General features: G+C 32.4%; 52 protein-coding genes and 3 tRNA genes (2 of these 55 running past the window's edge). 18 read left to right on the top strand and 37 right to left on the bottom strand.

The features are described from left to right. On the bottom strand, positions 1-75 hold the start of the coding sequence (locus V9L05_RS11270) for a c-type cytochrome (RefSeq protein ID WP_338793150.1). Its footprint begins 1,290 nt before the window's first position; only the first 75 of its 1,365 coding nucleotides appear in the window; its start codon is at positions 73-75; the stop codon falls past the left edge of the window. A gap of 416 nt (positions 76-491) precedes the next feature. After that, the gene (locus V9L05_RS11265; RefSeq protein WP_338811837.1) at positions 492-1,292 is read right to left on the bottom strand and encodes an IS5 family transposase; all 801 of its coding nucleotides are present in this window, start codon (positions 1,290-1,292) and stop codon (positions 492-494) included. 406 nt (positions 1,293-1,698) lie between these two features. Between V9L05_RS11265 and V9L05_RS11260 the strand changes: the two genes are divergently transcribed. Beyond that, positions 1,699-1,854, top strand: a complete 156-nt coding sequence (locus V9L05_RS11260; RefSeq protein WP_014798305.1) for a hypothetical protein — start codon at positions 1,699-1,701, stop codon at positions 1,852-1,854. A 137-nt stretch (positions 1,855-1,991) separates the two neighbouring features. On the opposite strand, the gene V9L05_RS11255 is transcribed toward V9L05_RS11260, so the two are convergent. The 5 genes from V9L05_RS11255 to V9L05_RS11235 all read right to left on the bottom strand — a co-directional run bounded on the left by V9L05_RS11255 (position 1,992) and on the right by V9L05_RS11235 (position 9,974). After that, positions 1,992-2,756, bottom strand: a complete 765-nt coding sequence (locus V9L05_RS11255; RefSeq protein ID WP_338793151.1) for a PspA/IM30 family protein — start codon at positions 2,754-2,756, stop codon at positions 1,992-1,994. A 172-nt stretch (positions 2,757-2,928) separates the two neighbouring features. Then, positions 2,929-3,351, bottom strand: coding sequence for a molecular chaperone Tir (locus tag V9L05_RS11250; RefSeq protein ID WP_338793152.1), 423 nt, complete (start codon positions 3,349-3,351; stop codon positions 2,929-2,931). A 343-nt stretch (positions 3,352-3,694) separates the two neighbouring features. Continuing rightward, on the bottom strand, positions 3,695-7,027 hold the full coding sequence (locus tag V9L05_RS11245; protein ID WP_338811976.1) for a S41 family peptidase: 3,333 nt from the start codon (positions 7,025-7,027) through the stop codon (positions 3,695-3,697). Positions 7,028-7,253: 226 nt separating this feature from the next. Further along, positions 7,254-8,459, bottom strand: coding sequence for a sorbosone dehydrogenase family protein (locus tag V9L05_RS11240; RefSeq protein ID WP_338811975.1), 1,206 nt, complete (start codon positions 8,457-8,459; stop codon positions 7,254-7,256). Between the two features lie 321 nt (positions 8,460-8,780). Continuing rightward, on the bottom strand, positions 8,781-9,974 hold the full coding sequence (locus tag V9L05_RS11235; RefSeq protein ID WP_338811973.1) for a PIN domain-containing protein: 1,194 nt from the start codon (positions 9,972-9,974) through the stop codon (positions 8,781-8,783). 217 nt (positions 9,975-10,191) lie between these two features. On the opposite strand from V9L05_RS11235, the gene V9L05_RS11230 reads away from it, so the two are divergent. Beyond that, complete coding sequence (locus tag V9L05_RS11230; protein WP_338811972.1) at positions 10,192-10,320, top strand: hypothetical protein; 129 nt, start codon at positions 10,192-10,194, stop codon at positions 10,318-10,320. A 94-nt stretch (positions 10,321-10,414) separates the two neighbouring features. Here V9L05_RS11230 and V9L05_RS11225 read toward each other — a convergent pair whose 3' ends face one another. Next, positions 10,415-11,419: a zinc-binding dehydrogenase gene (locus tag V9L05_RS11225; protein ID WP_338811971.1), complete on the bottom strand. Its 1,005-nt coding sequence runs from the start codon at positions 11,417-11,419 to the stop codon at positions 10,415-10,417. A gap of 220 nt (positions 11,420-11,639) precedes the next feature. Between V9L05_RS11225 and V9L05_RS11220 the strand changes: the two genes are divergently transcribed. Then, positions 11,640-12,158 carry a 3'-5' exoribonuclease gene (locus V9L05_RS11220; protein ID WP_338793157.1) on the top strand — a complete coding sequence of 173 codons (519 nt, stop codon included), beginning with the start codon at positions 11,640-11,642 and terminating at the stop codon, positions 12,156-12,158. Positions 12,159-12,408: 250 nt separating this feature from the next. Continuing rightward, positions 12,409-12,795, top strand: a complete 387-nt coding sequence (locus V9L05_RS11215; RefSeq protein ID WP_338793158.1) for a hypothetical protein — start codon at positions 12,409-12,411, stop codon at positions 12,793-12,795. A gap of 192 nt (positions 12,796-12,987) precedes the next feature. Here the strand turns inward: V9L05_RS11215 and V9L05_RS11210 are convergent, their stop codons facing one another. From V9L05_RS11210 to V9L05_RS11120, 19 genes are all read right to left on the bottom strand, one after another. Beyond that, positions 12,988-17,763 (bottom strand): PKD domain-containing protein, encoded by a 4,776-nt coding sequence (locus V9L05_RS11210; protein ID WP_338811970.1) that lies wholly within the window; start codon positions 17,761-17,763, stop codon positions 12,988-12,990. A 329-nt stretch (positions 17,764-18,092) separates the two neighbouring features. Next, entirely contained in the window at positions 18,093-20,051 is a 1,959-nt protein-coding gene (locus V9L05_RS11205) for an OmpA family protein (protein WP_338811969.1), read from the bottom strand. A 799-nt stretch (positions 20,052-20,850) separates the two neighbouring features. Beyond that, positions 20,851-21,744 (bottom strand): peptide chain release factor N(5)-glutamine methyltransferase, encoded by an 894-nt coding sequence (gene prmC, locus V9L05_RS11200; RefSeq protein WP_338811967.1) that lies wholly within the window; start codon positions 21,742-21,744, stop codon positions 20,851-20,853. A 33-nt stretch (positions 21,745-21,777) separates the two neighbouring features. Then, positions 21,778-22,566 (bottom strand): type I methionyl aminopeptidase, encoded by a 789-nt coding sequence (gene map, locus V9L05_RS11195; protein ID WP_338811965.1) that lies wholly within the window; start codon positions 22,564-22,566, stop codon positions 21,778-21,780. A 230-nt stretch (positions 22,567-22,796) separates the two neighbouring features. Next, positions 22,797-24,128, bottom strand: coding sequence for a preprotein translocase subunit SecY (secY, locus tag V9L05_RS11190; protein ID WP_338811963.1), 1,332 nt, complete (start codon positions 24,126-24,128; stop codon positions 22,797-22,799). A 182-nt stretch (positions 24,129-24,310) separates the two neighbouring features. Further along, a complete protein-coding gene (gene rplO, locus V9L05_RS11185; protein ID WP_338793164.1) occupies positions 24,311-24,757 on the bottom strand; it encodes a 50S ribosomal protein L15 in 447 nt (148 codons plus the stop codon). A gap of 279 nt (positions 24,758-25,036) precedes the next feature. Further along, the gene (rpmD, locus tag V9L05_RS11180; protein WP_338793165.1) at positions 25,037-25,216 is read right to left on the bottom strand and encodes a 50S ribosomal protein L30; all 180 of its coding nucleotides are present in this window, start codon (positions 25,214-25,216) and stop codon (positions 25,037-25,039) included. 112 nt (positions 25,217-25,328) lie between these two features. Further along, positions 25,329-25,844, bottom strand: coding sequence for a 30S ribosomal protein S5 (rpsE, locus tag V9L05_RS11175; RefSeq protein WP_338769661.1), 516 nt, complete (start codon positions 25,842-25,844; stop codon positions 25,329-25,331). A gap of 22 nt (positions 25,845-25,866) precedes the next feature. Next, positions 25,867-26,223, bottom strand: a complete 357-nt coding sequence (rplR, locus tag V9L05_RS11170; protein WP_338793166.1) for a 50S ribosomal protein L18 — start codon at positions 26,221-26,223, stop codon at positions 25,867-25,869. Between the two features lie 142 nt (positions 26,224-26,365). Then, positions 26,366-26,917 (bottom strand): 50S ribosomal protein L6, encoded by a 552-nt coding sequence (gene rplF, locus V9L05_RS11165; RefSeq protein WP_338793167.1) that lies wholly within the window; start codon positions 26,915-26,917, stop codon positions 26,366-26,368. A gap of 159 nt (positions 26,918-27,076) precedes the next feature. After that, a complete protein-coding gene (rpsH, locus tag V9L05_RS11160; protein WP_014798373.1) occupies positions 27,077-27,475 on the bottom strand; it encodes a 30S ribosomal protein S8 in 399 nt (132 codons plus the stop codon). Positions 27,476-27,586: 111 nt separating this feature from the next. Continuing rightward, the gene (gene rpsN, locus V9L05_RS11155) at positions 27,587-27,874 is read right to left on the bottom strand and encodes a 30S ribosomal protein S14 (protein ID WP_338793168.1); all 288 of its coding nucleotides are present in this window, start codon (positions 27,872-27,874) and stop codon (positions 27,587-27,589) included. Between the two features lie 205 nt (positions 27,875-28,079). Beyond that, complete coding sequence (gene rplE / locus V9L05_RS11150) at positions 28,080-28,625, bottom strand: 50S ribosomal protein L5 (RefSeq protein WP_338793169.1); 546 nt, start codon at positions 28,623-28,625, stop codon at positions 28,080-28,082. Positions 28,626-28,627: 2 nt separating this feature from the next. After that, positions 28,628-28,969, bottom strand: a complete 342-nt coding sequence (rplX, locus tag V9L05_RS11145; RefSeq protein ID WP_338793170.1) for a 50S ribosomal protein L24 — start codon at positions 28,967-28,969, stop codon at positions 28,628-28,630. A 123-nt stretch (positions 28,970-29,092) separates the two neighbouring features. Next, entirely contained in the window at positions 29,093-29,461 is a 369-nt protein-coding gene (gene rplN / locus V9L05_RS11140) for a 50S ribosomal protein L14 (protein WP_014798369.1), read from the bottom strand. 173 nt (positions 29,462-29,634) lie between these two features. After that, positions 29,635-29,916 carry a 30S ribosomal protein S17 gene (gene rpsQ, locus V9L05_RS11135; RefSeq protein WP_338793171.1) on the bottom strand — a complete coding sequence of 94 codons (282 nt, stop codon included), beginning with the start codon at positions 29,914-29,916 and terminating at the stop codon, positions 29,635-29,637. 47 nt (positions 29,917-29,963) lie between these two features. After that, positions 29,964-30,176: a 50S ribosomal protein L29 gene (gene rpmC, locus V9L05_RS11130; RefSeq protein WP_014798367.1), complete on the bottom strand. Its 213-nt coding sequence runs from the start codon at positions 30,174-30,176 to the stop codon at positions 29,964-29,966. 61 nt (positions 30,177-30,237) lie between these two features. Next, a complete protein-coding gene (rplP, locus tag V9L05_RS11125; protein ID WP_338793173.1) occupies positions 30,238-30,663 on the bottom strand; it encodes a 50S ribosomal protein L16 in 426 nt (141 codons plus the stop codon). A 698-nt stretch (positions 30,664-31,361) separates the two neighbouring features. Then, positions 31,362-31,622: a hypothetical protein gene (locus V9L05_RS11120; protein WP_338811960.1), complete on the bottom strand. Its 261-nt coding sequence runs from the start codon at positions 31,620-31,622 to the stop codon at positions 31,362-31,364. Positions 31,623-31,816: 194 nt separating this feature from the next. Here V9L05_RS11120 and V9L05_RS11115 point away from each other — a divergent pair, with 194 nt between their 5' ends. Then, positions 31,817-32,002: a hypothetical protein gene (locus V9L05_RS11115; protein WP_338811959.1), complete on the top strand. Its 186-nt coding sequence runs from the start codon at positions 31,817-31,819 to the stop codon at positions 32,000-32,002. A gap of 186 nt (positions 32,003-32,188) precedes the next feature. Here V9L05_RS11115 and V9L05_RS11110 read toward each other — a convergent pair whose 3' ends face one another. From V9L05_RS11110 to purL, 4 genes are all read right to left on the bottom strand, one after another. Further along, entirely contained in the window at positions 32,189-33,013 is an 825-nt protein-coding gene (locus tag V9L05_RS11110; RefSeq protein WP_338811958.1) for an IS5 family transposase, read from the bottom strand. An 85-nt stretch (positions 33,014-33,098) separates the two neighbouring features. Beyond that, positions 33,099-33,806 (bottom strand): hypothetical protein, encoded by a 708-nt coding sequence (locus V9L05_RS11105; protein ID WP_338811957.1) that lies wholly within the window; start codon positions 33,804-33,806, stop codon positions 33,099-33,101. A 286-nt stretch (positions 33,807-34,092) separates the two neighbouring features. Further along, the gene (locus tag V9L05_RS11100) at positions 34,093-37,491 is read right to left on the bottom strand and encodes a GEVED domain-containing protein (RefSeq protein ID WP_338811956.1); all 3,399 of its coding nucleotides are present in this window, start codon (positions 37,489-37,491) and stop codon (positions 34,093-34,095) included. 788 nt (positions 37,492-38,279) lie between these two features. Further along, positions 38,280-40,508 (bottom strand): phosphoribosylformylglycinamidine synthase subunit PurL, encoded by a 2,229-nt coding sequence (gene purL / locus V9L05_RS11095; RefSeq protein ID WP_338811955.1) that lies wholly within the window; start codon positions 40,506-40,508, stop codon positions 38,280-38,282. A gap of 374 nt (positions 40,509-40,882) precedes the next feature. Here purL and V9L05_RS11090 point away from each other — a divergent pair, with 374 nt between their 5' ends. From V9L05_RS11090 to V9L05_RS11080, 3 genes are all read left to right on the top strand, one after another. After that, positions 40,883-42,724, top strand: coding sequence for an ATP-binding protein (locus V9L05_RS11090; protein WP_338793179.1), 1,842 nt, complete (start codon positions 40,883-40,885; stop codon positions 42,722-42,724). Positions 42,725-42,925: 201 nt separating this feature from the next. Further along, positions 42,926-43,438, top strand: coding sequence for an Lrp/AsnC family transcriptional regulator (locus V9L05_RS11085; RefSeq protein WP_338793180.1), 513 nt, complete (start codon positions 42,926-42,928; stop codon positions 43,436-43,438). 273 nt (positions 43,439-43,711) lie between these two features. Continuing rightward, positions 43,712-44,266, top strand: coding sequence for a hypothetical protein (locus tag V9L05_RS11080; RefSeq protein ID WP_338793181.1), 555 nt, complete (start codon positions 43,712-43,714; stop codon positions 44,264-44,266). A gap of 32 nt (positions 44,267-44,298) precedes the next feature. Here the strand turns inward: V9L05_RS11080 and V9L05_RS11075 are convergent, their stop codons facing one another. Continuing rightward, entirely contained in the window at positions 44,299-44,817 is a 519-nt protein-coding gene (locus V9L05_RS11075; protein ID WP_338793182.1) for a GNAT family N-acetyltransferase, read from the bottom strand. 156 nt (positions 44,818-44,973) lie between these two features. Between V9L05_RS11075 and V9L05_RS11070 the strand changes: the two genes are divergently transcribed. Next, the gene (locus V9L05_RS11070) at positions 44,974-45,942 is read left to right on the top strand and encodes a glycosyltransferase family 2 protein (protein WP_338793183.1); all 969 of its coding nucleotides are present in this window, start codon (positions 44,974-44,976) and stop codon (positions 45,940-45,942) included. A gap of 31 nt (positions 45,943-45,973) precedes the next feature. Here V9L05_RS11070 and V9L05_RS11065 read toward each other — a convergent pair whose 3' ends face one another. Continuing rightward, a complete protein-coding gene (locus V9L05_RS11065) occupies positions 45,974-46,411 on the bottom strand; it encodes a hypothetical protein (RefSeq protein ID WP_338811954.1) in 438 nt (145 codons plus the stop codon). A gap of 89 nt (positions 46,412-46,500) precedes the next feature. Further along, positions 46,501-47,082: a phage holin family protein gene (locus V9L05_RS11060; RefSeq protein ID WP_338811953.1), complete on the bottom strand. Its 582-nt coding sequence runs from the start codon at positions 47,080-47,082 to the stop codon at positions 46,501-46,503. 261 nt (positions 47,083-47,343) lie between these two features. On the opposite strand from V9L05_RS11060, the gene V9L05_RS11055 reads away from it, so the two are divergent. The 7 genes from V9L05_RS11055 to V9L05_RS11025 all read left to right on the top strand — a co-directional run bounded on the left by V9L05_RS11055 (position 47,344) and on the right by V9L05_RS11025 (position 52,042). Next, positions 47,344-48,636, top strand: coding sequence for a DUF1343 domain-containing protein (locus V9L05_RS11055; RefSeq protein ID WP_338811952.1), 1,293 nt, complete (start codon positions 47,344-47,346; stop codon positions 48,634-48,636). Between the two features lie 181 nt (positions 48,637-48,817). Then, complete coding sequence (secG, locus tag V9L05_RS11050) at positions 48,818-49,186, top strand: preprotein translocase subunit SecG (protein WP_338811948.1); 369 nt, start codon at positions 48,818-48,820, stop codon at positions 49,184-49,186. A 359-nt stretch (positions 49,187-49,545) separates the two neighbouring features. Beyond that, positions 49,546-49,628: transfer RNA gene (locus V9L05_RS11045), tRNA-Tyr, on the top strand. A gap of 114 nt (positions 49,629-49,742) precedes the next feature. Next, positions 49,743-49,815 (top strand) — tRNA-Gly (locus V9L05_RS11040). 162 nt (positions 49,816-49,977) lie between these two features. Continuing rightward, positions 49,978-50,049: transfer RNA gene (locus V9L05_RS11035), tRNA-Thr, on the top strand. A gap of 94 nt (positions 50,050-50,143) precedes the next feature. Beyond that, positions 50,144-51,328, top strand: a complete 1,185-nt coding sequence (tuf, locus tag V9L05_RS11030) for an elongation factor Tu (RefSeq protein WP_338793188.1) — start codon at positions 50,144-50,146, stop codon at positions 51,326-51,328. 159 nt (positions 51,329-51,487) lie between these two features. After that, a complete protein-coding gene (locus V9L05_RS11025; protein ID WP_338811947.1) occupies positions 51,488-52,042 on the top strand; it encodes a hypothetical protein in 555 nt (184 codons plus the stop codon). Between the two features lie 185 nt (positions 52,043-52,227). On the opposite strand, the gene V9L05_RS11020 is transcribed toward V9L05_RS11025, so the two are convergent. Next, positions 52,228-54,684, bottom strand: a complete 2,457-nt coding sequence (locus tag V9L05_RS11020) for a polysaccharide biosynthesis tyrosine autokinase (protein ID WP_338811945.1) — start codon at positions 54,682-54,684, stop codon at positions 52,228-52,230. A gap of 464 nt (positions 54,685-55,148) precedes the next feature. Here V9L05_RS11020 and V9L05_RS11015 point away from each other — a divergent pair, with 464 nt between their 5' ends. Then, positions 55,149-55,676, top strand: a complete 528-nt coding sequence (locus tag V9L05_RS11015; protein ID WP_338811943.1) for a DUF6452 family protein — start codon at positions 55,149-55,151, stop codon at positions 55,674-55,676. An 84-nt stretch (positions 55,677-55,760) separates the two neighbouring features. Beyond that, a complete protein-coding gene (locus V9L05_RS11010) occupies positions 55,761-56,534 on the top strand; it encodes a DUF6048 family protein (RefSeq protein ID WP_338811942.1) in 774 nt (257 codons plus the stop codon). A 5-nt stretch (positions 56,535-56,539) separates the two neighbouring features. On the opposite strand, the gene V9L05_RS11005 is transcribed toward V9L05_RS11010, so the two are convergent. Both V9L05_RS11005 and V9L05_RS11000 read right to left on the bottom strand, forming a co-directional pair. After that, entirely contained in the window at positions 56,540-57,379 is an 840-nt protein-coding gene (locus tag V9L05_RS11005; RefSeq protein ID WP_338811940.1) for a glycosyltransferase family 2 protein, read from the bottom strand. A gap of 7 nt (positions 57,380-57,386) precedes the next feature. Further along, positions 57,387-57,671, bottom strand: partial view of a glycosyltransferase family 4 protein gene (locus V9L05_RS11000; RefSeq protein WP_338811938.1) — the end only. The gene runs 951 nt beyond the window's last position; only the last 285 of its 1,236 coding nucleotides appear in the window; its start codon lies off the right edge, out of view — the gene reads right to left on this strand; its stop codon occupies positions 57,387-57,389.

Raw genomic sequence — 57,671 nt, 5'->3', positions numbered from 1 at the left:
TCTTTTAAAGCTTCGTTTGAATGAACGTGCCTTATCAGAATATGACTTTTGTATTAGTAGTTGTTTGAATAACATATTTTTTAAATAATATAGGTGGCAAGCACAAAATAATATGAAGATAAATGATATGAATCGCCTTCTTTCTTTGAAAAAATTGGCTAGTATATTTAGCTATTATGAGACTGTGCTGTTTTCGTTTACAAAATTAGTATGCGTATTGGTTTTTATCAATGTTTATTTCAAATTCTATCGAATTTTGTTTTTTAACAAAAAACATTAACTTACTGATTTACAGATTGTTGTGATTTTTTAAGTTTTCTCAAAATCTAATTTAAAATGATTCTAAATAATTTTAAGTTCTTTTTTCACTTGTTTTTCTAAAAAACAGAAATTTATAGTGATAAATAAAAGGTTAAAGATTGATACACTTATCTAGTAAGACGTTCATTTTCTAATCTTTCTTCTTCTAATTTTAGAGCCTGTTCGAGTTTTTATTTTTTCTTTCTTCTAGCCCCTTTATTTATGAGGTTTAAAATCATAGCTAAATACACAAATGCTTTAGCAGAATCTACAGTTTTCTCATAATCTACTTTTAGTCTTCTGTTTTGATTAAGCCAAGCAAAAGTTCTTTCTACTACCCACCTTTTGGGTTGAGGTACAAATGCTTTATCCTCTTTTTTTTCTCTTCTTGGACTATTGACAATCTCAATTTGTACTCCTGTTTGACTAAATATTTCAGCAGCCAAACTAGCACTTCTATAGCCTGCATCAGCAAGAATTTTAAAGAATTTTCTTCCTCTAAATTGAGCTAAATAAGCTAGATAAGCAAGTTGATTCACGTCAGCTTCATTGGCTGGACTAATCTCTAATTCTAGTAAATTTCCTTGCGTATCTACCAGTATATGCCGTTTACGTCCTTTTTTGAGCTTGTAACCATCTACACCTATAGCTTCCCCTCCATATACACTTTGTACACTTTGAGAGTCTATAGAACCCAAAGAGGGTTTAGCATTTCTACCTTGAGCCAACCGTTCTCTTGTGACCAACTTGTCCAAAAGTTTTTTGTACCAACCCATCTTCTGCCATTTGCTAAAGTAGTCATACAAACTACTCCAAGGAATACCATAACTACTGGGAAGTAAACGCCAACTACTGCCAGAACGAGTGATGTAAAATAGTCCTGAAAAGATATTATACAAACTGTGTTTGCGTTTTCTTTCCAAGTACGAAAAAGGTATAAATTTTTTCATATATTGCCAAAGAGCATCAGATAAATATTCATTAGTAAACATAGTCATTGATATTTTAATTAGTAACTGAAAATCAATAACTTAACTAATAAAAAAATCTGATGTTCTTTTTTATGTATCTAAACTCGAACAGGCTCTTAAAGCCTTACTATTAGAGATAAAAATAGTTTAAAAAAAATTAAACAATTTCAAATAAACTTATTGTTTACTTTATTCTGTCTATTTCACAAGAGCAGTAAATTACTACTCAAAAGTATTTCTTTTATCTTTAAAAACAAAATTAGTTTACTTGTTAGTTCTAGTTAGTTTAGGAGTAAAATTGAGTATCAGAAATAGTTAAGAGTTTTATTTAGAGAATAATAGTAAAAATATTCTAGTGTTGCTTTTTTTGCTAGTTTTTTTTCTTATCTTTGCGTCTTAGTTTTCGAAAACGCTAAACCATAAAATTATGTCAGTTACTAGATTAGAACGCAAATTGAAGCGTCGTCGTCGTGCATCTGTTGCACGTGACAAGATGCTCAAAAACAATAACTTTGTTCCTCCAATGCTTAATGTAGATGTTGAGGCAATCAAAGCAGAATTTGAGAAAAACAAAAAAGCGTAGGTCTATCTATAAAGACCAAAACATATAAAAAACCTTCACTCTAACTTTAGAATGAAGGTTTTTTTGTGTCGAACAAAAAACCTATTTATTTCTGTATAAATAGGTTTTTTAAAGATTTTAGAAGATAATATTCTATTCTAACTTTCTGGAGTTGGAGGAGGAGTTGAAGCATCTGCATCTGTACTAGGAGAAGCATTTTGAGCCAATCCTAATTTAGCTTTCAATTCTAAAAGAGAAGCCGACGAAGAAGTTGAAGAGCCTGCACCCAATGCCTTTTCTACATCATCATCAATGGAAGTATTAAGTGATGCAATTTCACCATACGACTCTGCCAATGCCTCTTCTTGTGCTACTTTTTCTTTCATACGTTCAAGCATAGAAACTGTACCACTAGAGTCGATTTGCGACATCTGTTTATTAATTTTCTTTGTTGCAGAACTTACTTTAGAACGTGCTTTCAACGTACGAAGCTCATTCTCATAAGTACCTACTTTTGACTTGAGCGTCTGAATATTTTGATTCATTTTCGAAACATGCTGCTCATGAGATGCCATTTCTTTTCCTGTACGGTCAGCTTGCTGTTGTGCTTCTTCTTTCTTACGGAGCATTTCAGAAGCCAAACGGTCAGCCTCAGAAGGGTCTAATTCACCAGTTTGTGCTTTTTGAAGTAACAAAACTGCTTTCTGCTCATAATTTTTAGACTGAGAAAGAAACTGTTGGTGATCACGTTTTGCACGGATAGCTAATGCTTTTAGCTCTGCTAATCCTTGAAGACTTTCGTTAAGGTTTCCTTTTAAATCACGAATCCCTTGTTCGGTCATCTTGATTGGATCTTCTAATTTATCTATTGCGCTATGAGCTTCTGCTTTGCCCATGCTAAAAAGACGTTTGAATATAGACATATTTATAGTTGCTTTAAGGTTCTGTTTATTTTTTGAATTCTTTTTATTTATACTTAAAAGTATAAATAAATTAGTAATTATGCGATGCTAAATAATTGTATAGCAATTTAGCGAGATGAAATTACAACTTTTTGTTTGACTAAAAAGTTAAAAATTATATATCAATTATTAATTAATACATTTCTTTTACTGCATTTGCATCTGCTTTTGCGAACTCTAAAAGATGCTCTGAATATTCTGCCATCAATAATTTGAGTGAATTAATAGAACCTTCAAGTTCGTTTAGGTCTAGATTTTCGATTTGAAGTGTATCCCTAAAAAGCAATTTTCTTCCTGTTTCGTCAAGCGAAAAAGCTCCATGTACGATTTCTCTATTTTTTTGAAGCAAACGAGTAAGTGTTTTCTCGTCGACGTGTTTTAGTTCAAGAATATACTGCTCAATAATTAGAATAGGATCTTCACAATCGACTACTAAATTACGAATGCCTTCTTCTTCATCGTTAATAATAAAAAGTTGTTCTTCAGCATCTTCTGCTGTGATGTCGTAGCCGAGTTCTAGCAAGTAATCTTTTACAATCTGAAAGTGGTCTTTCATACAAGTTGATAAGTTAAATTTGATTGAATGTTAAGTCTTTTGAAATAATCCTTTAAAATAAGATTTTTTTATCAAAAAAGTAGAATTAAAATAGATTTTTTCTAATTTTTATTGTTTATAGCTGTTTTCTCTCTACTTAATTCTGTCTTTTTACAAAAAAATAAAATTCTGTATTTCTGTATATACGAAGAAAAACGGTTTATGTTTGTGTTTTTTTGAAGAAATAGGTTTATAATCAACTTATGACATGATGCTAGGTTATGACTAGACACATTTAATAAAAAAGACTTTGCATCAAAAAATGATACAAAGCCTTTTACCAAAAACTAAATATCGTATTTATTTACGGTTTTCCACTACCTGTTTTCTTTTCAGCAATTTGCTTCAATAAAATCTCTACCGATTTTTGTAACTGCTCATCTTCATTATTTGCTTTTGCATTCGGAGAGTTTTCTACCAAAACATCAGGCTGTGCTCCATTATTTTCCATATTCATTTCAGAGCCTTTCACATACCAACCTCTAAATGGCAAACGAACAAAAGAACCATCTACTAAAGCTGCTCCACCAGTAGAAATAACCGCTCCAAAAGTAGGCTGACCAACAAGAGTTCCCAAACCTAAAGTTTTATAAGCGTGTGAGAAAATTTCGGCATTTGAGTAACTATTTGCATTACAAAGAGCAATAGATGGTTTTGTCCAAACAGGAAAAGGCAGACGCTCTCCATACGGATAATAATCAGAAAAACTCTTTTGATTTTTTTCTAAATCATCTGTTGCACCACGAGGAACAGTATAAGCATGTTGTTTAGTTGTCAAGATTGCCATTAGATAGTCAGTCGTCCAACCACCACCATTAAAACGAACATCAATTACCAAACCTTCTTTTCCTTCTCCACTTGCAGCTAGTTCACGCTCAAAACGCTCAAAACTCTCCCAGTTCATTCCTTCAATATGAATATAACCAAGTTTTCCATTTGAATATTTTTCAACTAACTTTTGGCGTTCTCTTACCCATTCTTCATACAATTCATCACCTAAAGAAGATACAGGACGAATGACAACTTCTCTAAGTTCTCCCTTTGCATTTTTGACTCCCAAAACAGTGCGAATATCTGATTTATCAGCAAAAAGATTATAGAAATTCTCAGTCATTTTGACTTCTTGTCCATCTACCGAAGTAATAACATCGCCTACCATTATTTTGCTAAATTCTTTATCAGCAGGACTATTTGGAATGACACGCATTACCTTTGCACCTTCTTTTGTCATGACGATTTCAGTTCCTAAAAGACCTGTACGCTCTCTTTGTGTTTCGGCTCTATCTCCTGCATAGTAACCCATGTGGCTTGCATTGAGTTCTCCCAACATCAAATTCATCATGGCTTCAAAATCACGTTCAGAGGATGCTTTTTCTGTCCAATTACGGTATTTTTTACCAAGTTCTTGCCAGTTTTCGCCATGAAATTTAGGGTCATAAAAACGCTCATTTATCAAACTCCAAACTTCATTAAATATTCCTTCTCTTTCTTTTTCGTAATCAATTTCCATGCGAGCAGAAAAAGGCAACCCTTCAGCTTTTCCACTTGCAACAGGCACTTTGAAAAGCGAACCACCACGAGCAACATAAAATAATTCCTTTCCATCAGGCGACATACTAACACCGTAAGGCGTTGTTCCTCCTTGTGTAATTGGTTTACGCTCATCGCCATTCCATTTTACAGAATATAAATCTTGGTCATCAGTAGAAGCAGACCAACCACCACGATTTGTAACAAAATAAAATGTTTCGCCATCATCAGAAATCACTAAATCAGATTCGTTGCCATTCATAGAAGTTACTTGAACCAAACGTTCGTGGATTCTGTCAAAATCAATTTCGATAGGTTCTACTTCTTTTTTCTTCTCCTTATCTTTGTCTTTATCCTTTTTGTCGTCATCTTTTTTCTCTTCTTTTTTTGCCATTGGATTATCTGGGTCGTCATAATTTACTTTCTCTTCCCAGTCACTTTTTGTTTTTTGCCAGTCTTTTTTATTCAACCAAACAAACCAAACATCAGCATCTCCATTGTTACGCTGCGAAATAAAACCTAATTTACTTCCATCTTTGCTCCAAAAAGGTTCACTATCAATACGAGGATGATAACTAATATTTGTAGGTTTTTTGCTTCCGTCTGCTGCTGCAATATATACTTCTTCATTGAAATACAAATCTTCTTGACTATATGCCAACCATTTGCTATCAGGCGACCATTGCAATCCACTAGCCGAATTCCAGCCTTCCAAAATAACTTTTTCGTTGCTTATTTTTCCATTCTTTCCATCAATATCAGCAATGATAAGTTTATTGGAGCGAGTAAAACTAATTTTCTTTCCATCAGGAGAAATATTTAGATTATCTTCGTGAGCAGGAGTTTCTGTCAAACGAGTAGTTTTGTATTTTAAAGTTTCAAATAAGCCATTTTTCTTTGCATCGGCAGAGTTTATCATAAAAATGTCTTTCTGTCCTTCTCTATCAGAAATAAATAAAACCGTAGAATCATTCAAAAAATCTCCCTCTTGATCACGAAATGCACTGTTTGTGAGTCTGACTGTTCGTTTATTTTCTTTATCATTTTCCATTAAAAACAATTCGCCACGAACTGCAAAAGTTACTAATTTCCCATTTGGAGAAACTGAATACTCTTGCAAACGATTACTATATGTTTTTCTCTCAATCGGGTCAAAACGATAATCATAAGTTACATTTACATCTAAAGGAGTAATTTTTTTAGAATCGACATCTAATTTAAAAACACCTGTTCCTTGCTCTAAAACGACTGTTTTTCCATCTTTACTCACATCAAAATGACGAACACCATCATCTTTAAAGGTAGTAAGCTGCTGAGTAGTTCCGTTTATTGTTCCTTCATCTGTCAAATTTATTTTATACAAATTATAACTTTCATCAGCTTCACTTACAAAAAATAAAGTACGACTATCTGACCAATCTGGGTGCATATCATTGCCTTGAAACGTCGTTAGCTGTGTATATTTTTTAGTTTTGGTATCGTATAAATAGATATCACGATTGGCAGCACCACGATAATTTTTTCTTTCAGGCTTATTATATCCATCTACATACACCACAAAACGCCCATCTGGCGACATGGAAGGCGTATAACCCAACGCATCTAAATAGCGTTCTGGTGTTCCTCCAGTAGCAGATACTTTCTGAATTTCGTGCGCCCATTCTGCTTGTGCAAAATCACGACGAGAAGTAAATAAAAGCGAGTTATCGTTTGTCCAACCAGCTAAATTATCTCCTGAAGAACGGTAAGTCAAACGCATTGGCATTGAACCGACTGTTTCCATTACAAAAACATCATCGTTTCCATAACGATCGCCTTGAAAGGCAATTCTCTTTCCATCAGGACTAAAATGAGGATTAAATTCGTAGGCTTCATGAATAGTTAGACGAGTAGCATTTCCACCCGAAACAGGCACAGACCAAATGTCGCCTTGAAATGAAAAAGCAACTGTTTGACCGTCTGGACTAATAGCTGGATAACGCAAAAACGGTTTTTCTGCTTGTTGTGCCAAAGCACTTGAAGATACAAAACCAGTACAAGCAATCGCCAAGGCTACACTTATTTTTTTGGTTTTGTTTATAAAATTCTGAATTTGTAAAAAGGACATAGTTTAAAGATTATTATGTCATTGGTTCTTACCAACAACGGCAAAGGTTTATTTTAATTTTTCCACAGACTAGGCAGTCTGTGATACAATTTGAATTAATTATTTGTTTACAAATTACGATACAAAAACTAAAGGCACAAATAATTACCACAATACGTTGTTGGGTCTTGAATTAGGTTACATTTTTTAAAGAAAAACTAGATTTATTGTGATATTTTAAGCATAACTATTTCTGATAGCTAATTTTATAAACTGCTCCTGCATAATCATCCGAAACCAAGAGCGCACCTTCAGGATTGACAATTACATCGACAGGTCTTCCCCAATTTTCTTCTCCTTCTAACCATCCTGTTGCGAAAGGCTCATAACTAATGGCTTTATTGCCTTCTAATTTTACTAAAGTAATTCGATAACCTACTTTATTAGAGCGATTCCAAGAACCATGTTCGGCAATAAAAATCTGATTCTTATATTCTTGTGGAAACTGATTTTCTGTATAAAAACGCATTCCTAAAGCTGCCGTATGAGCCACTAATTTCTGAACTGGTGGCACAAATTCCTCACAACTTCTTTTATCTCCAAATTTTGGGTCTTTCACATCACCTGCATGACAATACGGATAACCAAAATGAAGTCCTTTTTTGGGCGCATAATTGAGTTCGTCGGCTGGCGTGGTATCATTCATTCTATCTCTTCCATTTTCTGTAAACCATAAATCACCTGTTTGTGGATGCCAATCAAAACCTACAGAATTACGGATTCCTTCTGCAAAAATTTCTAAATCCGAACCGTCAGGATTCATTTTTGTAATAGAGGCATAAATCGGCTTTTCACCCTCACAAATATTACAAGGCGCACCCACAGGAACATAGAGTTTTCCTTCTGGAGAAAAAGCAATAAATTTCCAACCATGATGCTTGTCTGTTGGGAATTTATCGGTAATCAAAATAGGTTTTGGAGGACTTTCTAAGTTTTGCTCTATGTTTTCAAACTTCCAAATTTTGTCTATTTCTGCAACATACAAATTGCCGTCTTTGAAAGCTACACCATTTGGCGTATTCATATTTTCAGCAATCACAAAAACTTTATCAGCTGTCCCATCCTTGTTTTTATCTGTAATGGCATAGACTTTATCTTCACTTCGATTGCCTACAAATAAAGTTCCATCAGGAGAAAGAGCCAGCGAACGAGCATTTGGAATGTCTGCATAGAGTTCTATCTTGAATCCTTTGGGTAGTTTTATTTTATCTAATGGCAAACGGCTTGTAGTAGTGTCATCGGGTTTTTGTGCATTTCCGATTGTATTTGTGTCTTTTGCTCTTGCTTGTCTTCCTTTATCGTTGCAAGAAGTAAAAACAAAAAATGGTAAAATGACAAGGATTAGTAGATATGCAACTACTGCCTTTGAGAGAATAATTTTGTTCTGTTTCATAGTTTAAAAAATTTGTGTTTTTGTTGGTGTCGCTACGCTGAAACATCAACAAAGGCTGTGAAAAATAATTATAGAATAATGAAACAGTAACTTTACAATTATATGATTGGTTTAGAAAATAATAGATTTGTAATAATTGACTTTGAATATCAAAATTATTTTTATTTTTTAAGACGAGAAATTCCTCACTCCTTTTTTGATTGGAATGAGGAAAGTTTGATGTTATAAATACTGGAAAAAGAAGTCTAAGACTTGAAAAATGATAGGTATTAGTTACAGACTAAGTCCAACAGAGAACCAGAGTGGGGAACAAAATAAGTTTTATTTATTATTCTCTTTCAATGTTCTTAGAATTATTTTACCCATTTCAATATATTGAGGTTCTAAATTTACCACTTCATGAGCTGCTCTACTCGCTACTTGATAGAATGACATTAATTCTCTTAAAAAATGTTGTGAAAATAAGTCATTTTCTTTCATTATATTTATCATAATACTAATATTCATAAATCGCTTTTCAAATCTATCCTTTTGTTCATCACTTAGGTAACTTTGAACTATACTACGCATTTCAATTTCTATATTCCTTCTTAACCAAAGAATCTCTGATATATTTTGTTTGTGTTCCTGTAATTCACGAATTGAGTTCTCTACTTCATCAACTATATCTTCTGAGGCATTATACATTTTCAATAATTGAGGAAAATTTATCATCGCAATTGAATTTCCATTTGTAAATCTTCGAAATTCATCAAACAACTCAAATCTTGGATATAAACCTGTTTTATCTTGAATATAATACCAATCGTTTTTTTGGTCATTAGAAACTAATATTACATTCATATTTTTGTCCTTGCCAATTTCTAAAACTGTTTGCCAAACTATTAAATCTCCAACTCCGTCATCAATTTTACCTGAATCTTTAAATCCTGGTGGAATTTTATGTTCAATTCTAAATTTCAAATCTTTTTCCAAATCTTCTTGAGATTTTTTCATCTCAATGACTATGTCTGGTGTAAATATTTCTTTGTATGTATTACTTACAGGGTCATTCCAATTCCAACTTAAAATATAGTTCTCAATATTGGAGAACAACTCTCTTGATTCAGAAATTAACTTTCTTATAGCACTAAAATTTTCTTTTAGTTTGATAAAATCATCATTATGTTCTAAAATAGGATAATCATCAATCTTAAATCCCCCTGAATTAAGTCCATTCTTTTTTTGCCTAATCTTGAGGAATACATCTCCTATCGTCTTACCTCTATTTTTCGCAAATTCTCTTGCCACTCTAGCAGGTAAGAAAAGTCTACTATCTACTTTTAGCTGCTTGAAAATCTCACCAATTACGGCTAAACTTTTTTCACTTGTATCGAATGGAACAAAAAGAATGTTTGTATCAAGAATAAAAATGCATTTTTTTTTTATTTCTTCTATTGTAGGATAATTAGAACTAAAAACTTTATCTGCTTCTGGAAAAACACTTTCTAAATAGAATATATCTTTATTTGCCATTTATTTTTACTTTTAGTAATATAAAATATCTAAATATACGAATTTTGTTTATTTATTTTTTGTGTTTTTAGTTTATCCTACTCTATTTTTTTTATTAAAAACTTTTATAACCATTGTCACAAAAGAAACACATTTTATTATTTTAAGCCATTGTAATTTAAGAAACTAAAATCAATCTACAAAAACTCCTCATTATAATTCCCTTCCAAGCCAGAAAGTGCTTTCGGTATTTCTTCAAAACAAATATATTCATTATCTTCATCAAGATACCTCTTTGAATGAAAAAATAGAATTACTAGAAGACAAAATAAAAAACCTAGAAAAAATAATGGAAATGAGTAAATAGAGAAAAAGATAACTGTTTTTTTTACCTCGTTGACGGTTCAGCAGAATGAAACCGTCGTTGAGACTTCGCCGTCAACGAGGTTTTAAATAAAAAATCATTTCATCGAAACCACTAATTTCCCAAATCCTTCGCCATCTTTCATTGTATCAAATGCTGAGATTATATCAGAAAACGGAGTTACAGAACCAATAATCGGTTTTATTTTATGTTTTTCTATAAAGTTTACCATTTCTACAAATTCTTTATCACTTCCCATGGTTGAGCCTTGTATTCTGATTTGATTAAAAAACATTCTATACAAATCAATTTTTTGAGGCAAACCTAAAGTCGCACCATAAAAAACAATCCTTCCAGAACGCCCTAAAAGTTTGATAATTTCGGCAAAAGTTTCTCCTCCTGCGCTATCAATAGCACAATCAAAACTTCCTGCTTTATCTTTTAATTGTTTGTTCCAATCTGGGTCTTTGTAATTGACGATTCCTGCTGCGCCCATTTCTTCTAATGTCTCTAGTTTTTCGTCATCTCCAGAGGTTACAAAGACTTTTGCACCTGCTGCAACTGCAAACTGAAAAGCAAATTGAGCCACTCCACCACCAGCACCCGAAATCAAAACTTTACTTCCTTTTTGGATTCCTCCATGATAAAATGCAGAACGAAAAGCTGTCAGTCCTGCAAGTGGCAAAGCAGCAGCTTCTTCTAAAGAGAGTGATTTTGGTTTTTCGACTAATCTATCTTGATTGACACACAAAAATTCGGCAAATGTTCCGTCTGTTGGCATTCCCAAAATATGATAATCGGCTGATTGATGTCTTTCATCATCTCCCCAATTATTATTTGGATTAACAATGACTGTTTTTGATTCCCATTTTTTTGCATTTGTACCTGCTTTGGCTACAATTCCACAACCATCAGAACCCAATGTAGCAGGACGAATACCTGGATAAAGTCCTTCTCTTATCCATTGGTCTCGTCTGTTTAGAGCTGCCGTCTGCATTTGGATAAGCACTTCATTTTCTTTTGGTTCAGGTGTTTTGATGTCTTGAAGTTGAATTCTATCTGTGTGCGAAGTATCTTTTTCAAGAAGGCGTAGAGCAAGCATAAAAATTAGAGTTTGTGTGAAAATTAATAACTAAGTTTTTGATAAACAGTTAATTTTGAAGTAAGTCATTTTGTTTTGAAATTCCTAAAATTATTTATCAAGTTATTTGAGAATAGAGTTACTATGTATTTTTATTGGTGTCGTTGTACTAAAAAACTAACAAAGACAATAAAAATATAACTTACTAAAAATCGATTATAAATTTTTAAAAGATAAAATTATGACTTATATTATGGTAGATATTGAAGCTGATGGTGCAATTCCTTCAGATTATTCCATGATTTCATTAGGTGCAATAGTAGTAGATGACTCGCTGGAAAAGACTTTTTATCGATGTTTGCAACCTATTTCAGAAAATTATAATCCAAAATCCTTAGAGATTTCAGGTTTTAGCAGAGAAGAAACTTTCACTTTTGAAGATCCTAAAATAGTGATGCAAGACTTTGCAGATTGGATAAAAGAGGTTTGTCAAGATCGCCCAATTTTTATTAGTGATAATAATGGCTTTGATTGGATGTTTGTCTGTTGGTACTTCCATCACTTTTTAGGAGAAAACCCTTTTGGTTTTAGTTCACAAAATTTAGGTAGTCTTTACAAAGGTATTGTAAAAGATACTTTCAAAAACTTTAAGCATTTGCGAGAAACTAAACATACACACAATGCACTTGACGATGCGAAAGGTAATGCTGAAGCCCTACTAAAAATCAAAAAAGAGTATGGATTAAAAATTAAGTTTTAAAAAATAGCAATTCTTATCGAATTTATTACAATCGATTGACTTTATAGAATTGCTATTTTACTTATAAACAGAGCATTTGGCTTGAAATATGTTAGTTTTTTATAAAAAATGGAACTTATTTTATTCAATCATGCTGTCTAAAATAAATTTAAGCTAAGAGGAAACAGTTATTCAATACTATTGATTATGTTATGTTTGTTTCTACCATTTTATAAAAAGAATATCCTATCATTTCTAATCCACTACTATTTTGAAAAGAAATTTATTTATACTACTGTTTACAAGTCTTTTTTTATGTTTTTGGAGTTGTGTATCTGTTACACCTGTTGCTGCTCAGAGTCTTGACCCAGAAAAACCAAATATAGAACTACTCTCTAAAGAGCAAATTCAAGAATGGAACTCAAAACCTATTCAGGAATGGAATACGTTTTTTGGTTCAGAAGCCGAAACATGGAATCCATTTCAAATGAAGTTTTATGAAGATATATCTGTAAAGGCTCTTTCAGATGAAGAAAAAGAAGAATTAATGAATTATCAAGACGAAGACTGGGAGAAAAGATTTGGGGGAGCAATGGATACATGGAAAATACATCAGCTCCTTTTTTATTCTGCTATTCTAAATTTAGCTGTAAATTAGAAAAAATTATACAAAACAAAAACTCATATTTTTAATAATATGAGTTTTTTTATGAAACGCATAACTTTAGTTATGGGATAGATTAGAGTGTATTTTCCACCTTTCAGATTCTCTTTTCCCACGATGAAAATCGTGGGTTTTGTTATATGTAAATTCTGCCCAATTACTTATATACTTCTAATAATAATCAATCTATTCTAATACGACCTTTCTATTCACCACTTTGTCTGACATAACTATTTGAACATAATAAACACCTTTTGTAAGTCTTCGAACATCAAAAACAAAACGTTTCTTGGTAATCTGTTCTTTTGGGCTTGTAATTAGTTCTTGTCCCAAACTATTATAAATACGAATCATTACCTCATCACTTGTTTGTAATTCTATATATGCATTGAGATAGTCAGAAGCAGGGTTAGGATACACTAACACTTGATAATTAGTATTAGAACCTCCTCCAGTAATTACAGGTTTGTCTACTACGACTAAATTACGACTTAATGAATCTATACAACCTAAGGTATCTCTAGTAATCAAAATAACTTGATACTCTCCTTGCTGTTTATAGATAGTTTGGGTATTTTGAGTCATAGCAATTTCTCCATTTCCAAAATTCCAATACCACCACACCGAACTATTACTTTTGTCTTTTAAAAATAAAGTATCTTGTTCAAAAAGATTAAGTGTATCAGTTACACTCATTTCAAAATCAGAAGAAGGACGACTAAAGTCGATGTGTACTTTTACAGGAACACTTTCTAAGGCAGAGTCCAAATTGGTAACCCAAATATCTTTTGGTTGGCTTATAAAACCGACATTATATATTCTTCCTGTGTGTACAGGGCGAGAGCTTGTAGGCAAGTCATAAAAGTTAAATAAAGTACCTCCTTGTGGTACAATAGTAGTTGAGTCAAACCTACATACAAATAAATCATTCACAATTGGTTGAGGAGAACGTCTAAAGACGAGCAAACTTTTGGAAGCTGTTCCTTGACATCCTGCTGCTGTTTTAACAGTTAATGTGACCATATAATCACCTTGTGCATGATATGTATGTATTGGATTTCGTTCTGTTGAAGTTGTTCCATCTCCAAAATCCCATAACCAAGATACAGCAGTTGCAGTATTATCTGTAAATCTAACATCTGTATTTTCATTGAGATAAAGTTCCCTTAAAAAATCAAAACTTGGTGCAATATTAACTACTTGCAAATAGGTTTGTATAGGATCACTCTCAATCAAAGAATCAGCTCCTGTAACGTATAAGATAGGTGGAAGAATAGCATTTGGAGCAAATGAAATCTCTCGTCCTTGTGAAATAGGCAAAGAGTCTAAATTAGAATAAAAATTGAATATTGTCCCTCCATTTGGTCTTATTGTGAGGCTATTTCCTCTACACACCTTTATAGTAGAAGCAATAGAAGGAGTTAGAGATTTTTTTCCCACATGGAATATCTTCTCTACAACCTTAGTACAACCAAACTGATTCCTAATTGTCATTTTAACAGTATAACTTCCTTGTGCAGCATACATATGACTTACAATTGTTCCCGTTTTGTTAAGCGAACCATCACCAAAGTCCCAAGTTATATTTTGGATAAAAAAGTCACTTGTAGAGCTACTCTGAAATAATACATTATCATATAGAAGTGTATCTTGTCTAGGATTTGCTGTAAAATCAGCATCTAACTTTACCCACTGAATTTTTACTAAAACTTTATTACTTTCCAATGCAGAATCTATATTACTGATATACAAACTATCAATAGATTTTGGAGGGACAATGTAACTTCTACCTCTTGCTAAAAGTCTATTTTCAGAATCATAAAACTTGAAATTAGTTCCAGTTGCAGAAGGACGTATTTCGATGGGTGTATTATCACAAGATTGTTGTGAATTAGTAAAGACAATAGGGTCAGGTGACTTTCGGACAGCCTGTACTTGCTTCTCTATGGTACTCGTACAACCTGCAATATCTGTTATTGTTAAACTGACTGAATACGCTCCTTGTCTAGAATAGGTAGTAGAAGGATTTTGTGAATTAGAGGTCAGTCCATTACCAAAATCCCACATCCAAGAAACAGCATTCTGACTTGCATCAGTAAAATTAATAGCATTAATTTCATCCAAATTAACCTGAGAAGGAGAACTAAAATTAGCCACAGCAGTACGTGCGCTAAAACGAAGTAATGTATAATCTCCTTCCAAAACTGAATCGGTATTGGTTACGTAAAAAGTACGTCCTAAATCAGCAGGTGTAAGTGTAAAAGAAGTACCTGATTGAATAGGTATTTGTGTGTTAGCTATATCATAAAGTCTGAAGTTTGTTCCTCCTTGTGGTGTAATTGTATAAGAAGTATTTTCACAAAGTGTATTGTTTACTACTGGAGTTGGTGAAATAGATGACAATGTATTAGTTGCCAAAACAGCAGCATCATGTGCATTTCTAAGTGCAGCTAAAGTAGGAGCAAGCATTACAACAAAAGTAACTTTACGAGTTTCATTTATTCCAAAATTTTCTAAAACTGTTCCTACAATATGAGCTACATCTCCTCCTCCACTAGTAGTAAATCCAGCACGTTTTCTTGCCACTCCTGTCGAAATACTTTGATATTTCTCAGTAGAAGTAAAACCGTCATTTACATTAATATTATTTCCACCTACATTTTGAAAATCTAATGCAAAATAGGTTTTATTGGAACTAATTGCTTTTATACCTGCATATCCACTAGTACCCGTTCCGAATACATAACCAAATTGACGATTAGTATCCCAATCTGCAAAATTGCGTGTGTAATCTCCTAAATTCCAATCATAATACAAACCTACATTCATAGAGTCCATTACAGCTCCACTTACATTTGTAAACTCATATTCTAAAATAATATATTGATGATGAGGAGTATTTGTGCGTCCTTTTACAGTATGTTTTACACTCACGCCCACAGGAGGAATAAGTGTACCTAATGTATCAGCAAATTTTGAGGTAGCTTTTGTAAAAAATGGTGTTTTTTCTGTTATTCTAGGAATATCAATCATTTTAAAATCATCATCTTTAACAATGCCTCCTATATTTGTCAAAACATTATCTGAAACATTTGTAGAAGATTTACCTATAATTAATCCTCCTTCTTGCAAAGTTTGAGAATTATTTGACATAATTCCTTTTCCCAAACTATTATAAATATCATAAAAACCTGCACGCCCATTTCCTGTAAGTGTAAAATTTATAGTATTAAATGGAATAGCTAAATAAGGAGCATTAACAGGAATACTAAAATATTGATAATCTGAATAGTTTGTATCTGAAAAACCTAAACGAAACTTTACATTCAAATCCAAGGGTGCATTCTGACTAACCACAAAACGAAAAGGAACAGCAGCATTATTTTTCTGTTGCATAGTTGCCATCATGTCTGTGTTAAATACACTATCTAAAATTTCTATATAAGGAGAAGACGTAGAAATAATAACTTTTCCATTTTGAGTAATTGGATTCAAATAATTAATAAAATCAGCTTCTAATGTAATTGTATCTCCAGAAAAAGCCGTTTGTCCATTTCTACCAAAATAAGAAGTATTGTTCATCCTTATAGATTTTGCACTACTTTGTTCATTCAAAGCCCTAAAAGCATTTACTCTGCCTTTACCAAGTTTTTCAAAATAGGGTACATTTGCAGGTAAATGATATTTGTTATCAGATGTTACACGAACAAGCTCGCCTGCTTGGTCTGCTGATAAATGAGGAAATGCTGAACGTACTAAAGCAGCAATACCAGCTACAAATGGGGAAGCGTATGACGAACCCCAAGCATAACTATAACTACCATTTGCAGTGGTAGTAAGAACTCTAGCTCCTGGTGCCATTACGTCTACATAATTGCTAAAAGTTGCACCTGAAAATTTATTATCACCTGCGTCAGAGTGTGCTACCGAAAGTACATGATTATAAGATGAAGGATAAAAATCTAATTCTTGTGCTGTATTTCCTGCTGCAGCTACTACCAAAGCATCTTTAACAAGGGTTACATAATCAATGACATCTTGTTCCCACTGAAAACCTAAATTAGGACGACCAATAGAAACATTGATAACTTTACAACCATTTTCAGCTGCATACAAAATCCCATCATACATATTTACAATTTGATAGGAAGGAGAAAGGACAGCAACAGGCAGAATACGACAATTAAAACTTGTTCCTGCTATACCTAAACCATCATCTGTAGTAGCAGCAGCCATACCAGCAACCCCCGTTCCATGTCCTTGAAAATCATGTGAGGCAGGTGACATAAACCCAAAACTATATCCTAAACTATCATCTACAAATCCATTATTATCATCATCTATTCCAGCTTGTCCATATTTTTCAGCATAATTAACTTTAATTTGATTCTTTAAATCTCGGTGTATATAATGTACTCCTGTATCTACAATTCCAATAACTGTATTACTATCTCCTTTATGTAATCCCCAAGCTGCATACAACTGACTTACATCTAGTTGCCATTGTGCTGCCATAGAAGGGTCATTAGGAATATAAGGTGGTGCTAAAATGTAGTTAGGATAGATAGGTTCTGCATATTCTACAAAATCTTGATTTTGATAATAATGAATTGCTTCTTGAAGAGATGAAGAAGACGAAATTTCTACCTCATACCAATCTTGCAGACGAATAGCATTAGCTTGAATTGCTTTGATAGAAGGATTTTTGGAATTTTGAATTGGAACTTTAAATCGTCTTTCTAGTTTTTGAGTTTTGAATTGAGAATCAACCTGTTGTAGCTTATTACTACTATTTGGCTTTATTTTAATCATTAATTTATTACCCAAGGGTTTAATACTATCAAAATTATCAGGAAGATATTGAGCAATACTGATTATTGGCAATAGAAAAAACACTATACAAATGATAGTGGTAAATAATAAAAAAATAGTATTTCTGACTTGTGGTAAATTTATACGCATACCAAAAAATAATTAATATAAAAGTTTTTTGAACTAAAAAAGCACTTATAATGAAGATTTACATCACTCTCTATAAAATAAAACATAAATTTCAAAATCTAACTTGTCTAAATAAGGGTTACTAACTAAGTATTAACGTATAGATAGATGTTTAGTTACAAAAATAAAAAAATACATCCGTTTTAAAAACAGTATAACTTACTGATAATCAATAAATAAACTAAAAAAAGACCAATTATCAAAATAGATAATTGGTCTTTTAATTAAAATTTAATCTAGTTAGGTTTTAGATTTAATTTTAGAGTGTATTTTAGAATTTCAAAGTGTTATTATCTAACAAGTTTGAACTCTACACGACGGTTGATAGCCATGTTAGCTTGATTAGCTCTTCCATCTACTTCATTAGGAACAGTAGGTCTTGCTTCACCATATCCTTCAGACTCTAAACGAGCAGTAGGAATTCCTTTAGAAACTAAGTAATCCAAAGCAGATTTTGCACGATTTTGAGAAAGACGTTGGTTGTAAGAGTCACCACCACGATAATCAGTATGTGCTTCAATACGGATTTTCATTTTAGGATAATCTTTCAAGAATTGATATACTTTGTCCAATTCACCTGTTGCTTCAGCATTCAAATCCCAACGAGCTGTTGCAAAGTTGATGTTATCAAACTTAATTTTAGTAGCATCAAGTAAGTAAAGAATTTTATTTACTTTATCACCAAACTGAGCTTGAGTAAGGTCTAAAGTATCTACTTCTTCCATATAATTTCCTGTTGCTTCAGCAGTCAATGTATAAACCTGACCTGGCTCAAGACGAGCTTCGTATTTACCAGTTCCTGTTTTTTCAACATCACCAATACTAGTATCATCAGCAGCTTTCACTGTAAGTTTTGCATCAACAGGTTGCTCATCAATAGCATCAAGAAGAGTTACAGTAACCTCAACACCTTTAGGTACTAAACGTACTCTTTGGTAAAGATTAGTAATTTCGTCAGCATTAGTGAAATCCCACGTGAATGTATATGGTAAATAATCTTTATGATCGATGCTTACTTTGTAAGTGTTTCCTTCTGTAATTACAGTAGAGAATTTACCAGTTTCTTCGTCATTGTAACGGTCATATCCTAAAGAAGGACGAGTTTGATTTTCAAACTTCATGATGGTATAAACAGGCTCTCCTGTTACAGAATCTTCCACATTACCACGAGCCATCATTACTCTACGAGGAGCAAAACCTGGAGGAACTAATGTCCAAAAAATTTCACGAGAAGCATTCATGTCAGCATCAAAATACATAACTGTATGTGCTCCATCATCTGGTGCCATACTTACATAACCTTCAGCAGAAAGATGATTAGCAAAATCAGCAGCCATTGGCTCACCCCAAGATTCACCTTCCATGCGTGACATAAACAAATCAAAATCTTTAGCATCAGCACGGATACCTTTTGTATGACCTTGCATTTTAGCACCTTCTCTCATAGAAGTATAAAACATTGTTTCACCATCAGGCATAATACGAAATGCTTTGCTACAATCTTCATTCATAGCTCCTACTACTTCTGTACCAGCAGACCATACATCATCAGCCGAACGACTAGAAACCATTGCAGTATAACACCACACTTTTTCTTTTTTAGATTTTTTAGCTTCAGTTCCTTCAGTAGAACCTGCTTCATCAGTATCATTTTCTGCACCTTCAGCACGTTGCATATAATAAAGACGATTTCCATCTGCCGAAACAGTTGGATAACCTTGGTAATCAGCTGTGTTTACGTCACCTAAGTTTGTAGGTTCACCAAATTCGCCGTCCATACTCTCACGAGTAGCTACATACAAATCCATTCCTCCTTTAGTATCTTCCATGTTAGAAGAAAAGAAAAGGCTCATTCCATCATAGCTTAAAAATGGACCAGCAATTACAGTGCTATCGCCAGCTTTAGAGTTGATTGATTCCAATGCAGTTGGTTTTGTCCATTTGCCATTGTCGTCACGAGTAGTCATATAAAGACCATAGCCTTTCCATGCTTTTCCACGGTTAGACTGGAAAATGAGTGTTTTGCCATCACGACTGATAGCAGGAGAAACTTCGTCAGTGAGAAGTTGATTTACGGCAGGTGGTAAACGAAAACGTTGTGGGTCATGCCATTGTTCGTAGATGCTTGTAGCACCATCTTTTGCTTTGTCGTCGCTTTCGGCTGTCGTATTAGCATCTTGTGCTTTAGCGAATGTACCAGCCAAAAGAAACATGAGCAATAAGCTCAGGTTACGGATTCCTTTTTTCATAATCAGGGTATTAGATTGAGATTAGCGATTAGGTTAAGTTGTTACAAAGAAAATAAATACTATAAAAGACACCAACTTTATATTGAAATAAGTTGAGATAATTCAACATAAACTCCAATAAAATAGATTTTTATTCTAAAATTCTACTAAATTTATTAAAAAGTAATCTAAAAACAAGTTGAAACTAAAATTAAAAATCGCTAGAATTTATTTTAAGATTCAGTTTACTCTATTTCAATTTACCTTTTCAATTGCACTATTTTAGTTAGTTTGATTTCTACTTTTGGTCTTGATATGTATTTAAAAATCTAGTGTACTCTGTAAAAATATAACGCAAAAATACGTAAAAACAAATACAGAATCGCTTTTTAATTAGATACTTATCAAAGAAATAAGCCAAAATCAAGATAAAATTAAATCTTTATTGAATTTTTTAGTATATAAACACTTTGAAAAATTTGTTTAAAATAATAGGGTTTGTTAGAAAGAAATTATTTAAAATAACATTGTTATATATATTATTTCATTTATTTACTAGCAATTAATTATTATAATCTTCTTAGAATACTTGATAATTATTCTAATTGAATTTGTACAATATAACGTCTAATTTTTCTTCCTATGAAAACACAAAGATAGTTGTTCGCAAATTTAAACCAAAAAAACATAATTTAATAAAAAATAGTGGCTTTTTATCTAAAAAAATCATCTTTTTTAAAAAAAATTGATGGATGTTTTATTTCAAAAAACTTAAATGAAATAAAATATGATATTTTATCTTCTAAAACACATTTTGGGCTTAGGTATAACAAGCTCTTATAAATCTTGAATTTTCTTGTAAATCTTTAAAAACTCTATAGTTTTCTAAACCAAAACTCACAAAAAGGTCTTTTGTTTCATTTGCTAGATATTGATTTATTTCAACATAAAGCAAGCCATCTTTATTATTTACATTGTATACAAAAAATTTAACTAATGCCTCATAAAAAACAAGTGGTTTTTTGTCTTCTACAAAGAGAGCCAAATGTGGCTCAAAATTAAGTACATTACTACTCATCTCTCTCTTTTCAGAATCCCTAATGTAAGGAGGATTACTGACTAAATGATTTATTTTTTTTAATTGAGGATACTTCAAAAATACTTCACTGAAATCTTCTTGAAGAAAATCTAATTCTATAAACTCTATATTAGTTATATTATTCTTTTTCGCATTTTGACGAGCTATATCTAAGGCATCTTTTGAAATATCAATAGCTATAAAATGTAAGTGAGGTAAGTTTTTAGCAAGAGCAATACTAATACAGCCACTTCCTGTTCCCACTTCTAAGAAAGTGTGCTTGTTTTTCTCTGCTATTTGTAGTTTTTTATCTGCAAAATCTTTTAAAATTTGATGAACAAGTTCTTCAGTTTCAGGTCTTGGAATCAAAACGGCAGGACTAACTTCAAACTCTAATCCATAGAAATGAGCCTTACTCGTAATATACTGTAAAGGCTCATTATTTTTCAATCGTTCTATACTTTGATTTAATAAATCAATTTCTTTTTGATTTAATAAGTGAGTAGAAAAATCAATTCTATTTATTGATAAAGTGTCTTCTATCAAAAAACGTAAAGTTGATTGACTTTCTCGCTCATCTACTTGAGTAGAAATTAACAAGGGGGTATTTTTTCTTATATACTCCGAAATAAGCATTTGTTAGATTTTATGAGAATAACTAGAATAGAATTAACTATGAAAAATCTTGATAGCTTGTTCGATATATTTAAAGGTTGTCAAAACTTCTGGTTTTCCATCTACCACAGCTACAGTATGCTCAAAGTGTGCAGAAGGCTTCCCATCTCTAGTCATAATAGTCCACCCATCAGAGGCTTGTACAACAGCTTTTGAACCCATATTAATCATTGGTTCAATAGCTATTACTAATCCATTTCTTATTTTATCTCCTTTTTTAGGTTTTCCAAAATTTGGTACTTCGGGTCCTTCGTGCAGACTTCTTCCCACTCCATGTCCAACTAATTCTCTTACCACTGAATATCCTTTTCCTTCTGAGTGTTTTTGAATAGCATTACTTATATCTCCTATTCTATTTCCATAGACTAACTTTTCAATTCCTAAATACAAAGCTTCTTTAGTTGCTTTCAATAAGTTTTTCACTTCTAGGCTTACTTCTCCAATTTCATAGGTATAAGCACTATCTGCGTGAAAACCATTAAGTAAAACACCACAGTCAATTGAAACAATATCTCCATTTTTTAGAGGACGATTATTAGGCAATCCATGAACTACTTGGTCATTTACAGAAGTAAGTAAAGAACTAGGACATCCATAAAGTCCTAAAAAGCTAGGAACTGCCCCATTATCTTTTATAAATTCAAAGGCTATTTTATCAAGTTCAAGGGTAGTAATACCAGGCATAACACGTTTGGCTACTTCTGCATGTGTGCGTCCTAGTAAATCTGCACTTGCACGCATTTTTTCTAAATCTTGAGCTGTCTTGTATATTGGTTTTCCCATTTTTCAGTTGAGTTTTCTTATCAAATTATCAAGTATAGATAGCAATAAGAATAAAAGAAATAAGATGATTCAGTTTAGTAAAACTTGAATCAATGATAATAAGTTAGGGTTAATTTGAATTCTATATCATAAAAACAAACAAAGCACCAAGACGATTCTTGATGCTTTGTATTTATAATATCTCACAAAATCGTATTATATTAATAAAAAAATAACACTTTTGTTTGGATTTATATGTAATTCATTGGTTGAGCTTGACGACCTTTTACATTTCCTGTATTCATTAGTCCGTCATATTCTTTATTCAATAAATAACTCTCAATTTGTTGAAGGGTATCCAAAACTACACCTACCATAATAAGTAGAGAAGTTCCACCATAGAATTGAGCAAATTGATCTCCTACTGTAGCTGCTGCTGCAATAGCAGGAAGAACAGCTATAATAGCAATAAAGATTGCACCTGGAAGAGTAATTCTATCCAAAATTTTACCTAAGTAATTTTTAGTTTCTTCACCTGGTGTAACCCCTGGTACAAATCCACCACTATCTTTTAAGTTATCTGAAATTTGCTGAACATTGATAGTCATTGCTGTATAGAAAAACGTAAATGCAATAATCAGGACAGCAAAAAGAATATTATATTCTAATGACGTAAAATCAGAGAATACTCTTGCAATATAATCAGCATTTGGTGTATCTTCTCCTTGGAAAGCTCCTGCTACCAAAGGTGGCAAAAACATAAGAGCTTGAGCAAAGATAATTGGCATTACACCTGCTGCATTTACTTTAAGAGGTAATGCAGAACGTTTTTTCTGAGTAAGCATTTGTTTTTGAGAACGACCTGCTACTTGCTTTACATATTGAAGAGGTACATAACGCACAGCTTGTACGATAAGAACTACTCCCATTACCACTAGGTAAAGAGCTAATATTTCTAAAACAAAGATAAATATTCCTCCCATTCCTTTCAAAGTAGCTTCTGCTACTATGGCAGTAGGAAAACGTGAAATAATTCCTATCATGATTAGAAGTGAAATACCATTACCAATTCCTTTATCTGTAATTTTTTCTCCCAACCACATACAGAAAACAGTTCCTGATGTAAGAATGACAATAGAAGAAATTAAGAAAAATGTCTGGTCAATAATAATTGCATCTATAGGAACAGTTCCTTTTAGATAAGCAAAACCTTGTCCGATAGTAATAAGTATAGTAAGTGCACGAGTGATTTGAGTGAGCTTTTTACGTCCCGACTCTCCTTCTTTCTGCATTTTTTGGAATGTCGGAACAGCCACAGTCAGAAGTTGAATGATAATTGATGCAGATATATAAGGCATAATACCTAAAGCAAAAATAGAGGCACGCTCAAAAGCTCCTCCAAGAATACCATTAAGCATTCCTAAAACACCTGTACTTTTTTCAAGTTTGCTAGGGTCAATACCTGGCAAAACAATAAAAGAACCTAAACGGAAGACCATTAATAATCCCAAAGTAAGGAAGATGCGATCTTTGAGTTCTTTTACAGAAAAGATATTTTTTATAGTTTCAAAAAACTTCTTCATAATTCTTTTTCTAGTTTACTAAATTTTATAGGCTCTCAGAAATAATTCTAAACAAGCACTAATAAACATAGTAATTAGTATAAATTGTATTTTAATCCGTAATCTAATAAACAAATGTAAGCAAAATAAGCCAATTACGAACTACATTTGGTAAATCATAATCGGCTTTTCTATCTTGTTTATTATAGAGTAGTAACTTTTCCACCTGCTTTTTCAATACTTTCTTTTGCAGAAGCTGAAAATTTGTGTGCAGTAACTTCAATAGCCATAGTCAGTTCTCCACGATTCAATACTTTGATTAAATCGCCTTTTCCTGCTAAACCATTTGCAGCTAATAATTCTACATCGATAACATTAGTATTTTTCTTTGTAGCAAGTTCTTGGAGAGTGTCCAAGTTAATTGGTTTGTAAGCTACACGACCTGGATTTTTGAATCCAAATTTAGGAACACGACGTTGAAGTGGCATCTGTCCACCTTCAAAACCTAGTTTTTGACTATAACCAGAGCGAGATTGTGCTCCATTGTGTCCACGTGTAGAAGTACCACCACGTCCAGAACCTTGTCCACGACCTACTCTTTTTCTAGACTTTACAGCCCCTTTTGCAGGTCTTAATTGGTGAAGTTTCATCAGTTAGATTAGTTTTTATTTACTCAAAACTCGCTGTTTCCTAATCTATTAATACCAAAACTTAAATAAGTTTTGTTTTGTATTTCTATAATTCTATAGGCTAAACGCTTTGAGCAAAGTATAATGAATTAAAAGACAAAATCCTTATAAAGGAACAAAACGTATGTCTGCCTATTCAATAAGGAATTTGCTAAGTGAGTTGCAAAGGTAGGAAAAAAAAACTTTTTCCAATCATTTTGTCTATAACTTTTAAAATTATAACAAGAATGAATTTTGTCCTTATGCTTCCTCTACTTTTACTAAATGTGATACTGCCTTTACCATACCGACGATATTAGGAGTATTTTCCTGTTCTACGGTTTGGTGCATTTTGCGAAGCCCTAAAGCATGCAAAGTTAGGCGTTGTTTTTTTGGGCGTTTGATTGAGCTACGCACCTGAGTAATACGAATTTTCGCCATTTTACTAAATAGTTTTTGGTAATTAAATAAAACAGAATCTTCTAAAAATTGAATTGTCTGACACCTTTAAGGTGTCTTGACAATTACCATTTATCTTTTCTGCATATTCTACTTACCCATTAAAAACTTTGGTAAGATTAACACCACGCTGCTCAGCAACTGATTTTGCATCACGCATACGCAATAATGCATCAAAAGTAGCACGAACTACGTTTCCTGGGTTATTTGAGCCTTGAGATTTAGCAAGTACATTTTCGATACCGATTGCTTCCAATACGGCTCTCGCTCCACCACCAGCAATAACTCCTGTACCTGGTGTTGCAGGCTTAAGCATTACTTTAGCTGCACCAAATTTCCCAATAATTGGGTGAGGTATAGTTTGTCTGATGATAGGTACTTTTACTAAGTTTTTCTTAGCGTCTTCTATACCTTTTTGAATAGCATCTGTTACTTCATTAGCTTTGCCAAGTCCATAACCTGCTACACCGTTGCCATCGCCAACTACAACTAATGCTGCAAAGCTGAAACGACGACCACCTTTTACTACTTTCGCTACACGGTTGATAGTAACTACTTTTTCTTTTAGTTCTATTTCACTCGCTTTCACGGTATTTACGTTTGCTGCCATAATTTATTAGGTTGCAAAGGGTTTAGAATTGAAGTCCACCTTCTCGTGCGCCTTCTGCTACTGCTTTGATATTTCCATGATACAAGAAACCACCACGATCAAAAACTGCTTTATCGATGCCTTTTTCTTTAGCACGTTCAGCGAGTTTTGCGCCTACTTGTTTCGATAATTCTTGATTGATGTGTTTCTCAGCGTCAATATCTTTGAGAGAAGCACTCACAAGGGTATGCCCATTTACATCATCGATGAGCTGGGTATAAATATATTTATTACTGCGAAATACAGAAAGACGTGGTCTTTCGGCTGTTCCGACTAATTTTTTACGAATACTACGTCTAATACGTGTTCGACGCTGACTCTTACGTGCGGTAGTTGCCATGATACTAGTTTATTATAAAATTTCTCAAAATAAGGAACACGAAGTTATCGTATCAAAATTAAATTCTTAGTCAAGATAATTGTCTGCTCCATTTTAAAAGAGCCCGACAATTTATATAAATAAGTAAATAATTTGTCAATGATTATTTACCTGCGCTCTTACCAGCCTTACGACGAACCTGTTCGCCTACAAAGCGTACACCTTTACCTTTATACGGCTCTACTTTACGAAGAGAACGAATTTTGGCAGTAATGTGTCCGAGTAATTCTTTGTCGCTAGATTCTAAGGTAACTTTTGGGTTCTGACCTTTAAGCATTTCAGCACTTACAGCAATTTCTTTTGGCACTTGCAAAAAGATAGCGTGTGAGTAACCTAAATTAAGCTCAAGGATTTGACCTTTTGCTTCTGCTTTATATCCAACACCTACAAGCTCTAAATGAGTTTTGTAGCCATTAGAAACGCCTTCCACCATATTTTGTACCAATGAACGGTACAAGCCATGCATAGCACGAGTCTGTTTTTCTTCGTCTTTACGTTCGAAAACCAACTTATCATCTTCCACTTTAGCAGTGATTCTTGGGTCAATAGTGCGAGAAAGCTCGCCTCTTGTACCTTTGACTTTGATGGTGTTTTCCGAAACGTCTATAGTTACTCCACTAGGGATAGTAACTGGGTTTTTACCAATTCGTGACATTTTCTATCAGATTTATTAGATAATTTAATTACTGTTTTTATAGTTCTGTAACAATTTTCATTTTAGCGATTAACAGAAATTAGTTTTGCTACAAAGAGTATAAATCAAATAATTAAAAACCTAAATGAATTATACGAATTATATGAAATGAGTGCAATATTAATATACGTAGCAAAGCACTTCTCCTCCTACACTGTTTGTACGAGCTTCTTTGTCAGTCATAACGCCGTGTGAAGTAGAAATTACAGCAATACCCAATCCATTGAGTACACGTGGTAATTCACTTGCTTTGCGATACTGACGCAGACCTGGCTTGCTTACACGCTCTAAGTGTGTAATCGCAGGAGTACGAGTAGCAGGATGATACTTTAATGCTATTTTGATAGATGCACCTACAGGAGCATCAACAAATTTATAGCCTTGTATATAGCCTTTATCATATAAAATTTTAGTCATTTCCTTCTTCAATTTTGAAGCTGGAACTTCCACAATTCTATGATTAGCTTTGATTGCGTTTCTGAGTCTAGTCAGATAGTCTGCAATAGGATCCGTTGTCATTCCCTCAAGGTTTGTATTCAGGAAATATGAAAAAAGAACTTAATTTTTTATTCCCTAAATGTTGTAAAGGTTCTAAAGAATTCGAAATTATTCTAGTTCTTGTAAAAAGTATTACCAGCTTGATTTGGTTACGCCTGGTATTTTTCCGTCGTTTGCCATTTCTCTAAAAACGACACGACAGATACCAAAACGGCGCATGTAGCCACGAGGGCGACCCGTCAAACGGCAACGATTATGCAAGCGAACAGGAGAAGAATCTTTTGGAAGTTTGTCAAGAGCGATTTGCGCCTCAACATCTCCGTCCTTTGCAAGTTTTTTGAGTTCTACACGTTTTGCAGCGTATTTATCTACCAATTTTTGGCGTTTACGCTCACGTGCAATCATCGATGATTTAGCCATAATGTATGATTGACTTAGATTTGGATTTGAACTTTATTAGATTTGAACTTCAATTAGGCTTGGTTCTGAAACGATATTTTTAAATTTCTAGCTTAATTTTGTTCTATTAGGAATAAATTAAAGTAAATTTAGATAAAAATATAGATTTAGATAAAGTCAGATTTGTTCAAAATTGATTGAATCCAGTAGTTGCGTTCAGCAATTATTAAGTGCGAAACGGCATACCCAATTCTTTCAAAAGAGCTAACCCTTCTTCATCCGTTTGAGCAGAAGTAACAAAGGTAATATCCATTCCTGTAATTTGCTTGACTTTGTCAATTGAAATCTCAGGGAATATAATTTGTTCTTTCACGCCCAATGTATAGTTTCCACGACCATCAAAGCCTTTATCGCTAATACCTTTGAAGTCACGTACACGAGGCATTGAAACTGTTACTAAACGGTCTAAGAATTCATACATCTGATCGCCTCTAAGCGTTACACGTACACCAATTGGCATATCTTCACGAAGTTTAAAGTTCGAGATAGCCTTTTTAGAATAGGTAGGTACGGCACGTTGTCCAGCGATAGTAGAAATTTCTTCTACAGCAGTATCGATGAGTTTCTTGTCTGAAACAGCTTTTCCAACTCCACTATTAATACAAATTTTTTGCAAACGAGCCACTCGCATGACTGATTTGAATTCGAATTTGTCTTTAAGAGCAGGAACTACTTCATTGAAGTATTTATCTTTTAAACGAGGTGTTGCCATAACTATTTAATAATTTCACCACTTTTTTTAGAATAACGAACAAGCTTACCGTTCTCATCTTTTTTGCGACCGATGCGAGTAGCTTTGCCAGAGGCATCTACGTGCGCTACGTTGCTGATGTGAATAGGAGCTTCCATTTCGATGATACCACCTTCTGGATTGTTAGCAGAGGGTTTAATATGTTTCTTAACCATATTAATTCCTTCTAAGATAACACGTTGCTCACTAACTTTTACCTCAGTAATTGTTCCTTGTTCGCCTTTGTGGTTGCCCGCAATTACGATTACGTTGTCTCCCCTCTTTACATGAAGTTTGACAGATTTTTGAGTGTTTTTCTTTTTCATAATCCGTAAGGATTTGTACAATTAGTACATTAGTGTCTAACACTTAATAATTTAAAGAAGACTTTTACTAGATTTCTAATTATCTGACACTTCTGAAAGTGTCTGATAAATATCTTTCTGAATTTAAAGTACTTCGGGAGCTAAAGAAACAATTTTCATGAATCTTTTATCTCTTAGTTCACGTGCCACTGGACCAAAAATACGAGTACCACGAGGCTCATTTTGAGCATTTAGTAATACTGCTGCATTTTCTTCAAAGCGGATATATGAACCATCTTTGCGGCGTATCTCTTTTTTGGTACGCACTACGACTGCTTTCGAAACTGCACCTTTCTTAATATTTCCAGAAGGGATTGCAGATTTAACAGAAACGACAATTGTATCTCCTACAGAAGCATAACGTTTCTTTGTACCGCCTAATACACGAATACATAAAACTTCTTTTGCTCCAGAGTTGTCAGCAACTGCTAAACGACTTTCTTGTTGAATCATCGCTCAATAATAATTAGAGAGTGAAACGATGTGCTACTAAAATTGATTATAAATGAATAACCAAAAAAAGTAACGTTATTTTTAGATTGATTTGTTTTAATAGATTAGTTAAAATCTTTTAAGACAAAACTAGAAAGGCTTTTTATTGTAGTTTTTATTAAAAACACATACAATTACTTAGCACGTTCTAAGATTTCGACCAAACGCCAACGTTTAAGTTTGCTCAATGGTCTTGTTTCCATAATACGAACACGGTCTCCGATGTTAGCAGTATTGCCTTCGTCGTGCGCCATGAATGTAGAAGTTTTCTTCACAAACTTTCCGTATAATGGGTGCTTCACTTTACGCTCTACCGAAACAGTAATTGTAGATGTCATTTTATTACTTTTGACAATCCCAATACGTTCTTTACGGCTTGCACGCTCAGTGTTTTGTACTGTTGGTTGTTGTTCCATAGTCAGAATACTGTTAGAAATAATTACTCAATATTATAAATAAGTAATTACTTAGATTTAGCAATTTGTCTTGCTGTTTGTTCAGTTTTTAGACGAGCTACCATACGTTTTGCATCTCTTATACTTGAAGGGTTCTCAATTTGAGAAATAGCGTGGCTAAATTTCAAGCGTTGAAGAGCAGTTTGTTGTTCAGCTATTTTAGTAGCTAAGGCTGCGTCATCTAGTCCTCTGATTTCTTCTTTTGTTTCTTTAATTGTCATAACTTTTTTGAAATAAGGGTCGGTTAAGATGTTTTAGATTTACCTTAATCGTTACTTAGGTTTATGCTTCGTAATCAATACGAGTTACAAATCTAGTTTTGATTGGTAATTTTTGAGCTGCAAGGCGCAATGCTTCACTAGCTGTTTCTTTATCTACACCCGAAATTTCAAAAAGCACTGTACCTGGTACGACAGGAGCTACCCAATATTCAGGAGCACCTTTACCCTTACCCATACGAACCTCTGCAGGTTTTTTGGTAATTGGTTTGTCAGGGAAAATGCGAATCCAGACCTGACCTTGACGCTTCATTGCACGAGTAACGGCAATACGAGCTGCTTCAATTTGACGTGAAGTAATCCACGCTGGCTCCAAGGCTTTGATACCGAAATCACCAAAATCCACCAAAAAACCACGTTGAGCAATACCTCTAGTACGACGTACTTCTTTATGACGTTTACGAAACTTGGTGCGCTTAGGCTGTAACATAACTCCTTTTGCGTTTAATGGTCTTTAAAAAGATAAATTTGAAAATGATTTTTGAGAAAAACGAATAATTGAATTATGAATTAATCTTACAAAATCAAATCTTTTCAAAATATCAATTATGAATTACGTTTTTATTCTGTTCTTTCATTCAGAGACAAACAACAAAAAAAGCTTTCTTTTAAAGGATAGATTCGGATTAGGAATCTTAACCTTTTCAAAAAACTTAATATAATGTAGTTCTTTCTACAATGAGTAAAAGAAGTGAGATTAAATTACGCTTTTCAAATCCCTTTAGTATTTAATAAATACTTTAGATGCTATGTGAAATAGATTCACACGTATTGGATTCTTTCTCAAAAAATTCTTTAATAGTAATCTTAATTAAAAGATTTTTTTATTAGTATATTCTAACAGCTTTTATCATTGTGGAATGAAGAAAAGCTAAAGAAAAGCGATTTTGAAAAAGGACTTGTACGCAAATGAACAACTTATTTTGCCATTAAATGACAACAATTTGTTCACGTATAGTATCCTTTAGGGAATGCAAAGGTACAAATAATTTACAGACTTCCAAACAATTAGTATAAAAATTCTCAATTATTTTCAATTATTTTTTTGAGTGGGGAACTTTTTTTGGGAAAGTGGGAAAATGTGTTGTCGGAGAAACACCGACAACGGCAGAATTTCATTTTTAGGCTTTACAATTCCTTCAATAATTCTTCAAAAGGCTCGTCATCATCTAAGACACCATGTAAAGCCAAAACATTTTCAGTTTTATAATTTTGAGATTGAATAAGTGATGAAAGATTTATTTTGTCTTGTAAAGGTTTTGCATAACGCAAAATAGCACTTTCTTGCACCATTTTATATAACAAATCTTCAAAATAAGCTAATATCTTGTCTTCTGCTATCTTATCTAATAAATCCAAAATCCTGTTTTTCCTTTGTTCTATCAACATAATTGAGTTGGAAATTTATTTCGTTTAGTTTCATTATAAATGAAATCCAAGATACACATTTTGCTATTGGAATGCAAAATACTTTCTAGAAGTTGAATATGGATTTCTTACTTGGCTTGCACTAAGCAAGAACTGGGAAAATATGTCGTCGGTGGGACACCGACAACGGCAGAAGAAAAACAAATACAACAACCATGGCTACAAGCCAAATACCTATAAATCACTCGTTAAAAACGAGCGATGGCAATCTTACGAGCGACGACTGGGACTTTTTTGGATTTATGTATCGCTATCCTACTCAGTTGGAAAGTTTTAGACTTATACTTTCAAGTAAATACAAAAATACCACCACTCACAAATCTGAAGATTTGCCAAACTGATAAATCGTAGTCAATAGACAACGCTTAACAAATTTATTTTGGAACACTACGAGCAACTGGTTAATTAGAAGACTACGACGAACGGGAGTTATTTTACAAGCATATTTTTTCCTGACATTTTTAATTTTATTTGTGTTTCATAATCAATTTTTATATCTTCATTAAATATTATTTTATAGAAGTTGTTTAAGAATGTTTTTTTCTAGTTCTGGCAAATATTAAAGTAAAGGCTAAATAGTGTAAACTTTGCCACGTATGAATTTTAGTTTCGTACCTCATAATTAAGGCTTTGAAAGCATCTAACCACGCATTAGTTCTTTCAATAACGAATCTCAATTCATACATTTCTTCACCTTTAAATGGTTGATTATCAAGGTCTTTTTTATTTCTTTTATTAAAATCTATATTATCTACAATATCTAAATGATTACAAAAAGAACGAAAGGCTTGTGTATCAAAGGCTGCATCAGCATTGAGAAAAATTCCTCCTTCTCTAATTTGAGAAGCATTCAAATCATCTATCATAGATTGCATATTTTTTTCAAGTTCAAAAGCATCGTGATGATTGCCTGCTCTTGGAACAGACATCGCTACTGGAATACCATTTTTATCCGTTAGAAAAAGTGCATTGGTTGTTTTTCCTGCTTTTCTTTTGGAATATCCAATACCTTCTCCTCCTCGTTTAGCTGAAGTGTGGCTGCCGTCTAGCTGACAAATAGAAAAATCTAATTCTCCACGATAATCTTCTAAATACTTGATCCATAATTTCTTCCAACTTCCTAATTTTGACCATTTATTATAATGGTAATATACTGTATTCCAGCTAATTGATAAGTTTCCGAAAAATTGTTTCATAGGAAGTTCTCGCCATTGACTCCCTGATTTTAAGCGATACACAATGGCTTGGATAATACGCCAAAGAGCTACTTTTATACGACGACCTTTTGTAAATTGATGTAAATAAGGTAAAATATTTTCGGTTATAAATTTTTTTGATAAGTTTACGTACATAGAGGGAAAAATAGTTAGATTGAAAATGTGATGATTTACAAGTATAACTATTTTGACCTCTTTTTAAAAAAATAAATCACCATTCTTAAACAAGTTCATAAATATCTTTTATCTGTTCCCGACATTTTTTAAGTTTAGTAACTGCAGAATATTGTTCTCCCTTCATATCTATTGTAGCAGATATCATAGTGTAAAGAAGTCTTAAATTATCACTTTCTAATGAATATTTTTTTTTACTACACAAAATTATAATCAATGAAAAGAAATCAGTTTCTAGTTTCTGATCAGCTATAGCATTTAAAGATTCTAAATGAGAGTTATATATTGATACATTTCCTTCATCAAATCTCTCTATAGCATATGATATTATTCTTTTTAAGAATATACACCTTTCATAATCATCTTTTATGTACTCGATATGATTTTGTGTGTAAACATTACGTGTCTTGCCAGCAGTATTTCTTCCACCGTCTAAGAAAAAATCTATTTCGAATCTTTTATACTGAGTAGTTGTATCACTTATCAAATAGACTATATAAGAGCTTATAAAACTTCTAAAATTACTGTTTACTATATAATCGTTTGGAGAAGATTCTAAGCCAATTTGTAATATAGTATCTTGTAGTATTTTTATTTTGCTCTTAATATTAAAACTCGAACCAAGAAATAAATTGTCTATATTATTAGATAATGATATTTCTATTTTTTTTCTATAGTCGTTTTGTTCTTTGTTTTGGTCGTTCGAACAACCTAAAACAAGAACTAACAATACAAATACAATTTGAATTTTCATAATATTTTATTTATTGCCCTACAGGTATATCAAGTCTTATACTATGCCCAGCTATCCCTCGCAAGATTAAAATGGCTCTCGCTCGTTTTTAACGAGTGAGCTATGTGTATTCGGCTTCCAGCCGTGCATTTGTATTTTGCTATTTTACACTAAAAATCACAAATCTAATATAAGCAAAACAGATTATATAAAAAGCACACAAATCAAAAACTTTTAATTGTGTTATTCAAAAAAAAGGCGATTCAAAATAGAATCGCCTTTTTTGGTTTATATAAAATTTAAGATTTTACTCTTTTATAAATTTGATTGTTTCGACTTCACGTCCATTATTTACGCTCAAAATATACATTCCTCTTGCAAGTTTAGAAATATCAAGAGTAGTATTTTGTTTATCAAGGGAAGCACGTATTATTTCTGTACCCGTAACACTATATACTACTAATTCAGAATTAACTCCAAAGTAACCTAACTTAACATTTAATAAAGAACTTGCAGGATTTGGATAAGCAACAAAAGCAAAATCTGCACTTGCAGAAACTACATCAGTCTGAGTAGTTACCGAACTAGCTTGTGCTTTGTTAAAGGTTGCTTTATTAGCAGAGTTAATTACTACTGTATAATCTTCTACTTCACCATAAGAGAATGTTTCACAAGGAGTAGAATTTGCATTATACTTCATTGATACACGCATACGAGTTGCGCCACCTAATGCAGACGAAGGAACTGTAAACGAACCACTTACTTGTGTACTTGTTGTACGGCTAAGCGTATAAACAGCTTCTCCTGCATCGTCAAAATCGCCATCTTGGTTATAATCAACCCATACATCGTAGGCTTCACTATATGTTCTACTAGCCCAAGCAGGATTAATTGTAATTGTATAGCTACTTCCTTTTGCTAGTGTAGTAGAAAGGTTTGTAAAATCTGCATATCCACCATTTGCACCAGAGTTGTTATCAATAGAACCTAAGCGTACACGCTGAATCCACTCATCAGAAACACTATTTCCTTTAGATACACAGTAATTTAATGCTGGAGGTGCAGAAGTTGTAACAAAAACACTTGAAGAGTATTCACTACTAACAGCTGAACAGTTTGCACGTACCTGAATTTCATAAGCTGTAGAAGCTGCTGCTCCTGTTACATTAAGAGAAGTAGAAGTGCTATTAAAAGAAGACCAGCTTCCTCCACCAGTGCGTACACGTACATCATAAGAAGCTGCACCACTAACTGCTGACCAAGATGCTGTAAACGAGCTAGATGTAACTGCTGAAGTAGCTAAACCAGTAGGAAGACCACAAGAAGGTGTTGAGCCTTTAGGAATATTTACAGTATAATCTTCAACTTCGCCATACGTGAAAGTTTCACACGCAGTTTGTGCACCATTGTATTTCATAGATACTCTCATACGTGTTGTACCAGTAGCTGCATTTGAAGCAATATTCAATGTACCAGATACAGCAGAATTACTTAATGAACCTGCATCAAAAACTAGTTCGCCTGCATCGTCAAAATCCCCATCTTTATTGAAATCAACCCAAATTTTCCAGTATTCATTATAAGTGCTTCCAGAAAAACCAGGAGTAAGTGTTAAAGCATTTGCACTTCCTTGTTCTAAGGTTACAGTTGTAGAAGTTCTGTCTGCATAACCACCATCATTTCCACTCGTGTTGCTGAAAGAACCAATTTGTACTCCTGCAATCCATTCGTAAGAACTATTATTTCCTTTTGAAACACAGTATGTTGGAACTACTACACCACCAGTTGTAGTAAAGGTAGCACTTGAAGAATATGCACTTGAAGAAGCAGAACAATTTGTACGAACTTGGAATTCGTAGTTTGTATCTGCTGTAAGTCCTGTTAAATTTCTTGAAGTAGAAGTGTTACCGTTTAAGTTTGTCCAAGTAGTTGTTCCTGCCTGACGAAAACGAACGTCATAGTTTGCTGCTCCACTTACTGCATTCCAGCTAAGTGTAGCTGTTGTATTAGTAATATTTGATGAATTTAATCCACTAGGAACGGCACAAGTTGTAGGGTTTGTTCCACCTAAATCAACTCCAGATACAATTAATGAATAAGCCTGTGCGCCTGATTGTAAAGAACCTTTATGCGAAACTGTAATTGTATAAGTTTGTCCAGCTACTGGATTAGCAATATATACTTTTTCTACATTATCTCTAAAGTTATCGCCTTTTGTAGCTGCACTATTTGGTGATGCTGGATTCAATACCCAAGGAAAACTTGTACTTCCCCCTCCTGTTACACGCACATCTAAGTCGTTTACAAGCATAACAGCTCCATTATCTACTTGATTACCCGAAACTGGTGTACCTTTAGGGTCTGTCCAACAAACAGTAACTTCTAAAGGAGCAGAACTTGTTGCAGTTACTTGTAATGTATATGTTCCGTTATTTGCTAATGTTTTTTCATCGATTACCGAACTTGTTCCTTTACTTGTAATAAGGTTTACAGCTTTTTCAGCATTTAATAATCCCCAACCAAAACGATAATCTGGTCCATCTGCACTACCTGCTTCGTCAGCTGTATGAATAGCCAAACCTCTCAAAGTAGCAGAACGCATAAAGTTGCCACTATTTAAGTTTTTGTAATGTTGTTGGATAAGCAATAGTGTTCCTGTTACATTAGGACTTGCCATTGATGTACCTGATTTTGTATTGTATGATGTATTTCCAGAACTTGACGTAGAATACACGCTTACACCACAACCTGAAATATCTGGTTTGATACGTCCATCATCTGTTGGTCCCCAAGAGCTAAAACTTGACATATTTACACTATTCGCTCCTGTATAATTAGTTACAGCAGAAACGGCTGCCACCACAAGTGCATTTTTTGAAGTAGCAAATCCAGTTACTAAATCATATCCACCTTTACTTGTATTATAACTTCCTCTATCATTACCTGCTGCTTTTACAGGGAGATAATAAGGTGCGTTGTAAGTAATTTCATCCCATGTAGCAGCTTGTTCATCATAATACCCAAATTGATAGGTAGAAAGAAATTGAGCTCCATATCCGTAAGAGTGATTTGAAAGAATTAATCCTTGTGCTGCTTGGCTTGTTGCTTCTGCCTCATCATTATTCCATTCGTTCGCCCAAAGGGTAGCCTGATGTCCCATACCTTTTGCATTTGTATTTACACCAGCTGCCATCATTGTACCTGCTACGTGTGTAGCATGGTCATTGTTACCATTGGCAGAGGTAAAAGGTACACCATCTTTTTGAGTAACTCTTCCTCCAAATTCTTGGTGAGTAGCACGTATAGGACCACCATCCCATTCTCCCACAATCATTCCCTGTCCGTTCAAATTTAAACCTAAACTTCCTCCTGACCAAACTTTATCAGCACGAGTAGTTTTGGCAGCATTTAGATTGCTAGAGGTTACATAATATACTGGATTTCCAAATCTATCTATAAATTGCAATTCGGCTACTCTTCCGTCTTTCAATGTTTGAAATACTTTTAATCCTTTCTTTTTAGCAAAAATAATTGCTTGCGCTTTACGCTGCTCATAAAGTTTAGTTTTGGTTGCAGCAATTTCTTTTAATTTGGTAACATTTGTTTCTGAAAGAATTTTGACTTTTTCCTGTTGATTTTGTCCGTAAGCTGTAAAGCTAAGCCCTACCAGCAAGGTTGCTAAACCTAATTTTTTTCTGAGTTGCATAATAATAATTTTGTAAAGGGGTAAAAATGCTTAATTAAAGTCTGTTTTAAATTTATGTTAAATGAAACAGTATTTCAATCCAGTCTAACTGGTGTATGAAATATTAACTTGCTGCAATTATATACATAAAAAACTTTAAATCCAACATTTTTTAAAATTTAATTCTACAAAATCTATTTTTTACAGAATATTACACAAATCTCTTTACTTCTATTAAAATTAATATAATTATTTTTTGATTGATTTTTTAAGCATCTTTATAAATTATTGTTTTCTATTAATTGAATGATATTTTATTAACTATAAAGCTATTTTTTCAGCCTATTCTTATAATTTTCCGATTTATATCGAAATAAAAATTTGCATAATATTAATATCTCAGATTTAATGAACACGATAAAATTTATTATTTAATAAAATTGAATTCTTTAATAGAATACTTAATATTGCTGTAGTAATGCTAAATAAGATGGTAATAATAAAAAAACTACTTTAATGTGCTATTTATCAGAATTTATAACTAAATTATGAAAATGATAAATATTAGGGTATGTTTAAGAAAATCAATACTTAACTATCTACGTGTCAAGACCTTTAACCTAAACAAAAAATTGATTTTCAGTAAGTGCCTTGTTTATATATAGCTATAAACTAAAAAAAACTTCTATTTTTTAGTTAGAAAGATAAAAATCCACAAAAAAAGGATACAGAATCATAAAAAATTCTATATCCTTTTTTGTTTTACTTTGTAATTCAACAGACTGGGAAGTCTGTTATACAAAATAAAATTAATTCAAATACTTCGGCAAAGTAGCTTCAAATTCTTCTTTTGCATCATCTACTGAAAGCCAAATATTTCCATCTACTTGACATACTTTTTCAGCAACTACGCTTCCAAGATTTGAAAAGTCTACATTATTAGTTTTGAGTAGTGTTTCAAACTCTTCTTGTTTTTCTTTAGAAACCGAAACAACAACTCTACTCTGACTTTCTCCAAACCAAAAAGCATCTTTACGTACTTTATGAGAAGTAGTCTTGACAGAAAAACCTAAGTTTTTACTGGCTGCCATGGCTGATTCTGTAAGTGTTACGAAAAGTCCACCGTCCGAAACGTCATGAGCAGAAACAATAAGTTTGTTTTTGATAAGTTCTAAAATCGTTTTTTGTAATCTTGATTCTTCTTTCAAATCTAGGAAAGGCGCAGGAGAGGCTTTGTATTTATGGTACGAATACAAATATTCCGACGAAGAAATATCATTTCTTGATGTTCCTAATTGATAAATAATATCGCCTTCATTTTTGAAATCAAGTGTCATTTTGAGATTAATATCTTCCAAAAGCCCCAACATTCCGATTGTTGGAGTAGGAAAAACAGGACCTTCATCAGAAGATTGATTATAAAAACTCACATTTCCACCTGTTACAGGTGTTTTGAAAACTTCACAGGCTGCTTTCATACCTTTTATTGCTCCTACAAAATGCCAATATACTTCTGGAATATATGGATTTCCAAAATTCAAACAGTTTGTAATCGCAACAGGTTCTCCACCACTACAAACAATATTTCTTGCAGCTTCCGAAACAGCTATCATTGTTCCTTTTTCTGGATCTGAATTTACATACCGAGAATTACAATCTACCGAAATAACGATATTTTTATTTGTTCCTTTTACATTTACAATGGCTGCATCAGAAGGTTGATTTGTAGATGTATTTGCCGTTCCGACCATAGAATCGTACTGTTCTGAAATCCAACGACGAGAAGCAATATTTGGATGACCGATTAAAAATTTAGCAATTTCAGGAAGTTTTTCGTCTTCAGGTTCTTCTATTTCATCAATTTGAAACTGTTGGAATTCACTAAAATAAGCAGGTTCTGTATATTCTCTGTGATAAACTGGTGCGCCACCTCCCAAAACCAAATCATCGGCAGGAACATCAGCCACTAATTCATCATTTACATAGAATTCTAGTCGTTTTGAATCTGTAACTACTCCAATTTGAGCGCAATTCAAATCCCATTTATCAAAAATAGCTTGCAATTCGGCTTCTTTTCCTTTTTTGATAACAATAAGCATACGTTCTTGTGATTCTGAAAGTAAAATCTCAAAAGGCTGCATATTTTTTTGTCTTGTCGGAACTTTATCTAAATAGATTTTCATTCCGTGTTCTCCTTTTGCGCTCATTTCGGAAGTCGAACAGGTAATTCCTGCTGCTCCCATATCCTGAATTCCTATCAAATGACCTGTTGCAATGGCTTCTAAAGTTGCTTCTAAAAGCAATTTTTCTTGGAAAGGGTCACCTACCTGTACGGCTGGAAGATCTTTTATAGAATCATCTGAAATATCTTTTGAGGCAAATGAAGCCCCATGAATTCCATCTTTTCCTGTGGCAGAACCTACAATATAAACTGGATTTCCTACTCCATACGAAATAGCAGAAGCTATTTTATCTGTTTCTACAATTCCTGCCGAAAAGGCATTTACTAAAGGATTTACATTATAACACTCATCAAAATAAACTTCTCCTCCTACTGTCGGAATTCCAAAGGCATTTCCATAATCTCCAATTCCTTTTACAACACCACGAACGAGCCATTGTGTTTTTGGAGAAGTAATATTACCAAAACGAAGTGAATTTAGTTGAGCAATAGGTCTTGCTCCCATCGTAAAAATATCTCTATTTATTCCTCCTACTCCTGTTGCAGCACCTTGATACGGCTCTAAAGCAGAAGGGTGATTATGTGATTCAATTTTGAAACTACACGCCAAACCATCTCCAATATCTACCAAACCAGCATTTTCTTCTCCTGCTTCTACAAGCATTCTATCTGATTTTTTTGGAAGTGTTTTGAGCCAAACGATAGAGTTTTTGTAAGAACAATGCTCTGACCACATCACCGAAAAAATACTTAGTTCGGTAAAATTGGGAGTTCTACCTAAGATTTCTTCAATTTTGGTAAATTCTTCTGCTGTAAGTCCAAGTTTTTGTGCTGTTTCGGTTGTCGTGATTTCCATATTATTTTTGACAAGTTGTAAAAACGAATGAGTATCAAATTGGTTTATTTATCAATATGCAAAAGTAACAATTTTTAGAGAGTTTGAATAACCTAATTCTAATCAAATTTGGATTCTGAAGAAGTTATTATAAAAAACAGTATAATTTGAATTAGGTATTCTTTCAGTTATTTTGAATTTTTCAAAACAAGTTTGTAATACAATGCGTTTTTAAAAGAAGGAAGCATAAATATTTTTTTTGTAAAACACTTTCTTTTTATTGTATATTTGATAGAATTACCTATAAATGTAATTGAATTTATAATTGACTTTGAAAAAATATTCTAATTAACTACTCAATTTTCAGATACATTTTTTCTTATCTGTTTTAATAAATGGCACTCAAATCATCTCTTCGTACACGTATAACAACTGGATTACTTTTTTTACTAGGAATTATTATTCTTATTAGTGGAGTGGCTGTCTTTTATTTGACCAAATTAGCAGGAGAATCTGATAAGTTACTTGAAGAAAATTATCGTTCTGTTCGTTATGTCCGTATGTTGACAGATAGTTATCAAGAACTACCAGCTATCCAATCTAAATATCTTTCAAATTTAGGTGTAGACAAAGACAAATATAGACAGTCAAAAAAAGAAGTCCTTCAATATATAGATTCTTTACAACAAAAGTCTAATGACAAAACAGCAAGTGCTTATATAGATTCTTTAAATATAAATTTTATAAAGTATGTTTCTCGCTTTGATGAAATATTGGAAGATACGACCATTGAACTTCCTAACATGAATCTTTACTTTGACGATTTGAGAACTTATATGCTTCCTGTTAGAGAAAATATAAATGAAATAAGACGTATAAATCAAAATCAAATACTTCAAAGAAATGACTTTATACAAAGAAGTACAGAAGAAGCTCTTCTCTATATGGCTATCATTGGAGGATTTTGTGTTCTGATTACAGTAGGATTTATTTTTTACTTTCCTGTTTATTTAACAAAACCTTTGAATGAACTTTACTTAGCTTTAGAAGAGATGAGTAATAAAAATTATACAAAGCGTTTGCATGTGGGTTCTACAGATGAGTTTGCACGATTAGCTACCTCTTTCAATAAAATGTCTATTAAAATAGCTGAGTTTGAAAACTTAAATTTAGAAAAACTATTAATTGAGAAAAAACGAACAGAAACCATTATTGAACATCTTCAAGATGGAATTATTGGTGTAAGCGCACAAAACAAAATTATTTTTATTAATCAAGTCGCTGAAATTTTGCTTGATATGTCTTCTGAAGAGGCTGTAGATATTTATATTCCTGATTTACTTGTCAATAATGATGTTCTCTATCATGTAATGGTAGATTTAATGGATATAGAAAAAGGACAATTATTTGCCGAAAAAACAATTAAAGTGCCTTCAGCAGACCGAGATTTGTTTTTCTCAAGACAAGTTATGAGTCTTCCAGAAACAGACGAATTATCTGGTCTCATTATTCTTCTCAAAAACGTTACAAAGTTTACAGAAATGGATGCTGCAAAAACACACTTTATAGCTACCATTTCTCACGAACTCAAAACCCCTTTAGCTGCCACACGACTTAGCTTAGGATTATTGAGAGATAAAAGATTAGGAGAACTAAATGAAGACCAAGCCGATTTAATTGGTGATATAGAACAAGCTACTGAACGTTTGTTTGCACTTACTGGAGAAATTCTTCAATTATCTCAAATAGAATCTGGTAAAATAAAAGTAAATCTACAACCTATTGAAGTTAATAACTTAGTAAATTATGTATTACAGGCTATAAAAGTAGCTGCTGAACAAAAATTCTTAAATGTTGAAGCAGACATTGCTCCAAATCTACCTGTTTTTTTCGCAGATACTGATAAAATAAAATGGGTTGTTATCAACTTCTTAACTAATGCCATACAATATGCTCCTCAGAAATCTGAAGTAAAATTAAGCATCTATCCTGATAATAAAGGAGTTATATTTTCAGTAAATGATAAAGGAAAAGGAATTAGTGAGATGTATCATTTAAAAGTATTTGAAAAATATTTTCAAGTGCCTGACTCTGAAGGTCAAGTAGATAAAAAAGGTTCTGGTTTGGGACTTGCCATTTGTAGAGAATTTATAGAAGCTCACAAAGGTGAAATTTGGGTAGAAAGCCAAGTAGGTAAAGGAAGTACGTTTTTCTTTTGGCTACCCTTAGATACATAAAATAACGTATTTGAAAGCCCTAAAAAACAGCTATTCAAAATAATATAATGTTATTTTGTTTCAAAACTTCTTTTATTTGGTTAGTATCTAATTAAAGTTTTATATAATTTTGCACTACAATAAAAACGTTTACCTCATTGTATACGTTATTACATTTTAATTTATATTGTATCATCAAATTTATAAACTGATATATTAGCTATGGCACTTCATTATAAAATAGATCTAATTGATAAACAGATTTTGGAAATTCTTCAAGAAAACGCCAAAATTACAAATGCTCAACTTTCTAAAGACATCAACCTTTCACCTGCGCCTACTTTGGAACGTGTCAAAAAATTAGAAAATGCTGGCTATATCCAAAGTTATCATGCTCGCCTTGATGCTCAGAAATTGGGTTTAGGAGTAGCTACATTTGTCAGTGTAAAATTAAACAAGCACAATAAATCAAGTAATGAAAGATTTGTAAAACAAGTAAGAGAAATTGACGAAATTGTGGAATGTCATTATGTTACAGGCTCTAGTGATTATGTTTTGAAGGTAGTTTCTAAAGACATTGATTCCTATCAAAGTTTGATAATGAACAAAATTAGTGAAATCCCAGAAGTGGATAATATGCAAACAATGGTTATTTTGAATACTATAAAAGATAGTGATTCGCTTCCTATACCAGAGGCAACTCCAGCATTAATAAAAAATATTGAGAATAGCTAAAAAATGTATTCGCATTTTAACTTATTAATAAGTAAAAAATGACAGAATAGTAATAAAAACAACTATGTCATGATTAATAAGTATTGGTTTAATAGCTTATTAAATGCTGTATTAATAACTATTTACTAACACTTGCTACCTAATTTTGCTTTAAATTTTGTATTTTTGTTGCGCAACTAGTTGCCTTTGTTTAGTCTGAAAAGCAAAAAAGAATCAAAATTCTATTAAAAATTTGATATTCTGTTATTTTACTAAAAATATTTCTATTCTGTCATGCATATTGATCTTACCAACTCTGATAAAAAAGTAAAACTTTGTCGACAAGGTTTTTTATACTTACGTAAAAAAGGAATTCATGAAGGTTGGCGATTACACTCGGCTGGTTATGCTGTGCTTCAACAAATGAAGTTTGGCAAAATTCAGACTCTTTATATGCACAAAATTTTGGCAGATACATTCATCAAAAAGCAAGATACTGATAAAAGGCTTTTTGTACGTATGTTAGATTCAAATAAACTAAATTGTCAGATAGAGAATTTAGAATGGGCAACTATGTCAGAACTTCGTCGCCATCAAACGAATCATACTCCCAATAATTATAGAGGTGTTTCGAAAGATGGTAAAAAATATAGAGCCATTATCTATGATCAAGGCGAACGGATTTATTTAGGTGTTTTTGATACACCCGAACTTGCAGCCGTCGCCTATAATCAAGAATCTTTAAAACGATTCGGAGTTACTGAAAGTCTCAATGAACTTCCAAGTCCTTTGGACATGAGTCCCCCTCCTACGAGAAATGAAACTCCAAATGCTAGAGGAAGCAAATAAGATATTGACACTTAGTCTATTACTAACTGTTTTTAATCTAATAAGACCTTATTTTGATCTAATTTATTTAGAAACCTTACTTTGTAGTTATCTAAGTAGTCTTGATAAAATTTTCCATTTATCCATTCTCCATCAAGAGTAGCTTCCCACTGCTCATAAAATTTGATAGCTGGTGTATTCCAATCCAAAACCTGCCAAGTCATCATATTGGTATTTTGACGTTTGGCTTCCAAAATAGTTGCTTCAAAAAGAAGTTTGCCTATTCCTTCACCTCTATATTGTTCGTTTACTAAAAAATCTTCCAAATACAGACAACGACCTTTCCAAGTAGAATAACGAATATAAAACAGTGAAAAGCCTACAATTGTAGTACCTTGCTCTGCCACAATTGCACCATAAGAAGGATTTTCTCCAAATCCATCAATAGCCATTTGCTCAGGTGTTGTAGTAACTTCGTGTTCTGCTCTTTCATAAATAGCTAGTTCGACAATCAAATCAAAAATTTGAGGAACATCTTTTTCAGTAGCCCTACGTATTGTTGTTTTTTTCATAATATAAAATAGGTCAAACTTTGAGTCTGAATAAAAATAATATAAAATTGACGGTTTATCTATTTTAGTATGTAAATTTGCCTAGACAAATATCGTCAAACAAAAATATAGGAATTATTTTACTTCTCTTAATCTATTTTCAATCTACCAAGAAATATGTCTGATTCTTCAATTTTTTTAAATAATCCTTTACAAATTTCAATTGTTATTCCTCTTTTTAATGAAGATGAATCACTTCCTCCTTTACATGATTGGATTGTCAAAGTAATGAAAGAAAATAACTTCTCTTATGAAATTATTTTTGTTAATGATGGAAGTACAGATAATTCGTGGAATGTAATCGAAGAATTAGGAAAGAGAAATGACAATGTAAAAGCAATTTGTTTTTCAAGAAATTATGGAAAATCGGCAGCCTTGGATGCAGGTTTCAAGATTGTAAAAGGAGAAGTTGTGATTACAATGGATGCAGACTTACAAGATAGTCCAGACGAAATTCCAGAATTATATGATTTAATCAAAAATCAAAACTATGATTTGATTTCAGGATGGAAGAAAAAACGCCATGACCCACTTTCAAAAACACTTCCTACAAAACTTTTCAATGCTGCTACTCGTGCATTTTCAGGAATAAAATTAAATGATTTTAATTGTGGACTGAAAGCCTACAAAGTTGAAGTAGTCAGAACGCTCAATGTCTATGGAGAAATGCACCGTTATCTGCCTGTTTTGGCAAAATGGAATGGATTTACAAAAATTGGAGAAAAAGTAGTCGAACACCGAGCAAGGCAATTTGGAAGTACAAAGTTTGGTTTAGAACGTTTTACCAATGGACTTCTAGACTTGCTTTCAGTTACTTTTATTACAAGATTCAAGAAAAAACCGATGCACTTTTTTGGCACATTCGGTTTGCTTTCTTTTTTTATGGGATTTGGAATTGCCTTTTGGTTGCTCCTAGAAAAATTACTTGGAATTCATGGTCGTGAACCAGTTGATGCTCCTCTTTTTTATATTTCCCTTCTTGCTATTGTCATCGGAACACAGCTTTTTTTAGCTGGTTTTATTGCAGAAATGATAGTCATTCATTCCAATGAAAGAAATGATTATATTATTTCCAAAGAAGTTTAAATATATTTTATCCACACCAATGATATAAAACCTATTTAAATAAATCTTTCAATTTATACTTATATTTCTCAAATAATCCTTCAGAATACGTTTCAACAGCTTTCATTCCTGCTTTTTTGGCAAAACTTGTCACAACAGGAAACAAAGCTGCTAATAAAGATGCTTGTACGCCTTTCATAAATGATTTAGGAGAAACATCTGTTTGAGCAGTGTTATTTTGAGGTGCTTGAACATACACAATTTGTGGTTCATTATTGCCTCTATTTTTCTTCTTTTTAGCTGTCAATTTACCAAAAATAAAGCCTGTAAGTTTTATACCTACATAAGCCGAAGCTCCTCCAATAAGAGCTAGTTTGGCTACATTGCCTGTTATATTTTTGGTATCTTCAATTTGTTCTTTTAAAGCAATTTTTTGAGCAAATTGCATTTCTTCCAATTCTTTTTTATGTAAATCTAAAGGTTTGTTCATGAGATGAAAATAGTTTGAAAAATGAGTTTAAGTAAAAAAAAGTTTAAAAAATGAAACTTTAAGGAATTAGTTTATAATTTATCATTCACTTACTCTCCTTTTATTTGATTTTTAATTTGCTCGTTACGTAGTTCGGTCTCTTCATTAACTTGTTCTATAAGTGCTTTTTTAGCTTCTTCTTCCGTAATTGCAGGTTTTACTTTTTCGTGGCGAACATCTTCTTTCATAATTCCTTTTTCAATATTCTTGCGAGTAGTAGAGTTTGGATACAAAATTTGAGGAATAGTTTTGAGTTCTAAAGGAGTTCCTTTTATTCCATCTGTCACACCATCTTCTACTTTTTTCTGAATCATAGATTGCATAAAAGCAAAAATAACGGCTAAAATGATATAAAAACCTGTAAGAATTGAAAAACCTGTCCAATAACGAGAGTTAAAAAACCATTCACTAATTCCAAAACCAAGCATCAAATTAAGAAACAGAAAAATACAAAGTCCCAAAAAAGCAAACCCTGCTCCTTTTATAGCTCCATGAATTGCTTTTGTTCCACTATCTACAACAGAAGTTTTGATACTTTCAGATTGTAGGGTAACATAAATTCGTATTTGTTCAGAAAGTGCATTTATTCCGAAATAATCCTTAATTTGTTCTATAATTTGTTGTTTGTTCACGAGGTAAAAAGTTTCAGTTGAAAAAATGGAATCTTTAAATTAAAAAAATCAAAAATACAGCAGAAAAAAATCTTTGTAATTGAATGCTAAAAATAACAATTTTTGAAGATTTAACAATAACTAGTTTTCAAACACGCATTTTTCAAAAAAGTTTGAGCAATTTGACATTTTATATTTGTTGAATAAATTACCCTCAAATAACAGCTATTTCTAAATAAATACTTAACAAAACAAGCTATTTACTAAATCAAATTAAAAAAAATGAATTCAATTATTTTTTATCTATTTTTATTCTCTTTCCTACTTTTCTCTTGCTCCAACAATAAAGTAGCTATATCAAAAGAAAATAATAACACAGAAACAACTTTTCAAGATTCTACTAAGTCAGAAAAAGATATAAATATCAGTCAAATCATTATAGGAGCTGCACAAACCGAAAAATATTTTAATTTAATTAAAAATAAACGTGTCGGAATGATTGTCAATCATACTTCTGTCCTTTATTCAGAAACTGATTCTCTTCATTTAGTAGATTTTTTATTAGAAAGTGACATAAACATACAAACTATCTTCGCACCCGAACATGGTTTTAGAGGAACAGCAAGCGCAGGAGAAACTATCAAAAATGGAAAAGACACCAAAACAGGAATTGATATTATTTCATTGTACGGAAAAAATAAAAAGCCTAGTAAACAACAATTAGAAAATATTGATGTTTTAATTTTTGATATTCAAGATGTAGGCGCACGTTTTTATACCTATATAAGTACAATGCACTATTGTATGGAAGCTGCTGCCGAATATAAAAAACAAATTATAATATTAGACAGACCAAATCCAAATGGTTTTTATGTAGATGGCTCTATCAGAGAATCCAAGTATAAATCTTTTGTAGGAATGCACCCTATTCCGATTGTTCATGGACTTACAATAGGCGAACTTGCACAAATGATAGAAGGCGAAAAATGGCTAGAAAATGAAGCAAAAGCTAAAGTGCAATTAGGCGAAAATCTAACAATCATCTCATGTCAAAACTATTCTCATAAAGACAAATATAATTTGCCCATTGCACCTTCTCCAAATCTTCCAACTCAAAACTCTATTCTACTTTACCCGTCTTTGTGCCTTTTTGAAGGAACTACAATGAGTGTAGGACGTGGAACAGACTTTCCTTTTGAAGCAGTTGGACATCCTAATTTTCCAAAACAAAACTCTACTATTTCTTTTACACCAAAACCAAACGAAGGTGCAAAATATCCTCCTTTGGAAAACAAACTTTGTTATGGAATTAAGTACCAAACTCAAAAATTAGAAAACAACTTTTCTTTAAAACCAATAATAGAATTCTATCAGACTATGAAAGACAAGGAATTAGCAAATAAAAAAGATATTTTTTTCAATTCATATTTTAATACACTAGCAGGAAACGATAAATTACAAGTTCAAATAAAAGAAGGCTTAACAGAAAAAGAAATTAAAGCAACATGGCAAAAAGACTTAGAAAATTATAAAATAATGAGAAAAAAATATTTATTGTATGAAGATTTTGAGTAGAGTTTTTAAATGAAATTTCAACTATTTTCATTATTTTTTTTGATAATCCCTAAAAAAGTAGTTTCTTTGCGCTCTCAAATATTTTCTTAAAACAGAAACATATAATTTGAGAGTCAGAGATAAAAACGAACTTTGACTAAACAAAATTTGAAACTCAAGAGACAAAATAAGAAACAAATATATGTTATACGTTTTAATTAGCATTGTACTATTTGTTGCCATTCTTTTAATGGTCGTAGTATTAGCACAAGAGCCAAAAGGTAGTGGAATCTCTAAAGAATTTGGAGGCGCAGGCGCAAACCAAATCATGGGAGCAAAAAATACCACTAACATAATGGAAAAAATTACTTGGACACTTATAGCTATTGTTTTTGTTGGAAGTATTGGAGCAACTCTACTTACTGATGCAGAAGCACCAAATTATGTTAGTCCAAATGTAGAAAAAGCAAAAGAACAAGTTGATCCTAGCCAATTAGGTGGTTCACAACTTGAGCAAAACGATGTTACCAATCCTTCCGATCCAAGTAAGGAAGAAAGTGAAGACAAATAATCATTGCTAACGAAAGGTTAGAACTGAAAAATATTAATGCTTAATTTGTTCCATTCTTAGATTAAATTTATTATCAAATAATTTATTTAAAAATGGAACAAAAAAAAGTAAATACGAATTACTATGTTTATTTATCCAAATTAAACAGCAAATTAATTAAAACTGTAAAAGTCTAGTTTTAAAGCGATTAAAAAGAAATTTTAAAAATAATTCAAAAATTTACTCAAAAGATTTGGATTGTAAAAATAAAGTCTGTACTTTTGCACTCGCTTTAACACACAAACTAAACACAAAAATTTAGTTTTAAATTAAAGAAAATTTTAGAAACTGTTTAGCTTAAAATCTAAGCGAATCTAGTTGGGGGGATACCAAAGCGGCCAACTGGGACGGACTGTAAATCCGTTGATTAATTTCTTCGCAGGTTCGAATCCTGCTCCCCCCACAATAATTTTTACATAAAAATTATTTTATATTTATTCATTAGGAATAGATGGTATTATTTCAAATAAAACCAAACTTTGATTTTTAAGATTTTATTTTAAAATTCAATTTATATGCGAGAGTAGCTCAGTTGGTAGAGCGACAGCCTTCCAAGCTGTAGGTCGCGGGTTCGAGCCTCGTCTCTCGCTCTAATATAATCTGATACATAACTATTGGTATTTTTTATAGCAACATTAGATAACACTAATTAGACACAAACTTTTCACTAATCTCTATTTTATATTTTTAGACTAATCCTTTAAAAAATAAAGCAAGAGACTAGATTATGGAAAGTTTGTATCATGCTATAAGCCGATGTAGCTCAGGGGTAGAGCGCTTCCTTGGTAAGGAAGAGGTCGTGGGTTCAATTCCCATCGTTGGCTCTACGAAGGCTCTACCAATGTATTATATGGTTATGTTTTATTTAAGAATTACCTTTTCATACTATTCTCATACTATTTTAAATTCTTTGTTAAGATGGCTAAGGAAACCTTCAACCGAGCGAAACCTCACGTAAATATCGGAACTATTGGTCACGTTGACCATGGTAAAACTACTTTAACTGCAGCAATTACGAAAGTATTGGCAGACGCAGGTCACTCTGCTGCTCGTAGTTTTGACTCAATTGACAACGCTCCTGAAGAAAAAGAGCGTGGTATCACTATCAACACTTCTCACGTAGAGTACGAAACGGCTAACCGTCACTATGCTCACGTTGATTGTCCAGGTCACGCCGATTATGTTAAAAACATGGTTACTGGTGCTGCTCAAATGGACGGAGCTATTCTTGTAGTAGCTGCTACTGATGGCCCTATGCCTCAAACTCGTGAACACATCCTTTTGGCTCGCCAAGTAGGTGTTCCTTCTATCGTTGTATTCATGAATAAAGTGGATATGGTAGATGATGAAGAATTATTAGAACTTGTAGAAATGGAAATCCGTGATCTTTTAAGTTTCTATGATTTTGATGGCGATAATATCTCTGTTGTTCAAGGTTCTGCACTTGGTGCATTGAACGGAGAAGGCAAATGGGTAGATACAGTTATGGCTTTAATGAATGCAGTTGATGAAGGTATTCCATTGCCTCCTCGTATTACTGACAAACCATTCTTGATGCCTGTAGAAGACGTATTCTCTATCACTGGTCGTGGTACTGTTGCTACTGGTCGTGTAGAGCGTGGTGCTATCAAAGTAGGTGAGCCAGTTGAAATTTTAGGATTAGGTGAAGCTCCAATTAAATCTACTGTTACAGGTGTAGAGATGTTCCGTAAATTATTAGATGCTGCTGAAGCTGGTGATAATGCTGGTATTCTTTTGCGTGGTGTTGATAAAGAGCAAATCAAACGTGGTATGGTAATCGCTAAACCAGGTTCTGTAACTACTCACACTAAATTCAAAGCAGAAGTTTACGTATTGAAAAAAGAAGAAGGTGGACGTCATACTCCATTCTTTAAAGGATATAACCCACAGTTTTACTTCCGTACAACTGACGTAACTGGTGCTATTGAGCTTCCAGAAAACGTAGAAATGGTTATGCCTGGTGATAACATCACTATTACTGTTGAGCTTTTGAAACCAATTGCAATGGAAAAAGGTCTTCGCTTCGCTATCCGTGAAGGTGGACGTACAGTAGGTGCAGGTCAAGTAACTGAAATTCTTTAATCTAACTTTTTATTCTTCTGAATAAAAAACGATTAATAAATTATATATTTAAAAATGACATTATTTTCTTTTGAAAGTAATGTCATTTTTTTATGCCTAAATTTTAACTAAATCCCTCTTTTTAAAATGATTTTCCTGTTTTTTTGATAAATTGAAACTATGAAACGATTATTTTGCCTCTGTTTGGCTTTACTTCTTTGTTTTGGAATTATGTTTTACAAACAAACTCCTACTTACAATCCTTTTGATGGTGTTTTTGATATTGATACAAGTCAACTTTCAGAATGTGATACGATTGGTGGAATGTGTGGATTTCTTAATTTTCGCCCAAAAACTGATAAACGCCTAAAAATGTATTATCAAATTTATACAGAAGATATAAATGATGTAATTGGAAAAGGATTTTATTATACAGAAGATACTATTCTCATTCCAAAGAGTTATGACTATGATAGCTTTTTAGACTCTATAAAAAATCTACCTATTGGCATAAAAGAGTATAATGAAGTCTTAAATGAATTTGGTTATAGTTATTTAGATAAGAATGAATATAATATACGAATTATTCATAAAACTAATTTTGATATAGTTACAACTTTATTACGTTGGGACGGATTAGAAAATGATTCCACAAAAATTATTCGCACTATAGGAAATTTGATAATTAAACCTAGAATCACTCGTAACTCAGACAATGAATTTATAATCTATTAAAATCTTAAATATAAACTAAATATTCGTGTAAAGATTGGAATGATTCAGATAAATTTTTAAAGTAAAATATGATTGCTTCAAAAATGATTATGAATTAACTATTTTCTTAAAAGGATACAAAGTTAATAAAGCTGAAAATAGAAACCTCAGCTAACTCTTTTATAAGTTTATGCAATGGACTTTTTTTATTTTTTCACTTTATTTATCATTCTTTTCCACCAAGGCAAATCAGCATCGTTTACTTCATAGTATCCATATCCACCATATCCGTATCCACCATAAGAACCATACCCATATACTCCTACAGATTGAGCCTTAACATCATTGAAAATAATACCTACATTTTTCAACATTTTTTCGCTGTAAATACGTTGTAACCCTTTCAATTTTTCTATTGGAGTTCTATCTTGACGTACGATATATACTGTTGCATCTGCATATTTACCTAAAATAAGGGCATCACTTACTAATCCTAAGGGAGGTGTATCTATTATAATATAATCATATTGTTGTTTCAACTCTTTTATAAGCTCATCCATTGGTACTCCCATTAAAAGCTCTGCTGGATTAGGAGGAACAGCTCCTGAATGAATTATATCTAAATTTTCAATAGAAGTAGCTTGAACAACCTCGTCTAATTTCTTGCTTCCTATCAGATAAGTGCTCAGTCCATCTTTACTATACTCATTATTAGGCATAGGTACGTACATCTGAGGTTTTCTCATATCAGCAACAACTAAAACTGTGCGTTTTCCTGTTGAAGCTAGTGAAATAGAGATATTTGCAGAACAAAAAGATTTTCCTTCTCCTGATATAGATGAGCTAATCATTAGAGTGCTTGTTCTGTCTACACGACCAATCAAAAATAATAGATTTGAGCGAATAGAGCGAAAAGCCTCTGCAAGTGCTGACTTAGGCTGTTCATTTACAAGGGGTGTGTTATTTTCTTTTTTTCTCTTTTTAGAATGCATTACTACTCCTAAAATAGGAACACTAGAAATACCTTTTACATCATCTAAGGTTTCAATAGTGCTTCTAAAGTAATTACGGACATAAATAAAACCTATTGGAAAAAGCAATCCTAATAAAATAGCAATTGTATAGTTTTGTTTTGCATTAGGAGAAATTGCTCCATAATTAAATGGAGGTTCTAGAACTTGGCTATCTTCTCTAGCTGCAGCTTGAGCAATACTAGCTTCCATACGTTTGTTAAGTAGCAAAATATAAATTTCTTCATTTATTGAATAAAGACGATTTATATTTAGAAGTTTACGCTCTGCGCTAGGTAAAGCATTCATTTGATTATCTAATAGATTGAGTCTACTTTTTATATCTTCAAATGCAATCTTATCATTCAACTTTGTATTATTAAGATGTTCTAGTAGTGATTCCCTTATTTTATCTATTTCAATATTAATTTCTACTAAAAAAGGATTTTTAGAACTTCCTTTTTCTAAAAAAATTTCTCTTTGTATTTGTAAATCAACTAACCTTCCAATTAAGGATGATGCTATTCCATCCTCTACACCTACTGCAGCAGGTGTTGTGATACCTTTATAATTATCGTTTTCTTTTATATAAGTTATCAAGTAATCTAAATATTTTTCTTTTAGGATTAATTCTCTGTTTTTTTCTTCTAAAGAAGAATATTGCTCTAAATTTCTACCTATTGCATCTTCTCCTACTACAAATTTGTTATTAGATTTGAAGTTTTGTATTTTATTTTCTATCAAAAATAAGGAATCTCTAATTTGAGAAAGTTGTTCATCTATAAAATCAATCGTTCTAACAGCCTCTAAATTTTTATCTTCTAAACCATAAGCAATATACTCTTGCATTATAGTTGTGATAAAATCTTTAGCTCTTTCAGGTACAGAAGAAACTACATTGAGACGAATCAGCGAGGCATCTTCTTCTGTATAAGCAGATAAACGTCCTAGAAATTCTCTCGCTAAGGAAGACGGATTTGTAAAATGAAACCCATAAACAGTACCACTAGTTAAATTTTTATTTAATATTTTAAAAGTTGTACTACTTTCAGATATAGTTTCTCCAAATTTATACTGGCGTGCATTGTCCCATTCTTCATCTGCATTTATGAGTGAAAATGTCTGATCATCTTTAAATTTTATCTTGTAATTTGGAAGTTCTCTCAAGTTACTATCTGCCTCAATATTTATTATTACCTCAAATGGAGCGAACCTGACAGGATAAATTTCAGTAGTACGAATATTGCCTTCTTGATAGTAATAGACACGCATATCCATCTTTTCACAAACTCGTCTTATGAAAGGGTATGAGCGTATAAATTTAACTTCAGAGGATAAGCGTTTGCTACCTCCAAACATATCTTGTGAATATAGTAATGCTACTGGAGAAGATGACTTTCTATTATCTTTTACTTGAATAGATGCACCTATCGTATAAACAGGAGTAGCATAATAGGTCTTCCACCAAGCAATTGCACTTGCTAAACCAATACAAAACACAATAAAAAATTTATTTTTCCAAAGTGTATAAATAACTTTTTTGGGACTAAAAGCATCGACATCAGCTTTTGATAACATTGTCTGATTACCTTGTACTTGACTACTTTGGCTACCATTCATAGCGGTAGTGATTACATCTTGTTGAATATCCAATTTATAGAGAAATTTGCTTTAAATTCATTTGATTAATAACTCATACTTTTTTACAAAAGTAAGTATTTGCAAAAATACGCATTTTTGGCAGAAGCAGGAATATTATACTACTAAATTTTGCATAAAAAGATTTTATATATTCCGACAAAACAACATTTTTTATTGAAAGTCATTTTTTTTATAAAAAATAAGAAAAGTAATTATCTGCCTGCCGTTCTCAATTGCGAATAAAATTTTCATTATTTAGAAATAAATAAAAATATATGAAATAATATTACAGTCTAAGATAAAAAAACATAGTTTAATAGAAAACAAAAAGACTAAAAAAAATATCTTTCTTAAAAGCGATAAAACATATAGTTGCTTTATTTTCCATAAAAATTCAAAATTAGATAACTTCTTTAGAGTGAGTTAGCAAACTCTTTGTTACTTTTGTGGCTACAAATTATTTTAAACTTGATTTTATGCTAAATTTTTGTTCTACCTATTTATCTAGGTACGTGTTACGTTTTCTATATAGTGCCGTTATTTGTTTCCCTTTCCTGCTTTCTAGTTGTGAAAACTGTACTTTTATAAGTGATAATGTACAATTTGCTGCTGTTTCTTTTTATGATGCTAATAACAAAGCAACCGAGAAGACATTTAATAAAATTGTAGGTGTTTTTACTCGTACCAATACAGAAATGCCTAATTCTTTGGAAGATACAACGGCGACTATTTTTGAGCTACCTATTTTTAGTCGTGCTGATACAACAATGTTTGTTTTTTATAAATATGTTACTCTAAATTCAGTTCGTGATACCATTCAGGATACATTAACAATGAGTTATAAAGTAAATGTAGAAGTTTTGCCTCCAGATTGTGGTTATGATGAAGCAATTAATGATTTAGAAATAATTTATCATACTTTTAGTAACGTAGAAGTGTTGAGAGCAGAATTAAAAGAGGTAAATAATGATAATCCTTTGCCTCATATAAAAATTATTGAATAACTTTATTTAGACTTTAATAAACTAAAATTCATACAAAATTTTAGTTTTAAAAAAATTGGGTAATTGAAAATCAATACAATTAAAATGAAAAAAAGACCTTTTAAAATCATACTACAGACTATTTTTGCACTACTATTATTTATTTCTTTTTTTGGAATAAATACGGTTTTGGCACAATTAAATACTACTAACGACACGACACAAGTAATTGTAAAAAAGAAAAAAGAACCAAAGCCTCCAGTAGTTTATACGCCTATTTCGGTTCGTGTAGGCGTTGATATGTGGTCTATGCTCAATAATGCTCGCAATCCAAATATTTTACGTTTTAATGGAAATGTAGAAGTTACATTAAATAATGTTTGGTTTGCAGTAGTGGAAGGTGGATATGGCGATGCACAGTCTTTTAAAGAAATTCCAAACTCTTTTGAGTATAAAAATACAGGTTATTTCGGAAGAATAGGAATAGAATATAATGTTTTACATCGTCTTTTGGATAGAGAAGCACTTGTTTTGGGTGCAAAGTATGGTTTTGCTAATTTTTCGCATCAACTAAATTACGATATTGATGACCGTTATTGGGATTTGGAAGTTGTTGATAATGACCGTATTCGTTATTCTAGACAAATAAAAGAAGACAATATGAGTTTTAGCTGGGCAGAAATAAATGCAGGTTTGAAAGTTAATTTAGCAAGAAAAGGATTCTTATCGCATATTTATATGAGCTATCTTTTCAGAATCAGAATGCGAATAGATCAACCAAGTGATGTCTTTGCCAAACCAACCACCATTGCAGGTTTTGGACAAAATGATAAACCTGTAAATCTTGGTTTTAGCTACTTTTTGAGTTATGAGTTTTAAAAGGTTTATTCTTCTGTTGTAATCTTTTTTCTTCCTCCCAAAATTTTAGTTTTTAGTTTCTCCAATTTCTCAAAAAAAGAAGTAGGTAAGGCATTACGCAAAGTTTCTACAAAAAACGTCCAAACGATAAGTTTCCAAAATGAGAGGGCTGTTTTCAGCCTTTTATCATGTCTTTGCACAATTTCTTTAGATTCGAAACGAACTTTGATTTTATTTTTACTACTTAGTCCGTCCGTTTTAAAATTGGCTATTGATTTAGGAAAATAATAAAATGAAATTCCTTTTTGATAAAGCTCATATACCTGCTCAAAATCAGAAGTGATATAATCCCCAGAAAAAACCTGTTTTTTGGCTAGATTTGTTTTTAAAAGCATACTTTGATGACAAAATTTCATTCCTGTCCACGTTTTTTCTAATGGTTCTGCTTTTACGGTTTCTGAAAAGGTTTTATTAATTACTGTATAATCTCCATAAATCAAATCAGGAAAATTCGTTTTAGAATCAATTTTTTGATACAATTCTGTGAAAATTTCTTCAATAATTGTATTACTTACAAAGGTATCTCCAGCATTCATAAAGAGAATATAATCTCCTTTTGTTAGGTTTATGGCTTTATTCATGGCATCATAAATTCCATTGTCTTTTTCGCTTATATACTTCGAAATATTATTTTCATAGTTGCCTATAATCTCTAACGTATTGTCTCTTGAGTTTCCATCAATGATAATATATTCAATATTTGGATAGGTTTGTTTTGCTACATTTTGGATTGTTTTTTCTAGCTCTTCGGCTGCATTGTAACAAACAGTAGCTATGGTAAGGGTTGCGAATTTTATTTTTTTCATATTTTTTCTATTTATTATTTTTCAAAACAAAATCATAAACATCTATTACCTTAGAAACATAACTTTCTGTACTAAAATTTTCTTTCACAAACTCAAACGCATTTTGTCTTATTTCATTACAAAGCTCTTGATTTTCTAGTACAAAAATCATTTGTTTTGCTAAGTGTTGATAATCAGAATTATATAAAAAGCCTGTTTTTTTATCTTCTATAAGTTCGCTTGTGCCACCACTGTTTTTTCCTATCAAGACACAACCACACGCCATTCCTTCAATCGTTACTCTTCCCATTCC

Origin of the sequence: Bernardetia sp. Wsw4-3y2 (genome assembly GCF_037126295.1) — a bacterium.
GTDB lineage: Bacteria > Bacteroidota > Bacteroidia > Cytophagales > Bernardetiaceae > Bernardetia.
Note: the sequence above shows the minus strand (reverse complement) of the source record. Positions and strands in the feature narration are given on the sequence as shown.

What these genes read in the sequence shown, in the direction of transcription:
- V9L05_RS11265 (WP_338811837.1), bottom strand. Translation starts at nt 1,292, where the DNA reads ATGTTTACTAATGAATATTTATCTGATGCTCTTTGGCAATATATGAAA.
- V9L05_RS11260 (WP_014798305.1), top strand. Translation starts at nt 1,699, where the DNA reads ATGTCAGTTACTAGATTAGAACGCAAATTGAAGCGTCGTCGTCGTGCA.
- V9L05_RS11255 (WP_338793151.1), bottom strand. Translation starts at nt 2,756, where the DNA reads ATGTCTATATTCAAACGTCTTTTTAGCATGGGCAAAGCAGAAGCTCAT.
- V9L05_RS11250 (WP_338793152.1), bottom strand. Translation starts at nt 3,351, where the DNA reads ATGAAAGACCACTTTCAGATTGTAAAAGATTACTTGCTAGAACTCGGC.
- V9L05_RS11245 (WP_338811976.1), bottom strand. Translation starts at nt 7,027, where the DNA reads ATGTCCTTTTTACAAATTCAGAATTTTATAAACAAAACCAAAAAAATA.
- V9L05_RS11240 (WP_338811975.1), bottom strand. Translation starts at nt 8,459, where the DNA reads ATGAAACAGAACAAAATTATTCTCTCAAAGGCAGTAGTTGCATATCTA.
- V9L05_RS11235 (WP_338811973.1), bottom strand. Translation starts at nt 9,974, where the DNA reads ATGGCAAATAAAGATATATTCTATTTAGAAAGTGTTTTTCCAGAAGCA.
- V9L05_RS11225 (WP_338811971.1), bottom strand. Translation starts at nt 11,419, where the DNA reads ATGCTTGCTCTACGCCTTCTTGAAAAAGATACTTCGCACACAGATAGA.
- V9L05_RS11220 (WP_338793157.1), top strand. Translation starts at nt 11,640, where the DNA reads ATGACTTATATTATGGTAGATATTGAAGCTGATGGTGCAATTCCTTCA.
- V9L05_RS11210 (WP_338811970.1), bottom strand. Translation starts at nt 17,763, where the DNA reads ATGCGTATAAATTTACCACAAGTCAGAAATACTATTTTTTTATTATTT.
- V9L05_RS11205 (WP_338811969.1), bottom strand. Translation starts at nt 20,051, where the DNA reads ATGAAAAAAGGAATCCGTAACCTGAGCTTATTGCTCATGTTTCTTTTG.
- prmC (WP_338811967.1), bottom strand. Translation starts at nt 21,744, where the DNA reads ATGCTTATTTCGGAGTATATAAGAAAAAATACCCCCTTGTTAATTTCT.
- map (WP_338811965.1), bottom strand. Translation starts at nt 22,566, where the DNA reads ATGGGAAAACCAATATACAAGACAGCTCAAGATTTAGAAAAAATGCGT.
- secY (WP_338811963.1), bottom strand. Translation starts at nt 24,128, where the DNA reads ATGAAGAAGTTTTTTGAAACTATAAAAAATATCTTTTCTGTAAAAGAA.
- rplO (WP_338793164.1), bottom strand. Translation starts at nt 24,757, where the DNA reads ATGAAACTTCACCAATTAAGACCTGCAAAAGGGGCTGTAAAGTCTAGA.
- rpmD (WP_338793165.1), bottom strand. Translation starts at nt 25,216, where the DNA reads ATGGCGAAAATTCGTATTACTCAGGTGCGTAGCTCAATCAAACGCCCA.
- rpsE (WP_338769661.1), bottom strand. Translation starts at nt 25,844, where the DNA reads ATGGCAGCAAACGTAAATACCGTGAAAGCGAGTGAAATAGAACTAAAA.
- rplR (WP_338793166.1), bottom strand. Translation starts at nt 26,223, where the DNA reads ATGGCAACTACCGCACGTAAGAGTCAGCGTCGAACACGTATTAGACGT.
- rplF (WP_338793167.1), bottom strand. Translation starts at nt 26,917, where the DNA reads ATGTCACGAATTGGTAAAAACCCAGTTACTATCCCTAGTGGAGTAACT.
- rpsH (WP_014798373.1), bottom strand. Translation starts at nt 27,475, where the DNA reads ATGACAACGGATCCTATTGCAGACTATCTGACTAGACTCAGAAACGCA.
- rpsN (WP_338793168.1), bottom strand. Translation starts at nt 27,874, where the DNA reads ATGGCTAAATCATCGATGATTGCACGTGAGCGTAAACGCCAAAAATTG.
- rplE (WP_338793169.1), bottom strand. Translation starts at nt 28,625, where the DNA reads ATGGCAACACCTCGTTTAAAAGATAAATACTTCAATGAAGTAGTTCCT.
- rplX (WP_338793170.1), bottom strand. Translation starts at nt 28,969, where the DNA reads ATGAAAAAGAAAAACACTCAAAAATCTGTCAAACTTCATGTAAAGAGG.
- rplN (WP_014798369.1), bottom strand. Translation starts at nt 29,461, where the DNA reads ATGATTCAACAAGAAAGTCGTTTAGCAGTTGCTGACAACTCTGGAGCA.
- rpsQ (WP_338793171.1), bottom strand. Translation starts at nt 29,916, where the DNA reads ATGGAACAACAACCAACAGTACAAAACACTGAGCGTGCAAGCCGTAAA.
- rpmC (WP_014798367.1), bottom strand. Translation starts at nt 30,176, where the DNA reads ATGACAATTAAAGAAACAAAAGAAGAAATCAGAGGACTAGATGACGCA.
- rplP (WP_338793173.1), bottom strand. Translation starts at nt 30,663, where the DNA reads ATGTTACAGCCTAAGCGCACCAAGTTTCGTAAACGTCATAAAGAAGTA.
- V9L05_RS11120 (WP_338811960.1), bottom strand. Translation starts at nt 31,622, where the DNA reads ATGTTGATAGAACAAAGGAAAAACAGGATTTTGGATTTATTAGATAAG.
- V9L05_RS11115 (WP_338811959.1), top strand. Translation starts at nt 31,817, where the DNA reads ATGGCTACAAGCCAAATACCTATAAATCACTCGTTAAAAACGAGCGAT.
- V9L05_RS11110 (WP_338811958.1), bottom strand. Translation starts at nt 33,013, where the DNA reads ATGTACGTAAACTTATCAAAAAAATTTATAACCGAAAATATTTTACCT.
- V9L05_RS11105 (WP_338811957.1), bottom strand. Translation starts at nt 33,806, where the DNA reads ATGAAAATTCAAATTGTATTTGTATTGTTAGTTCTTGTTTTAGGTTGT.
- V9L05_RS11100 (WP_338811956.1), bottom strand. Translation starts at nt 37,491, where the DNA reads ATGCAACTCAGAAAAAAATTAGGTTTAGCAACCTTGCTGGTAGGGCTT.
- purL (WP_338811955.1), bottom strand. Translation starts at nt 40,508, where the DNA reads ATGGAAATCACGACAACCGAAACAGCACAAAAACTTGGACTTACAGCA.
- V9L05_RS11090 (WP_338793179.1), top strand. Translation starts at nt 40,883, where the DNA reads ATGGCACTCAAATCATCTCTTCGTACACGTATAACAACTGGATTACTT.
- V9L05_RS11085 (WP_338793180.1), top strand. Translation starts at nt 42,926, where the DNA reads ATGGCACTTCATTATAAAATAGATCTAATTGATAAACAGATTTTGGAA.
- V9L05_RS11080 (WP_338793181.1), top strand. Translation starts at nt 43,712, where the DNA reads ATGCATATTGATCTTACCAACTCTGATAAAAAAGTAAAACTTTGTCGA.
- V9L05_RS11075 (WP_338793182.1), bottom strand. Translation starts at nt 44,817, where the DNA reads ATGAAAAAAACAACAATACGTAGGGCTACTGAAAAAGATGTTCCTCAA.
- V9L05_RS11070 (WP_338793183.1), top strand. Translation starts at nt 44,974, where the DNA reads ATGTCTGATTCTTCAATTTTTTTAAATAATCCTTTACAAATTTCAATT.
- V9L05_RS11065 (WP_338811954.1), bottom strand. Translation starts at nt 46,411, where the DNA reads ATGAACAAACCTTTAGATTTACATAAAAAAGAATTGGAAGAAATGCAA.
- V9L05_RS11055 (WP_338811952.1), top strand. Translation starts at nt 47,344, where the DNA reads ATGAATTCAATTATTTTTTATCTATTTTTATTCTCTTTCCTACTTTTC.
- secG (WP_338811948.1), top strand. Translation starts at nt 48,818, where the DNA reads ATGTTATACGTTTTAATTAGCATTGTACTATTTGTTGCCATTCTTTTA.
- tuf (WP_338793188.1), top strand. Translation starts at nt 50,144, where the DNA reads ATGGCTAAGGAAACCTTCAACCGAGCGAAACCTCACGTAAATATCGGA.
- V9L05_RS11025 (WP_338811947.1), top strand. Translation starts at nt 51,488, where the DNA reads ATGAAACGATTATTTTGCCTCTGTTTGGCTTTACTTCTTTGTTTTGGA.
- V9L05_RS11015 (WP_338811943.1), top strand. Translation starts at nt 55,149, where the DNA reads ATGCTAAATTTTTGTTCTACCTATTTATCTAGGTACGTGTTACGTTTT.
- V9L05_RS11010 (WP_338811942.1), top strand. Translation starts at nt 55,761, where the DNA reads ATGAAAAAAAGACCTTTTAAAATCATACTACAGACTATTTTTGCACTA.
- V9L05_RS11005 (WP_338811940.1), bottom strand. Translation starts at nt 57,379, where the DNA reads ATGAAAAAAATAAAATTCGCAACCCTTACCATAGCTACTGTTTGTTAC.